Raw genomic sequence first — 50,008 nt, forward strand, 5'->3', positions numbered from 1 at the left:
CGGTGGTGACGCCTTCGCGCTGGCCGGTATCGCGCTCATGCTGGCGCACCCAGTTCAACAGCGTCTGCGGCGTGGCGCCGATCTTGCCCGCGATGGACACGACGGCCGCCCATTGCGACTCGTGCTCGCCGCGTTGCTCGAATACCAGCCTCACGGCGCGCTCACGCACCTCCGGCGAAAACTTCACTGACTTCCTCATGGCTCCATCCTCTCAAAGGTTGGGGCCTCCTCGGAAACCGGGGCGGTTCAGCTTCTCTGTTAGAACAAAGAGCGGCTGGGCAGGTGATAGATACCGGTGAATGTGCGCTAATGTGGCGCTTTGGTTTGCGCTTTCGTGAACGTAGAGAAATCTCTTGCATCCGCCTAGTTCGTCGCTCAGCTGATAAAGTTCAAATATGACTTTTTCAGGCCAATCCTTGTGGATTATTGGATAGCCAACGTCAATTGATAGTCCCGAATTCTTCGAGACGTAAGCCTGGACAGTATCCCGTATGCTCCGGGTTGGGGAATCATCTTTTGAGCTGATGGCTTGGGCGGCAGTCAAATTCAATGCGCCACGCCTGGAATCGACAGTCGAATCAGCCTTGAAGAGTTTAAATCGAGCAACTGTTTCCACGCAGAATCGGGCAGCATTCATGGCGGCCGTTGCTTGGTCTTTTTCTTTTTGCGCAGGGTCTACATTTTTCTTGAACCCCCAGTCGCATATACCCTTCACGATCAACCAGTCCACTCGATTTTGAAGGCGGCGTAGCGCCATCAATAAGCCACTCCCTTCCATCTCTCCCCCGATGGCCTGCTCATCATCGGACGCGAGGAACTTGTCGCGTGCCTGTTTGTCGTCGAAAAGTGTTTCGATAGAGAGAAGCAGTCCGTCATGCACGCGCACACTTGCGCCCTCGGACGCGGCTAGGAATATCTTTGCTAGGCTGCCTCTAGAGGCCTCGACGGGCCCCCGAAGAATTACTTTTTCCGGCTTAACCTTGTGATGTTGTGCATCACGGACACGAGTCGAAAGAAGAATGTCTCCAATCTGCTGTCCGGAATCTTCTCGCCCACCCCATGCGATACCAACGGCAATGATCACCCTGGGATTCAGATCTCCGATTACATTGGTAATAGTATCGAAAGATGCACCGTCTCCCGTTGAACCGATCAGTGATTTTGCAGAATAAACTCGCTGACCATTAATTTCACCAGCGTCATAATATATTTCAGTGCTTTCGCCCTGAACTTGCTTCAATGCACGCAAAGTCTTATTCAAGATCGCCGCGTGCAGCTGAGTTTGCTCGTGTGCGTTTACAGTAAAAAAGACTATATCTGCTCGTGGATTTTTACTCATTGCCCCCCCTTTTTCGACGAGTCACTGACTTCTGCTGGTGCGGTGGATACAGATTAACGCATCCGCAGTAAGTTATTTATCTATCAACGACATGTGCCGCTGGAGTTAGTCGCTGACTGACCTTCGCAGCACGGCAAGTCGGTGACCGACCGGCAGCTTAGCGGCGTTATCGCCGAATCGTCGAGCCCAGCGAAGGACCGCAAGGCCTGAAGCCAACAGCGACTCTGCATCGATTGCCATCGTCCGCGACAAGAAGCCGAGTTCACGTCTGTTGCCGTGGGTCGTCGTGGCGAACTCGATGCCGGAACGCGGGCGGTTGCGTCGGTCGCGCTACGCGCTGCTTCTGGCTACCTCTAGGGTGCTCGACCACAGCTACTAAGATCGAAGCAGCCATTTCTAACTCTCCGGCGACAAGGGGAGAAGGTGCGTCAAGGCAGCTCCACAGGGGCGCGAGGGAGGAAGACATTGACGAAGCAGCTCACGCTTCTCCTGGACACCAACATACTGATCCCGCTTCAGGATATTCAAGCAGTCCTGAGTGAGAGCCTGGTCAGGTTTCACCGTCTTGCCATGAAGGGCGGGCACCAGCTCGTCTACCACCCTGCGAGCGTTGTCGACCTTGAGCGTGACACGGACGAGGAGCGGCGGGAGAAGGCCCTACGGCACATCCTTCGGTATCCGGCCCTTGAGCAGCCGGCCAAGTGCCCATGGAATACGCCGGACACGAGCCCTAACGACGCCTGCGACAACGAAATCCTCTACGCGCTGGAGTGCGACGCCGCGCACGCGCTCGTCACAGAGGACAAGCGCCTGCTCAACAAGGCCCGTCAACGAGGGCTGGGCGGCCGCACGTACAACATCCAGACCGCAGAGGACTGGATGCGGCGCCTGCACCAACCTCACGATGTCTGGCTTCCAAACATCGATGACGTGCCACTGCACAGCCTCACGCCGCAACTAGCCGGTGAGTTCTTCGACAGCCTGCGCGACGGATACACGCCCTTCGACGAGTGGTTCCGCAGGAAAGCGCTTCAGGGCACCAAGGCGTGGACGTACCGCGACGACGCTCAGAAGTTGAGCGCCGTCTGCGTCTACGACATCCAGCACGATCAGAAGATCACTGACGACGGACAAGTCCTGGTGGGCAAGTCCCTCAAGCTTTGCACGTTCAAGGTCGGCGAGAGCGTTCGAGGTCGAAAGATCGGCGAGCTGTTCTTGAAGGCGGCCTTCCGGTTTGGGACGGAGAACGCGTGCGAGAACATCTTCATCCATGCGAACGAGAAAACGCAGACGTACCTGCTTGACCTGTTGCTGGACTTTGGCTTCTCGGACACAGGCTCATACAACGGCGATCGTGTATTCGTGAAGCAGCATCCCGTGCTGCCACCCGCCGACGCCGGTGCGGCGCCGCTTGAGTACGTTCGGAAGTACTACCCCCACTACCAGGACGGTCCGCAGATTCGGAAGTTCTTGGTGCCTATTCAGGAGGGCTACCACCGGATCTTGTTCCCCGACTACGAGGGGATTCAGTCGGCGCTGTTCACCACGACGGGGAGTGTGGGGAACGCCATCAAGCTGGCCTACCTATGCCACGCCGCGTCTAACAAACTGCGGCCCGGAGACGTCCTGCTCTTCTATCGAACCGGTGACGAACAGATGGTGACTTCGCTCGGCGTAGTCGACCAGTTCGCCGTCCTGAAAGACGCCGCTAGGATCGCGGCCCTGGTAAGCCGGCGCACGGTGTACAGCATCCAAGAGATTGAACGGATGGCAGCCAAGCCGACGAAGGTCATTCTCTTCAGGCTGGTCAAGCACTTCCCGACGCCGATCCACTACCAGCGACTTCTCTCCGACGGGGTCGTTGAAGGCAATATTCAATCCATCACCAAGATTTCCGATGTCGCGTTTTCAAGAGTGCTTAAGGCCTCAGGGACCTAGAGCAGTCCTGCTGTCCGTCAAGCCGCGCTTCGCCGAGCAGATCGTGGCGGGCACCAAAAAGGTCGAGTTCCGCCGCTCTTGGGCCGCAGAGCCGGTCGGCCTCGCCGTCATCTACTCGAGCGCTCCCGTGCAGCGCCTAGTCGGTATCGTGGACGTCGATGGAACTGTCCTTGCCTCTCCAAGCTCAGTCTGGACCAAGTGCCGCGGGCGAGGGCCTGGCCTTGAGCGCCGAGAACTCATGGATTATTTCGCCGGGAAGGGCCAAGCTTATGGCGTGCTACTTGGTAGGGTCACCCTGCCCGAGAAGCCCGTCCCGCCGAAGTCTCTGTTTCGAGGCTTTCGACCGCCGCAGTCCTACCGCTATCTCAGCCCGGCCGAGCTTCGCCGCGTGGGCAAGCAATTCGGCTTCGATGAGGTGCCCGCTTGACCATCTTTGTCGCAGGCGTTCATGGCGCCGGTAAGACCTTTGCAACCAAGCCCGCCTGCCAAAAACTGGGTCTGGTACACGCCACCGCAAGCCAACTCATCAAACAAGAACGCGGGTTGGCCAGTTGGGATGCTTCGAAGGTGGTTTCCGATGTGGATCAAAACCAGGTGGCGCTGGTCTCGGCGGCACGGCGGTTCCGCGAAGCTGGCGCGACGCTCGTGCTAGACGGTCACCTCGTTCTTCGCCGCGCGTCCGGGGAACACGAGCGAATATCCGTCGACGTTTTCCGTTCGCTGGGCTGCTCGGCGATTCTGCTGATTCGCAGCCCTGTGGCAGTTCTGCAGGAGCGCCTTCGTGCGCGGCAGGACACAAGTTGGAGCGATGACGAGCTCGCCGCATTCAGCAACGCCGAGGATGAGCATGGTCAGGATGTAGCCCAGGCGCTCGACATTCCATTGACCATCCTCGACGCACCCAGCGTTGATCTGGTGGCGTCTTGGTTGGACCGGCTTTCCAACAAGTAGGGTAGGCCGCCAGCGCTCCCTGCCGGCCGTCCAAGGCGACGCATCGACCCCCGATTCCCATTTAGTCAGCCTTACGCGCTGCGCACCGGCAGCGGGATCACGTTGGCGTTATTCAAGATCAGATCCAGCCGCTCCCCCAGCTTGGTCCACGCCTCGCGCTTCTCGTCCGCATAGTCGTGGTGCAGGTAGTGGCGACGCACGCGGCTGCCGGCAAGCACATGGTTCTGGCAGCGGTCGATGATGTCGGGCAACACTCCCAGGGCCTGCATCATGGTGGCCGCCGTGCGGCGCAGATCATGAGGAGTCCACTCGCCGTTGGCGCCATCGGCCAGCGTCAAGCTGTTGTCGTGGCGGCGGTTCTTCAGCGGTCCTGCACGACGCTTGAACTGCATCTGGCGGTCGCCAATCTGCTTTGAAACGCTTTTGACGCAAACGTGCTGCGCGGGCTCTTCCCCCTTGGCGGCGCGAGCAGGGAAGCAGAAAGGCTTGTCCCCGGTCAGCGCGTGCAGCGTCTTGAACTGGCGGCGGGCGAAGTCGGATAGATATACACGCCAATCGACCCCGGTCTTGGTGTTGTCGGCCGGCACGAACCATTCGCCGGTTTCGAAGTTCACATGCTCCCAGCGTGCCATCAGCAGTTCGCCGATGCGGCATGCCGTGCCCAGGCAGAGCCACATCGCAAGTTGGCTTTCCTTCTTCAGCGGGCGCGCGGTTTCGTACTTCTGGCCTGCAGGCGCGGCGGCGTAGGTTGAAGTCATATCCTCAAAGATGCCGCGCAGCTCGCGCAGCTCTTCGGCGGACAAGACGCGCTCTCGAGGCTTCTCCGCCGCAGAGCCGGGCGGCAAGATCTTCTCGATTTCCAGCAGCTCGGCCGGGTTGCCATCGATCATCAGGCCGCGCCAGGGCTTGCGCTTCTCGGCCCAGGCGAACATCTGCACGAGGTCGTTATAGGTACGCACGGTCATGCGATGAACTCCGCGCTTCACCATCGCGCGTAGCAGTGCGCGCAGCTCGTGCTCAGTAACTTCGCGGACGGGCTTTGCGCCGACGGCCGGCAGCACGTCCTTCTCAAAGCTGCGGCGCAACTCGGCATTGCCATCAGCGCGGGCCACCCCATCGCGCAGCCAAGCCTGGAACATGTCATGCAAGGAAAGATTCTCGGCCTCCTGGCGTGAGGCTTCTGCTATGACGGCTTCTACTTTTGCTTGCGCTTCGATCCGCTCAGCCTTGCGCTGATCACCTGGGTCAACACCGTCGCCAACCTGCGTGCGCGCCTTGTCTCGCTCAGCACGAATCTCGGCCAACGATGAAGACGGCCAGTTGCCGCAGTAGTGCCAGGCCTTCTTGCCGGCCCGCTTGAAGGCGTACCGAAAGTTGATCGAGACCGCGCCGACGTTGGACACGCGTACCTCCCCGACCAACCCGCCCACCTCGCGCAGCGTGTCTCCCTTGGCATCGGCGCCGATGGATTCCAGTCCCTTCTGCGTCCACTTTTTTGACTTGTCTTTCGGGTCTGCGTAACGGCTCATGCATTCTCCAGGGGTCCACCCAGGGGTCCACCAGCTGGCGGCTGTTGGCGAACTTCAAAAAACTTCAACGTACAGTGATTCGAATATAACACGTTGATTTATAACGATTTATTTTGTCCGTCGGTGTTCGCCAGCGTTCGCCATAGTTCGCCAAATAATTCCATGGGGTGCAAGGGGTAGCGAGTTCGAATCCCGCCGTCCCGACCAAAAATAAGAAGAGAAATCAAGGACTTAGAAGCGAAAGCCTCTAGGTCCTTTTTCCTTTGTGGCCTCGGAAGGGGTCCACCGGAAAAAAGCTGCGAGGCCGGGTCCACGGCCAACAGGACGATTCGGCGGGCCGACCCGCATGACAGGCTTTGAGGAGCACCAGCCTGCCGTTTTGCGCTGCCTACCGGGGAAAGAACGGATTTCGCCGCGGCCGTTGGTCAGTGCGGCTTGAAAAACAATGCTTCGGGAATAGCCCGGAAGGGCGCCGTCCAGAGGGGGTTGTCGAGTTCAAAGACTGACGCAGGTAGCCGTCTGCGGCCGTCGAGCAGGGGGCCGATGCGAGCATCCCGAGCCAGGATTTCTCTCGCGCGGCCCGTGACGAAAAGTCTGCTCAGGCCTTCGTTCAAAGCATCAGCCAGCGCCGGTTCGTCTCGACGCACAGCGAAGACGCGCGCGAACCGGTAGTGAACACACCAATCCTCGAACAGCACTACCGATGGCGCCAGGTGGCCGAACATGTCCAGCAACATGCCAGCCTCATCGGCTCCCAGCGGGAAGGCATCGAATCGACCCGCCTCCAACATACGGAACAGGTGCAAGAACTCTGCCTCCTGCACCTTGAGCCCAGCGGCTCGCAGAATGCTGGAGTCCACCCAATCAGGCCCCTGACCGAAAACCAATTGCCGAAGGTCATCGTGTTCACGCACGGCCCTCAGGCGGTCGAGTCGATCGCGACGTACCAGCATGAGGCGGTAGCCGCTCAGTCCTAGATCCAGTGGAAAGGGGAGGATCAGAGTACGCTCAGCCACCTTTGGCGATGCACCCGTGTCCATGACATTGACACCGCCACCTTTGAGTTCCAAAAAAGCCCTCATCGACGGCAGCGGCGCCTCGCTCACTCGAAGAGTGTGGGGACGTCCAGAAGCCTCCAACGCGGCTGTCAGCAATTTGAACGGCGTACCGTCGGTGGGCCGTTCGTGCGTACGTGGATACACGACTTCTAGAAGCTGGCCTGCGATGGACGGGGCAGCGAGGGTGGCACCCAAGCCCAGCATCGCGGCACGACGGCTGATCAACCGACGATGAACAATTGAAGGCCCCAGGTCCATCTGAATCATTTTGAGCGCGCCACAGCGGAGTCGCAATCCTGGTCATCGCCCGGCACCAGGCGCTAGAGAAGGTCTGCAAACCTCTCGTCAATCCGACTGGCGCGCGAGGTGAGGTTTCTTTGGACGATGTTCACGTCAGGGCCAAATCGCTTCCAGCAGTCGAGCACCCCCGCAGGGTCAGGCAGCGCTCTGCCCTGGCAGAGGCAGGACGAACGTTTGCTAGGCATTCGCCGCAGCTGGGCACATTGATTGCCGCCGCTGTCCATGCAGGCAAAGAGCTCCTCCGTGCTGAAACATCCATCGCCGTCCACCGACTTCATCCGCATCGTCGGTGCCCGAGAGAACAATCTGCGCAACGTCAGCATCGACATCCCGAAGAAGCACATCACCGTGTTCACAGGAGTCTCGGGCTCGGGCAAGTCTTCACTCGTTTTCGACACCATTGCAGCCGAGTCGCAGCGGCAGCTGAACGACACTTTTTCCACCTTCGTGAGGCACCGCCTGCCGCATCACGCCCAGCCCGATGCCGACGTGCTGGAGAACCTCTGTGCGGCCATCGTCATCGATCAACGCCGCCTGGGTGGCAATGCGCGCTCCACGGTCGGCACGGCCACCGACATCCTCGCGCTGATCCGCCTGCTGTTCTCGCGGGTGGGGCAGCCCTTCGTCGGCTACTCCAACATCTTCTCGTTCAACCACCCTGACGGCATGTGCCCGCGATGCGAGGGCCTGGGGAAGGTCGACACCATCGACATCGACCGGCTGTTCGACAGGCAGCGCTCGCTCAACCAGGGAGCAATCCGCTTCAGCGCGTTCGCCGTCGGCGGCTACCGCTGGAAGCGCTATGTCCACAGCGGCCTGTTCGACAACGACAAGCCGCTGAAGGACTACACCGACGAGGAGTGGGAGACGCTGCTCCATGCGCAGGACGTACCCATCCTGAACCCCGGGCCAGGCTGGCCACCGACCAGCCGCTACGAGGGGGTGCTGCCGCGCATCCGCCGCAACTTCCTGACCCGCAACATCAGCGAGGTCAAAGGGCTGGACCGCGCCGAATGGGATCAGTTGGTGACGGCCGGCCCTTGCCCGCGGTGCCACGGGGCGCGCCTCAACGAGAAGGTGTTGAGTTGCCGCATTGACGGCAGGAACATCGCCGACTGGTGCGAGATGGAGGTGGGTGAGTTGCTGGCCGTCATCGGCCAGGTCGATGCGCCGCTTGCCGCCAGCATGGTGCCGGCGCTGGCCTACCGGGTACAGCATCTGGTTGACATCGGTTTGGGCTACCTGAGCCTCGGTCGCGAAACGACGAGCCTGTCGGGCGGGGAATCCCAACGCGTGAAGATGGTTCGCCACCTGGGCAGCGGCCTCAGCGACATGAGCTACATCTTCGACGAACCCAGCGTGGGCTTGCACCCGCGCGACGTTGCGCGCCTGAACAAGCTGTTGCGCCACCTGTGCGACAAGGGCAACACGGTGCTGGTGGTGGAACACGACCCCGACGTCATCGTGGCGGCGGACCACGTCATCGACATTGGCCCGGGCGCTGGGGACGCAGGCGGCACCGTGGTCTTCGAGGGCGATGTGCAGGCCCTGCGGCAGGCCGACACGCCCACGGGGCGCAGCCTGGCTCGCCCGGCGCGCATCAACACCACACCGCGCACTCCATCGGGTTGGCTGCCGATCACACACGCCACTCAGCACAACCTGAAGGACGTGAGCGTTTCGATCCCGATGGGCGTCCTGACGGTCGTGACAGGCGTGGCCGGTTCGGGCAAGAGCAGCCTGATCAACGCCGCCTTCGCCCGCACCTACCCCGAGGTCGTGTGCATCGACCAGGGTGCCATCACAGGTTCGCGTCGCTCGAACACGGCGACCTACACGGGCATCCTCGATCCCATCCGGAGCCTTTTTGCCCAGGCGAACGCGGCCAGCGCGTCGCTGTTCAGCGCCAACTCGGGCGGCGCCTGTCCCGCGTGCAAAGGCCTTGGCACTACGGAGACAGACCTCGCATTCATGGAACCCATCGTCAGCATCTGTGAGCGCTGCCGAGGGCGCCGGTTCACTGACGAGGCTCTTCAGTACCGCCTGCGCGGCAAGAACATCGCCGAAGTGCTGGCGATGCGCGTGGCTGAAGCAAGCGCCTTCTTTGCCGAACCGGAGATCGCGCCTGCGCTGGCCCGCCTCGATGAAGTCGGGCTCGCCTACCTGTCGCTCGGCCAACCTTTGTCCAGCCTGTCGGGCGGGGAACGGCAACGCCTGAAGCTGGCCACGGAGCTGGGCCAGTCGGGCCGAATCTATGTGTTCGACGAACCCACCTCAGGCCTGCATCTTTCGGACATCGATCGATTGTTTCGATTGCTCGACCAACTCATCGAACGCGGCGCCACCGTTGTCGTGATCGAACATCAGCTGGACATGATCGCCCAGGCAGACTGGCTGATCGACATGGGGCCGGAAGCTGGCCGATTCGGCGGTCGCGTGGTGTTCGAGGGCCCCGTGGCGGAGATGGCCGCGACGGGCTCAGGTGAGACGGCCACGCATCTGAGAAGGTATGCAAATTCGCAGGGTTCTGGCAGCGCTCAATGATTTCGGGTAACCATCGAGCGCGACGCCATGTCGGCCCGCCAGCCACTCGGTGACTGCCCCGTCAGCCGCTGGAAGAAGCGCGTGAAGTAGGCCGGGTCTGCAAAGCCCAGGCCATCGGCGATCTGGCGTACCTGCAACGTCGTATAGCTCAGTTCACGCTTGGCCTCCAGCAACAGGCGCTGGTGCAGCATGTCCAGCGGCGAGCAGTTCAGATGCTGGCGGCACAGGCGGGTGAGCTGCGTCGTCGTGATGCCCAGCGGCGCCGCCAGCGTGTCCAGGGTCGGGTGGCTGCGGTAGTGGCGCTCGACCTGCTCGCGGTAGCGGGCCAGATGCTGCATGGCCCGACCTTCGGGCTCGGCAGTTTCCGCCGCTTCCGCAGCAAGCGCAGGCAGCCGGGCTATGAGGGCGGCTGCCATCAGCACAGCGCCGTCAAGCACCTGGGCGCGCCAGGGTGACGTGCCAGCGTAATCGGCACGCAGCACGCGGGCAATCGCAAGTAGCGTCTGCGCGTGGGGTGAGCCGGCTTCCAATGCCACGCCGCGCGAGGCTCCCAAGCCTTCCCAGAGGCCGCGCGAGCCGCCGATCAGACTCCTGATCCGCGCCTGGTCCAGCGTGATGACGTGCCCCTCAGTTTCCGGCGAGAACGCGAAGCCATGCACCACCAGCATCGGTACCCAGACGACGGCGGGCGCACGTAGCTCCAGCAGCTGCCCGTCGATCTGCACGCGCGCCGTGCCGGACTGGATCAGCAGCAGCTGCACCAGCGCCGCATGCCGGTGCGGCTGGATTTCCCAATTGTGCAATCGGCTGCGATCGGCGATGGACTCCATGTGGAGACCATCCAGCGCTTCATCCCGCCCCAGCTCGCCATAAAGCTCATACAGAGGTGGTGAGGAACGGGCTTGAGACCTTGACATAGGTTCGAATTGTGCAAGTGCACGTTCCTGTCGTCCATTGTTCCTACACCCCCACCGGCCTACGCTCACAGGTATCTGACAAGAACGGAGCGAGACATGAAGACATTGCGCACCCAGGTGCTCATCGTCGGCGCGGGGCCGTCGGGTTTGCTGCTCGGCCAATTGCTGCACAAGGCCGGCGTGGCCAACCTGATCGTCGAACGCCAGACGGGCGACTATGTGCTCGGCCGCATCCGCGCCGGCGTGCTGGAACAGACGACCGTCGATCTGCTGGATGAAGCTGGCGTCGGCGCGCGCATGCATGCTGAAGGTCTGGTGCACCACGGCTTCGAGCTGATGTTCGACGGCCAGCGCCATCACATCGACCTGAGCCGGCTGACCGGCGGCAAGTCGGTCATGGTCTATGGCCAGACCGAGGTGACGCGCGACCTGATGGAAGCCCGCGCGGCGGTGGGCGAACAGACGCTGTATTCAGCCTCCGACGTGGAGCTGTTCGGCTTCGACGGCGATGCACCCGGTGCGCGCTGCACGGTGAATGGTGAGCGCATCGAGATCCTGTGCGACTACATCGCCGGCTGCGACGGCTATCACGGCGTCAGCCGCGCCAGCGTGCCGGCGGACGCCATCCAGACGCACGAGAAGGTCTACCCCTTTGGCTGGCTGGGCATGCTGAGCGACACACCGCCGGTCTCGCACGAGCTGATCTACGGCCGCCACGAGCGCGGCTTCACGCTGTGCAGCATGCGCTCAAGCACACGCAGCCGCTACTACCTGCAGGTGCCGCTGACCGAGCAGGTGGGCGACTGGAGCGACGAACGCTTCTGGAACGAGCTGCGCGCGCGCATGGACCCTGCGGCGGCGGCGGCCCTCGTCACCGGCCCTTCACTGGAAAAGAGCATCGCGCCGCTGCGCAGCTTCGTTGCCGAGCCGATGCGTTTTGGCCGCCTCTTCCTGGCCGGCGACGCCGCCCACATCGTGCCGCCCACCGGTGCCAAGGGGCTGAACCTGGCGGCATCCGACGTGCGCTATCTGTCCCAGGCGCTGATCGAGCACTACCGCGAGAAGAGCGAAGCCGGTATCGAGCACTACTCCTCCCGCTGCCTGTCGCGCATCTGGAAGGCCGAGCGCTTCTCCTGGTGGTTCACCAGCCTGATGCACAACCTGCCGAACGAGCCCGAGATCGATGCCAAGCTGCATCGCGCCGAACTGGAATACGTCGTCAGCTCCGAGGCCGCGATGGCGTCGATGGCGGAGAACTACGTCGGCCTGCCCTGGTAGGGCTCACGCACCAGCTTCATCAGCAAAGCAGCGGTGCGCTGCGTCAGCGGCGTTGATCGCTTCAGTGCTGGCGTGACGAGGCAGAGCGTCGTCTTCACATCGCTGGCCTTGAAGCGGGTGACGGCCAGGCGCTCCGGGTGCTCGAAGGCGCGCAGCACGTCCTCGCCCAGCGCCGCATGCCCGAGACCGGCAGCGACCAGGTCGAGGATGGCCGGCACGCTGGACACCTCCCAGTCCACGCGCAACTGCACGCCGGCCATCGCTGCGGCCTCCTCCATGCGCTTGCGGAACACATGGCCCCGCTGCGGCATGATCAACGGCAGGCGCGACAGCTCCTCCAGCGTCAGTGGCCCGCTCGGTGCCGCCTCGGGCGGGCTCAGCAGTAGCAGCGACTCCTCGCGCAGCGGCAGGATCTCCAGCGACGGCAGCGGCTCGGGGTTGTAGACCAGCGCCAGATCCGCCCGCCCCGACACCAGCCACTCGGTGAGGTGGGTCGAAAAGCCTTCCATGATGACCAGCCGCGCCCGCGGGCAGCTGGCGGTAAAACCCCTGATCAACGGCAGCGTGTGCATGCGCGCCTGTGTCGGCGGCATGGCCACGACGATCTGGCCGACCGGCTCGTTGCGGTGCTCGCTGAGGTCCTCGCGTGCCTGCGTTACCAGGTGCAGGATGCCCTGACCATGCTCCAGCAGCCGGCGCCCGGCTTCGGTCAGCGTCACGCCGCGACCATTGCGCAGGAAGAGGGTTTCGTGCAGCTCCGTCTCCAGCGCCCGCACCTGCCGGCTCAGCGCCGGCTGCGCCACGTTCAACACCAGCGCGGCCTTGCTGAAGCTGCCGTGCTCGGCCACCTGGATGAAGTACTCGATCTGGTTCAACGTCATGTGCGCATCTTGGCAGAGCCCATGCCGGATCGCTATAGCTGATAGCAGCAGCCAGACCTAGCGTGACAGAGCTTCACTGCGAAGAATCGCGCCCCATGAGCACCGCCCTCACCCTGATCTCGTCCATGGCCACGCGCCATCTGCTGACGGCACTCGCGCAAGCGCATGCTCAAACCGGCGCACCGGCCGTCCACCTCGAATCGGTCGGTGGCGTGGACGCCGCGCGTCGCGTGCACGACGGCGAGGCCTTCGACGTGGTTGTGCTGGCCAGCGATGCCATCGCCAAGCTGGACGCCGCCGGTCGATTGCTGCCCGGCAGCGTGCGCGCCATCGCCGACTCCAGCGTCACCATTGCCGTGCGTGCCGGTTCGGCCCAACCGGATATCAGCACGGAAACCGCCTTGCGCGCCGCCGTGCTGCAAGCCCGCACCATCGGCTACTCGACCGGCCCCAGCGGCACGGCCTTGATGCAGCTCTTCGAGCGCTGGGGCCTGGCCGACAGCTTGAAGGCCCGCCTCGTGCAGGCCCGCCCCGGCGTGCCGGTCGGCAGCCTGGTGGCCAGCGGCGAGGTCGAGTTGGGCTTCCAGCAGTACAGCGAGCTGATGGATGTTTCCGGCATCACGCTGCTCGGCGGCATGCCGCCGGGGGTCGACATCGTCAGCCGCTTCAGCGGCGCCATCACGGCCCGTGCGACCCAGCCCGAAGCGGCACTGGCCCTGCTGGACTTCATGGCCAGCCCCGCCACCGAGGCGATCAAACGGCAACACGGCATGCGCGCGACTTCGGACGCGCGCTGACCCCAACGACAACAGGAGACAAGCTTGCAGACCTCACCGATCCCCGCTCCCGGCACGCGTGCCGTGGACGTGCAGCGCCTCATCGACGACCACCCGCTGTCCCGCTGGCAATGGGTGGTCTTCGCGCTGTGCTTCTTCGTCGTGCTGCTGGACGGCTTCGACACCGCGGCCATCGGCTACATCGCGCCGTCGCTGATCAAGGACTGGGGCGTCACCAAGCCCATRCTGGCGCCGGTGCTGAGCGCCGCCCTCTTCGGCCTGGCCGCCGGCGCGCTGTTGTCCGGCCCCATCGCCGACCGGCTGGGCCGCAAGCGTGTGCTGACGGTGACGGTGCTGCTCTTCGGCGTCGCCACGCTGGCCTCGGCCTTCGCCACCAACCTGACGGAACTCAGCGTGCTGCGCTTCATCACCGGCCTGGGCCTGGGCTCGGCCATGCCCAGCGCCGTCACGCTGATGAGCGAGTACTGCCCCACCGCGCGCCGCTCCACGCTGACCAACCTCATGTTCTGCGGCTTCCCGCTGGGTGCGGCCTTCGGCGGCTTCCTGGCCGCGTGGATGATCCCGCAATGGGGCTGGCAGAGCGTGCTGGTGCTGGGTGGCATCGCGCCGCTGCTGCTGACGGTCGGCCTGCTGACGCTGCTGCCCGAGTCGGTGCGCTTCATGGTCACGCGCCGCCAACCGGTCGAACGCATCCGCGCCGCGCTGGCCCGCATCGCCGGCCCGCAGGTGCACCAGATCGAGCGCTTCACGCTGAGCGAGACCCGCGTCGTCACCAACGAACGTGGCGGCCTGGCGCAGGTGCTGGCGCGGTCCTACCGCCTGGGAACGTTGATGCTGTGGGTCGCCTATTTCATGGGCCTGGTGATCTTCTATGCGCTGATCAACTGGATGCCGCTGCTGTTCAAGGAGGCCGGCATCGAGCCGCGCACCGCCACGCTGATCTCGGCCCTCTTCCCGCTGGGCGGCGTCGGCGCCGTGTTCTTCGGCTGGCTGATGGACCGCGTCGAGCCCAACCGCATCGTTGCCCTGGGCTTTGCGCTGACCTCGGTGGCCATCTGGTCCATCGGCCAGATGACAGGCAACGTGGCCGCGCTGGTCGTCTGCGTCTTCTTGGCCGGCGTGCTGATGAACACGGCCCAGTCCTCGCTGCCGGCGCTGGCCGCGGCTTTCTATCCCACCAATGCGCGTGCCACGGGTGTGTCGTGGATGCTGGGCATCGGCCGCTTCGGCGGCATCCTGGGCTCGCTGCTGGTGGCGCAGATGGCCGCCATGCATGCCAGCATTGGCACCGTCTTCCTGGTGCTGGCCGTGCCCGGCGCCCTCGCCGCAGCAGCGCTGTGGATCAAGCGCGATGCCGATGGTTTTGCGGATGACCCTGACGGCCGCGACGCCCGCACGGCACTCGCGCACTGACAACAAGGAGAAGCTCTGATGATCATCGACGTCCACGGCCACTACACGACGGCCCCCGCCGCACTGGGCGCTTGGCGCGACCTGCAGATCGCCGGCCTGAAGGATCCCACCCGCGCGCCCAAGGCCAGCGAGCTGAGGATCAGCGACGACGAGCTGCGCGAGTCCGTCGAGACCAACCAGCTCAAGCTGATGAAGCAGCGCGGCTCGGACCTGACCATCTTCAGCCCGCGCGCCAGCTTCATGGCCCACCACATCGGAGACTTCAACACCTCCGCCACCTGGGCCGCCATCTGCAACGAGCTCTGCTACCGCGTGGCCCAGCTCTTCCCAGATCACTTTGTGCCCGCGGCCATGCTGCCGCAGTCCCCCGGCGTGGACCCGGCGACCTGCATCCCCGAACTGGTCAAGTGCGTGGAGGAGTACGGCAATGTCGGCATCAACCTGAACCCCGACCCCTCCGGCGGCCACTGGACGTCGCCGCCGCTGTCGGACCGGCACTGGTACCCCATCTACGAACAGATGGTCGAGTACGACATCCCGGCCATGGTGCATGTGTCAACCAGCTGCAATGCCTGCTTCCACACCACCGGCGCACACTACCTGAACGCCGACACGACGGCCTTCATGCAGTGCCTGACCAGCGACCTGTTCAAGGACTTCCCGACGCTGAAGTTCCTGATCCCGCACGGCGGCGGCGCGGTGCCCTACCACTGGGGGCGCCTCCGCGGCCTGGCCCAGGAATTGAAGAAACCGCTGCTGAGCGAGCACCTGCTGAACAACATCTTCTTCGACACCTGCGTCTATCACCAGCCAGGCATAGACCTGCTGACCAAGGTGATCCCGGTCAAGAACATCCTGTTCGCGTCCGAGATGATCGGCGCCGTGCGCGGCATCGATCCCGAGACCGGCCATTACTACGACGACACCAAGCGCTACGTCGAGGCCACAGCCAATCTCAGCGACGAGGATCGCCACGCCGTCTACGAGGGCAATGCCCGCCGCGTCTTCCCGCGCCTGGATGCGCAACTGAAAGCCAAGGGGCTCTGACCATGTACGAACTGGGCGTCGTCTACCGCAACATCCAGCGCGCCGACCGCACGGCCGCCGACGGCCTGGCCGCGCTGGGCTCGGCCACCGTGCACGAGGCCATGGGCCGTGTGGGCCTGCTCAAGCCTTATATGCGGCCCATCTACGCCGGCGTGCAGGTGTCGGGCACGGCCGTGACCGTGCTGCTGCAACCCGGCGACAACTGGATGATGCATGTCGCCGCCGAGCAGATCCAGCCCGGCGACATCGTCGTCGCGGCGGTCACCGCCGACTGCACCGACGGCTACTTCGGCGACCTGCTCGCCACCTCCTTCCAGGCGCGCGGCGCGCGTGCCCTCGTCATCGATGCCGGCGTGCGCGACGTGAAGACGCTGCAGCAGATGGGCTTCCCGGTCTGGAGCAAGTGCATCAGCAGCAAGGGCACCATCAAGGCGACGCTGGGTTCGGTCAACGTGCCGGTGGTGTGCGCCGGCATGTGGGTCACGCCGGGCGACGTCATCGTGGCGGACGACGACGGCGTCGTCTGCGTGCCGTCCGCGCGTGCGGTCGACACGCTGGAAGCCGCCCTCAAGCGCGAGAGCTTCGAAGGCGAGAAGCGCGCCAAGCTGGCTTCCGGCGTGCTTGGCCTCGACATGTACAAGATGCGTGAGCCGCTGGAAAAAGCCGGCCTGCGCTACATCGACTGAAACCATGGACTTCACCAAGACCCCCGGCTGGCTGGACTGGTACGCCGCTCCTTCCAAACCGCGTTTCCAAGTGCCGGCTAGCGCCGTCGACGCGCACTGCCATGTGTTCGGCCCCGGTGCGCAGTTCCCCTTCGCGCCAGAGCGCAAGTACACGCCCTGCGACGCGAGCAAGGAACAGCTCTTCGCGCTGCGCGACCAACTCGGGTTTGCGCGCAATGTCATCGTGCAGGCCACCTGCCACGGCGCCGACAACAGCGCGCTGGTCGACGCGCTGCAGAGTTCAGGCGGCAAAGCCCGCGGCGTGGTCACCATCAAGCGCGGCATCAGCGACGCCGAGCTGCAACGCATGCACGAGGCCGGCGTGCGCGGCGTTCGCTTCAACTTCGTCAAGCGGCTGGTGGACTTCACGCCCAAGGACGAGCTGCAGGAGATCGCCGCGCGCATCGCCAAGCTGGGCTGGCATGTCGTCATCTACTTCGAGGCGGCCGACCTGCCCGAGCTGTGGGACTTCTTCACCGCCCTGCCCACCACCGTCGTCGTCGACCACATGGGCCGGCCTGACGTCAGCAAACCCGTCGACGGCCCGGAGTTCGAACTCTTCCTGAAGTTCATGCGCGAGAACGACAACGTGTGGAGCAAGCTCAGCTGCCCCGAGCGCCTGTCCGTCACCGGCCCGCGCGCGTTGGACGGCGAGCAGAACGCCTATCGCGACGTCCTGCCCTTTGCCCGCCGCGTCATGGACGAGTTCCCTGACCGCGTGCTGTGGGGCACGGACTGGCCCCACCCCAACCTCAATGACCACATGCCCGACGACGGCCTGCTGGTCGACTTCATCCCCCACATCGCCCCGACGCCTGAGCTACAACGCCGGCTGCTGGTGGACAACCCCATGCGCCTGTACTGGCCGGAGGAAAGCTGATGCCGCTCGACAAGTCCTACACCGACATCCCCGGCACCACCATCTTCGACGCCGAACAATCCCGCAAGGGCTACTGGCTGAACCAGTTCTGCATGTCGCTGATGAAGGCCGACAACCGCGCCCGCTTCAAGGCCGACGAGCGCGCCTATCTCGACGAGTGGCCGATGACCGATGCGCAGAAGGCGGCCGTGCTGGCGCGCGACCTGAACGAGTGCATCCGCCTGGGCGGCAACATCTACTTCCTGGCCAAGATCGGCGCGACCGACGGCAAGAGCTTCCAGCAGATGGCAGGCAGCATGACGGGCATGACCGAAGAGGAGTACCGCAACATGATGATCTCCGGCGGTCGCTCCGTAGAAGGCAACCGCCGCGTTGGCGAGGACGGCGACGCGCAGGCGCACCGCCAGCCGCAAGGCAAAGCAGGGAAGAAGTAACCGTGGCCCGCATCACCGCTTCCGTCTACACCTCGCATGTGCCCGCCATCGGCGCGGCACTGGACCTGGGCAAAACCACCGAGCCTTACTGGCAGCCCGTCTTTGCGGGCTATGAACCTTCCAAGCGCTGGTTCGACAACAACCGCCCGGATGTCGTCTTCCTGGTCTACAACGACCACGCGACGGCCTTCAGCCTCGACCTGATTCCCACCTTCGCCATCGGCACCGCGGCCCGCTTCGAGCCGGCCGACGAGGGCTGGGGCCCGCGCCCGGTGCCGACCGTCATCGGCCACCCGGAGCTGGCCGCGCACATCGCGCACAGCGTCATCCAGGACGATTTCGACCTGACCATCGTCAACAAGATGGACGTGGACCACGGCCTGACCGTGCCGCTGTCGTTGATGTGCGGCCAGCCCGACCCGGTGAAAGGCGCCTGGCCCTGCACCGTCATCCCGTTCGCGGTCAATGTCGTGCACTACCCGGTGCCGTCGGGGCGGCGCTGCTTCATGCTGGGCCAGGCCATCCGCCGCGCGGTCGAGTCGTTCGGGCCGGACCTGAATGTGCAGATCTGGGGCACCGGCGGCATGAGCCACCAGTTGCAAGGCCCGCGTGCCGGTCTCATCAACCGCGAGTGGGACACCCGCTTCCTGGACCGCCTGATCGCCGAGCCCGACGCCCTGTCGCGAGTGCCGCATGACGAGTACGTGCGCGAAGCCGGCTCCGAAGGCATCGAGCTCGTCATGTGGCTGATCGCCCGCGGCGCGATGGCCGACGTCAACGGTGGCGCGGCCCCGCACGTCGCGCATCGCTTCTATCACGTGCCTGCCTCGAACACGGCGGTCGGCCATCTGATTCTGGAGAACACATGACTCAACCAATTCGTGTTGCGCTGGCCGGCGCCGGCGCCTTCGGCATCAAGCACCTGGACGGCATCAAGAACATAGCCGGCGTCGAAGTCGTCTCGCTGATCAGCCGTGACCTGGACAAGACCCGCGAGGTCGCCGCCAAGTACGGCATTGGCCACGTCGCCACCGACCTGGCCGATGCGCTGGCTCTGCCCGAAGTCGACGCCGTCATCCTCTGCACGCCCACGCAGATGCACGCCAGCCAGACCCTGGCCTGCCTGAAGGCGGGCAAGCATGTGCAGGTGGAGATCCCGCTGTGCGACGTGCTGGCCGATGGCGAGGAGGTCATCAGCATCGCGCAGAAGTCCGGCCTGGTCGCGATGTGCGGTCACACGCGGCGCTTCAACCCCAGCCACCAGTGGGTGCACAAGAAGATCACGGCCGGCGAGTTCAACGTCCAGCAGATGGACGTGCAGACCTACTTCTTCCGCCGCACCAACATGAATGCGCTCGGCCAGGCACGCAGCTGGACCGACCACCTGCTATGGCACCACGCCGCGCACACGGTGGACCTGTTCGCATATCAGGTGCAGAGCCCGGTCGTGCAGGCCCATGCGCTGCAAGGCCCTATCCACCCAACGCTGGGCATTGCGATGGATATGAGCATCCAGCTCAAGGCCGCCAACGGCGCCATCTGCACGCTGAGCCTGTCCTTCAACAACGACGGCCCGCTGGGGACGTTCTTCCGCTACATCGGCGACACCGGCACCTACCTGGCGCGCTACGACGACCTGTTCGATGGCAAGGAGAACAAAATCGACGTGTCGGCGGTGGACGTGTCCATGAACGGCATCGAGCTGCAGGATCGCGAGTTCTTCGCCGCCATCCGCGAGGGCCGTGAGCCCAACAGCAGCGTGGCCCAGGTGTTGCCCTGCTACCGGGTGCTGCACCAGTTGGAGCAACAGCTGAAGGCCGCCGCATGAAGACACGCCGCATCGGTCCCTTCGAGGTCTCGGCCATCGGCCTGGGCTGCATGAACCTCAGCCACGCCTATGGCACACCGCCATCGCGCGACGTCGCGGCAGCCGTGCTGGACGGCGCGCTCAATGGCGGCGTCACGCTGTTCGATACCGCGGCGCTGTACGGCTTCGGCRCCAACGAGGAACTGCTCGGCGGTCTGCTGGCGCCGCATCGCGAGCGGATCGTGCTGACGAGCAAATGCGGCATGCAAGGCGTGGACGGTGTGCGCGTCATCGACGGTCGGCCGGAGACGATCCGAGCGAGCGTCGAGGCCAGCCTGAAGCGGCTGCGCACCGACGTCATCGACGTGCTCTATCTGCACCGGCTCGACGCCAAGGTGCCGGTGGAGGACAGCGTCGGCGCGATGGCCGAGCTGGTGCAGGCGGGCAAGGTTCGCGCGCTGGGCCTGTCCGAGGTCTCTGCCGCCACCTTGAAGCGCGCCCATGCGGTGCACCCGATTGCCGCGCTGCAGACCGAGTACTCGCTGTGGACTCGCAACGCCGAGATCGCCGTGTTGAAAGCCTGCCGTGAGCTGGGCACCGCCTTCGTCGCCTTCAGCCCGCTGGCGCGCGGCTTTCTCGGCGGCGAGCTGCGCGACATCAGCAAGCTGGAGCCCAGGGACATCCGCCACGCCATGCCGCGCTTCTCGCCCGAGAACTACAGCGCCAACTTGCGCCTGCTGGACGCTTTCGAAGCAGAAGCGGCCCGGCTGCGCTGCGCGCCGGCCACGCTGGCGCTGGCCTGGTTGCTGCACCAGGGTGACGACATCGTCCCCATCCCCGGCACCTCGCGCCCCGATCACCTGGGCGACCTGCTCGCGGCGCCGCAGCTGGCGCTCGACGCCGCCACACTCGCCCGGCTCGACGCCCTGATCAACCGCCACACGGTCAGCGGCGCGCTACAGCGCCGCCACACAGGCCGAGATCGACACCGAGGAGTTTTGACCGCCGGCCGCACGGCGCGCTCGCGCGCAGCTGGTAAACCACTTCACTGATTTGCTCCCGGCCCCAATATCCCAGCGGTTCTGCAGGCCTCGTGCGAGCTTTCACTAGGGCCAGTGCGCGAACGCCGCTACTAAACTGCCAAGGCAGCATGGGCTGAGAGACAAGATGCATCACACACACTGGTCAACGAACCGGGTTCTCGCTTGTGATCGGGCGCAGGCCTGGGGCAATATCACCACGCGCTACTTCGGCCGCCTGCGCGTTTCCAGCCTGCACGACGGCCCGTTGGACGCATCCCTCGATGCCTTCGACGTCGGCGCCCTGCGCATGTACCGCATCGACGCGCCGGCTCATCACGTTGAGCGTGACGCGGCCTGCGGCGAATTGCCGAGCGACGACTTCTACAAATTGGTGCTGCAGGTCAGTGGCCGGGGCATCGTCGAACAACAGCAGCGCCGCGTGGTTCTGCAGCCCGGCCAGTGGATCCTCTACGACCCGCGCGCGCCATATTCGATCACCAACCCCGAGCGCTGCACGCTGCTCGTGACCCAGGTGCCGCGCGCACTGCTCCCCGGGCTGCGCCTGCCAGGGCCGCACGCCGGCGAATTGGGCAGCGACAACGTTGCCGGCTTGCACGGCGTCTTCGGCAGCTACCTCCGCGCACTGAGCGAACAACTGCCCGGCCTGCCCGACGGTGCGGGCCAAGCTCTGAGCGAGTCCGTCATTGGGTTGCTTGGCTCGACGCTGGCAGAAGCGCTGCGACGCATCAGAGAGCCGGTGCCGCTGCCCTCGTTGCTCAAGATGCGCGCGCGCCAGTATGTGCAAACGCATCTTTCCGATCCGGAGCTGAGCATTCAACGCATCGCCGACGCACTTCGCTGTTCCAAGCGCTATTTGCACCGCGTGTTCGAGGACGACGATGTCAGCCTGGAGCGCCAGATCTGGAATAGCCGTCTGGAACGCTGCCACGCCGCGCTCACACACGAAGCCAACGCGAACCGCTCAGCGGCGGAGATCGGTTTCGCGTGGGGTTTCAGAAGCGGCGCGCACCTGAATCGACTGTTCAAGCAGCGTTATGGCCTCACGCCGGGCGCCTGCCAACGGCAGGCCGGCGAGACGCGAGGCGAGGCGAGGCACTGACGCGGTAGTGCTGCGTCAGCCCAGGTAGCTGCCGTGCAGGATCTCGGGTTGCTCGCGCAGCGTCTGCGCCGCTCCCGACCACACCGTCCGCCCGCGCTGCAGCACAAAGGCACGGCTCGCGAGCGTCAACGCCAGCGTGGTGAACTGCTCGATCAACAGCACACCAACCCCATCGGCAGCCGCCTGCCGCAACACCTCGGCGAGGCGCCGCACGACCAGCGGCGCGAGGCCGAGCGACAACTCGTCCACGACAAGCACCTTGGGCCGGGCGAGCAGGGCCTGCGCCATGCAGACCATCTGCTTCTGCCCGCCGGAAAGTGATCGGCCGGGCTGGGCGAGTTTGGCTTCGAGTTCCGGAAAGATCTTCAGCACGCGCGCGATGGCGGGCTCGACCTCCGCGCTCGTGTGGACCATCGCAGCGGCCCGCAGGTTGTCGTGCACCGACAGGCTGCCGAGCAGGTGGTGGCCCTCGGGCACGATGGCCAGGCCGGCCCGGCGCACCGCGTCGGGCGAGAGACCTTCCAGCCCTGTGCCGTTGATGCGCACATGGCCTTGGCTGCGCGCGATGGCGCCAGCCAGCGCGAGCACGATGCTCGACTTGCCGGCACCATTCGGGCCGAGTAGCGTGACGATCTCTCCGGCCGCGACATCCAGGTCGAAGCCGTGCACAACGGCTTTGCCGCCGCGCGAAACGTGGAGTTGGCGAACTTCAAGCATTGCAATCCGTGAGGGTCAGGCGCCGAGGTAGGCCTGGCGAACGAGCGGGTCGTCCAGCACCGAGCGCGTGGCGCCCAGCGCCAGCCGGCGACCGAAGTCCAGTACCAGGGTCTGCGTGCAGATGGCTGCGATCAGATCGACGTCGTGATCAATCAACAGCACTTGGGCGCCGAAGTTCTCTGGGATGGCCGAGATTGCGTCGCGCAGCACGCGCGACTCGCGCTCGTCCAGTCCGGCGCCCGGCTCATCGAACAGGATCAGGCGTGGTGCGCCGACCAGGGCCTTGGCCACTTCCACCATGCGGCGCCGGAACAGATCGAGTTCGGCACCCGGCACCTCGGCGCAATCCAGCAGCCCGGCGTGCGCAAGCGCCCGGTGCACCTGCGCGTCGGCCTGGTCGCGGCGATGCGGCACATGGTCGAGCATGGACTGCACGTTGTCCCAGACGCTCAGGTCCTCCACCACCTGTTCGGTCTGGAACGAGCGGCGCAGGCCGAAGCGCACGCGGCGCGCGGTGTTCATGCCAAGCAAACTCGTGTCGTCAACGCGCACCTCGCCCGACCGGGCCGGTGCGAAGCCGCTGAGCAGGTTGACGAGCGTGGTCTTGCCCGCGCCGTTCGGGCCGATCAGGCCGCACACCGGGGCGTCGAGCACGGCGTCGAGTGCGTCGATCACCGTGACGGCACCAAAGGCCACGGTCAGGCCGCGAATCTCGATCATGGCTGAGCCTTGACTGTGCGGCGCTGGAAGGCCGCCAGCCACTGGCCGGCCAGCCCGCGCGGTGCGGTGATGAGCGCATGCAGCAGCGCGGCACCGAAGAACACCATCGCCAGGTAGCCGTTGACACCCAGGTCGACCAGCAGCGACGGCACGGCACGCAGCAGCAGGCCAGCCACCAACGCCCCGACCCAGTGGTAGGCGCCGCCGATCAGCGTCAGCGCGAACAGCATCACCGACTCGCTGGCCGCGAACGCGCGGCCGTCGAGCTGGCCCACGGCACCGGCCAGCAGCGCGCCCGCGACGCCTGCGCACGCGCCGGCCAGACCGAAGGCCCAAGTCTGGTACAGCAGCACGTTGACGCCCGCGCCCTCGGCCACCGCTTCGCCGCGGCGGATCAGCGCCCAGGAGCGGCCGGCCCGCGTGCGCCGGTGCACCTCCAGCAGCGCCAACATGGCAGCCAGCCAGGCGGCCACGTAGGCGAAGTAGGCGCCCTCGCCCTGCGCGATGGCGGGGCGGGGCAATATCAGCCGTTCGCTACCGCTGATGCGCCCGAGAAAGCCGGCGCCGCCGTCCGGAAAACCCGTCGCGCTGATCACCACCTGGAAGCCCCCGGCCAGCATCAGCGTCACCAGCGCAAGGTAGAGGCCCTTCAGGCGCAGGGCCGGCAGCCCGGCCAGCATGCCCACCACGCCCGCAGACAGCCCACCGGCCAGCACGCAGGCCTCGAACGGCCAGTGCAGCCCATGGCCCACACGCAGCGCGACCCAGCCGCCCACGCCCAGCAAGGCGTACTGGCACAGGCTCACCAGGCCGAGTTGGCCATACAGCAGCGCCACACCGGCCGCCGCGATGGCCAGCGCCAGCGACGAGGTCAACGTCTTGATCCAGTAGGCGTTGGCCAGCCAGGGCACCAGCGCCCCGATGGCCAGCACCACGAGCGCCATGCGCAGCAGGGCCAGGCGGGCGGCACGCCGCTCGCGTTTGATGGAATCGGAAGTCATGCTTTGCGGGAGGCGTCGCGCCACAGCACGATGGCCAGCAGCGCAATGAGAAAGGGAGTCGCGGTGCGAAAGGGCGAGAAGCCGGGCACCAGCACAGCGACGGCTTCGAGCATGCCGATGGCCAGCCCGGCCACCACGGTGACGGGAAGCGAGGACAGGCGGCAGATGATGGCGGCTGCGAACGCGGGGATGACGAGGAAGGTCAGCACCGTGGCCTGCATCCGCACGATGTTGGCCAGCAAAAGCCCGCACACGCCAGCAAAGGCGCCGGAGATGACCCAGGCCGCCGTATCCACCTGGAGCACGCGGATGCCCAGGATGGCGCTCAAGCCCCGCTGGTCGGCCAGCGCCCGCATCGCCAGGCCGATGCGCGTGCGGGCCAGCAACAAGCCCACTGCCGCCATCATCGCCACCGCGGCGGCGAGACCGAGCACCCGTGTATAGGTGAGCCGCACATCGGCAAACTCGATGGCGCCCGCATCGGTGGGCAGCACGAGCCGGCGCGGCTGCTCGCCCCAGAACCATTCGGTGAAGCCCAGCACCACGAGCGCCAGGCCCAGGGTGCCGATCGAGCGCACCGTGGGTTCGCGCTCAGCCAGTCGCGGCGCGAGAAGCCGACCGTAGGCCAGCGAGATGGCGACCGAAGTCGCCACCGCAGCCAGTGCGGCCAGCCCGAGCGGCCACTCGCGGTCCAGGGCCGACCAGGCGACGTAGGCGGCCACCGCGCCGAGGGCGCCGAACGCGAAGTTCAGCACCCCCGACGAGCGGTACAGCACGACCAGCCCGACGCCCGACAGCGCGTAGACCGCGCCCACGCCGAGGCCGGAGATCAGGAATGGCAACAGATCGGGCATTGCAACCTCAGATTCAGATCAGAGGCCGAGCTTCTTTTCCTGCTCGCGCAGGTCGCTCAGTTCGGGGTCAGCGGCCATCAGGCAGCCATTGCTGACCTGCTTGAAGCCGTTGCCGCTGACCTGTGCGATCGGGCCGCTGCTGTTGGCGTTGTGGCGCGCACCGTCGCCCACATAGAACGGCCGGCACAGGATGTCGCTCTTGAAGCCCTTGACGTTGCGCAGCGCGGTGCTGACGCTGGCGCGGTCGATCTTCTTCGGGTCCATCTTCAGCAGCGCCTCGGTCACGATGCGCGCGGCGAGGTAGCCGCCCTGCGCGAACGAATCGCGCGGATCGGTCTTGCCGCCGAAGGCCTCCATCGTCGCCTTCCAGTTCAGGTTGTCGGCGCCGGCTGACTCCACCGGCATGAACTCGAGATGGAGGTCGAAGTTGCCGTTCCAGGCCGCGCCGATGGTCTTGGGCACGTCGACGTTGTAGGCCGGCGTGCTGGAGACAAAGCGGATCTTCTTCGCCAGACCCTGCTGCTCGGCCGCCGCCAGCATCGGCACCATGATGCCCTTGGGCAGGTTCAGGACGATGGCGTCCGGCTTCTTCGCGGCCGCCTGCAGCATCGTCGACGTCGCGTCGGGCGAGCCCGGATCGACCGCGATCACCTCCACGTCCACGCCGTTGGCCTTGCCCCAGTCCTTCGCACCGTCGCAGGCCCAGTTGCCCAGGCTCGGGATGTTGGGAATCACGCAGACCATCTTCTTGGCCTTGTAGGCCTGCGCGGCATACATCGCGGCCACGGTGCCCGAGACACGCGGCCCCGCATTCACCGGCACATAGTTCTTCGCGAAGAAGCACTCGCGCGGCACGCCGACGCCGGCAATCACCATCACGTCTTCCTGGGCGTACATCTTCGCGTTGACGCCGCACTCGACGAAGCTGGAGCTGCCCACCATCGCGAGCACCTTGCGGTCCTTCACCAGCTTGGCGGCCACCTGGGCGGCGACCTCCGGGTTCCACTGGTCGTCGACGATGGTCAGCTCCACCGGCCGGCCGTTGATGCCGCCATTGGCGTTGACGCACTTGAAGTAAGCCTGAGACGCCAGCGCCGAGGCACTGAAATCGTCGGGCCCGGTCTTGCCGACCACGGCGCCGAGCGAGATCGGTTCACCGCTCGCGGCCTTGCCGTTGTTGAGCCCGCAGACGGGCTTGGCCTGCGCCATTGCGGCGCCGGTGACGAGCAAGGCCGCAGCGGCGGCGATGCATTGCAATGTGATCTTCATGGGGTCTCCAGGTTCAGAACGGCAGGATGGTCTTGATCCAAAGGGCGCTGCCTTCGGGCCGGTTGCGCACCGACATCTCGCGCGTCCACTTGGCGGTAATGAACCAGCCCTTGCCGTTGTCGTACTTCAGCGAAGGGCCGAAGGCGAAGGCCGCGCCTTTGCTGTCGGCCAGGGACGCACCGGCGCTGGTGTCGTTGCCGAGCTGACGCATCGCATAGCCGCCCGCGCCGAGCACCCAGCCGTTGCCCAGGCCCCAGCCAGCGGAGTAGTCGAGGTAGACCTCGTTGCCCGAGCGGTAGTCGGTGTCCTTGTTGCGTTGGTTGAAGCTGAAGGTGAGCTTGAAGTCGCCGTTGAAGCCGGCCGCATCGATGTAGCTCACGGTGTACAGCGGCTGGATCGACCAGTAGTTGCGGCCGATGTTGGCCACGTCACCCTTGGCGTAGCGACCGACGGGGGCGACAAAGTCCAGCCCCAGCACGCTGTGCAGTGTGGGTGAATGGTGAAAGGAGATAGCCGGGCCGAATGTGATGTCGCCCAGGCCGGTCTTGCGCTGCGCCAGGCCGGGCACTTCGACCTTCAGGTCCACCAGCGGCACGATGGCGTGGTACACCACATTGCCGCCGGCCACCATGGTCGTCGTGGACCACACGAAACGCGTGGCGGCGACGTTCGCGGCCACGTCGAAGACCGGCAGCGGGACGGTGTTCCCATTGCCGTCCTTGAGCTTGTCGGCGCGGTAGACGTTGCCGTACTCCAGCACATAGAAGCCGGGCGGTGGGGCCGCACCGGTCAGAAAGTTCTCCACGCCGCCGGGGTAGCTCGACCCGCCGCCTTCACCTGCCAGGGCGGCAGGCGCGACACAGACCATTGCCATCGCTGCAGCCGCAGCGGGCATTCCTAGTTTCTTCATGTTGTCTCCGTTTGTTTTTGAATCGTCGGTGCGTCAGACCGACATGCAGACGCTCTTCACTTCGGTGTAGGACTCGACGGCCGCGCGGCCCAGATCACGACCCATGCCGCTCTGCTTGTAGCCACCGAATGGCAGGTTGGCGTCGAGCATGTTGTGGGTGTTGACCCACACGGTGCCGGCCTTCAGCCGCGGCACGATGCGGTGCACGGCCGACAGGTTGTTGGACCAGACGCTCGCCGTGAGGCCGAATGGCGAGGCGTTCGTTTCCCGGATCACGTCCTCGACGTCATCGAAAGGCATTGCCGCGAGCACCGGACCGAAGACCTCCTCGCGCACCACCTGCATCGTCGGGTTCACGTCGACCAGCACGGTGGGCTGGATGAAGCATCCGGCGTCGCGTGCGCGCTTGCCGCCGGTCAGCGCGGTGGCGCCGGCGAGGCGCGCGCCGTCGAGGTAGCCCATCACCCGGTCGAACTGCCGGCGTGAGACCACCGGGCCAAGTTCAGACGCGGGATCGAAGCCGGAGCCGATGCGCATGCGCTCGGCGTGGCGCGCCACCTCGTTCACGACCTTGTCGAACAAGCTGCGGTGAACGTACAGCAGCGAACTGGCGGCGCAGACCTGCCCCTGGTTGAAGAAGATGCCCATCGCTGCACCCATGGCTGCGGCGGCCGGGTCGGCATCGGGCAACACGATCATGGGCGACTTGCCGCCCAGCTCCAGCGTGAACCGGGTCATGTGGTCCACCGCAGCGTGGCCGATGGCGCGCCCCGTGGGCGTGGAGCCGGTGAAGCTGATCTTGTCGATGCCCGGATGCGCACACAGCGCAGCACCCGTCGCACCGCCGCCGCACACGACGTTCAGCACGCCCGCCGGCAGGCCGGCTTCCATCGCCAGCACTGCAAGGCGCAGTGCGGTCAACGGCGTCTCGGGCGATGGCTTGACGACGACGGTGCAGCCTGCGGCCAGTGCCGGCGCGATCTTCCACAGCGCGATGGCGAGCGGGAAGTTCCACGGCACGACCGCCGCCACGACGCCGACGGGCTCGCGCTGCGTGTAGGTGTGGTAGCGGGCGCCGGGCGGGAACGGAATCGAGTTCTGCAGCGTGCTGCCCTCGATCTTGGTGGCCCAGCCGGCCATGTAGCGCACGAACTCGGCGGAGAAGCCCACGTCGATCATGCGCGCCACGCCCTGCAGCTTGCCGCTCTGCAGCGTCTCCATGGCGCTGAGCTCGTCGCCGTGCTCCTCGATCAATTGCGACAGGCGAAAGAGGATGCGCTCGCGGTCGGCCGGCCGCATGCGAGACCAGGCGGAATCCTCCAGCGCCCGGCGCGCGGCGGCGACAGCCGCATTGACATCGTGTTCATCGCTGTCGGGCGTCTCGGCCACGACCATCTCGGAGGCGGGGTCGACCACCTCGATGCGCTGGCTGGCGTGGGCCTCGCAAAACTCGCCGTTGATGAAATTGCCATGGCTGCGCCGCGAGAGAAAGCCGATGCGTGCCAGTTCCTGCTGGGTAAGGTCTTGAGTGTTCATGGGGCGTGGTCAGGTGGTGGGTCGTTGAAGGAGACCGCCGCCGTCAGCGCGCGAGCATCAGCTCGGCACCACGCTCGGCGATCATGATCGTGGGGGCGTTGGTGTTGCCGCTGCAGATCGTGGGCATCACGGAGGCGTCGCACACACGCAGGCGGCCGACGCCGTGCACGCGCAGCTGTGGGTCGACGACGGCCATCGTGTCGGTACCCATGCGGCAGGTGCCCACCGGGTGGTAGACGGTCTTGGCGTACTGCCGCACGAACTGTTCGAGTTCGGCGTCGGGCATGTGCTCGTTAGTGCCGGGATAAAGCTCTTCGGCAATCACCTTGCTCAGCGACGGCATGCGCAGGATGCGACGCGCCAGCTTCAAGCCGCGCACGAGCGTGTCCACGTCTTCCTGCGCACTGAGGAAGCCGCCATCGAACTCCGCCTGCTCCATCGCGTCGGCACTCTTGGCCCGCACGCGTCCGCGTGATTTCGGCCGCAGGAAGCAGGGGTCGATCGAGATGCCATGCACCTCGGGCATCGGCCGGTCGACATCGCCGACCAACACTGGCAGCACGTGGAACTGGATGTCGGGTCGGCCACTGCCCGAGGTATCGACAAAGCCGCCGCTCTCGACGACGTTGGAAGTCAGCAGCCCGGTCTTGAACAGCTCCCACTGCAGGCCATGCTTCAGCGCGGTGAGGCCCTTGTCCTGGCCGAGCAGGCTGATCGGCCCACGGCAACGGCCGTGGGCAATGATCTCCAGGTGGTCCTGGAAGTTCTCGCCGACACCCGCAAGCTCGCGCTGCACCGGCACGCCGATGCGTTGCAGCAGCTCCCCCGGGCCAATGCCCGAGACCTGCAGCAGCTTGGGGCTGGCCAGCGCGCCGGCGCTGAGCACGACCTCGCGGTTCGCCGCCGCCCGCTTCGTCGTGCCGTCGCTCAAGCGGTACTCGACACCCGTCGCCTGGCCGCCTTCGATCACCACCCGCAGCACATGCGCGCCGTTGACCAGCGTGAGCTTCGGGTCGCCCAGCACTGCGGCCAGATAGGTCGCCGCCGTGCTGCCGCGCGTGCCGTCGATGGTCGTGGTCTGGTAGAAGCCCACGCCGTCCTGGTGGCCGCCGTTGAAGTCATCGTTGTACGGCAAACCCGCTTCCTGGGCCGCCTTCAGAAAGGCCAGACTCAGCGGGTGGCGGAACTTGGTATCACTGACGCGCAGCGGACCCTCAGTGCCGTGCATCTCGCCCGAGAAGCGCATGTTGCTCTCGGCGCGCTTGAATATCGGCAACACGTCCTTCCAGGACCAGCCCGTGCAGCCTGCTTCGGCCCATGCGTCGTAGTCGGCCGCCGCACCGCGGATGTAGACCATTGCATTGAGTGAGCTGCCTCCGCCGTTCATGCGGCCTTGAGGCACGTACATCTTGCGGCCGTTGGCGTGCTGCTGCGGGGTGGTCTCGTAGATCCATGAACGCTCCGTGCCGATCACGCGCACGAAGGTCGCCGGCATCTTGACGAACTTGCTGCCGTCAGTCGGGCCTGCTTCGAGCAACAGAACCGTGTGGCCCGCCTTGATCAGGCGATGTGCGATCACGCAACCGGCCGAACCGGCTCCGACCACGATGTAGTCGACGATTTGCTTGTCCAACGTATGTCTCCATTTGTGCTGCGACCCTTCACGGCAAGCGCCGCTTGAGTCGTCGGGAGTCATCGTGGCGAACAGGCAGTTCCGACCAAAGCAATTTCGCGCGGAGTGCGCTTTGGATCAATCCGCAGTGCGCGTTTGTCTATTTCCCGGCGCGTCCGGCAACGCGAACTCAATCAGAGGTTGCTCAAAGGAAGGCGTCGGCTCGCCCGCCGCAACTGAGGTCAAAACCAAACAAAGCCACAGAGGCACAGAGACACAGAGAGGGCGTCATCCCGCCGCCTCTGTGCCTCTGTGCCTCTGTGGCTGTGTTCTGTCGGTTGCCGCACGCCGCCTCGGTTCTCGTGCGTCGCGGGTGCCGCGCGTGCGGAGTGGACAACTGCAATGCCACAGGGTTGGGCATTGGCGCAGCGGCTGCGACTCGACCGCCCCAGGCAACGGGGTCTCGGTGCCCGGTTCAGCGTCGTTTCGAGCCCGCTTGCCCACCGGCCGGGCTGCCCTGCCAGCCCAGCCCTCGCGAGATCTGGGCTGCGGCGGCGCGCACCGCGTCTGCCACCGACGAGTGCCAGTCGATCGGGAAATGATCCTGGTGACCCAGTGCGGTGATGACGATGGCAGGCTGGCCTTCATGATCGAACGCAGGCGCGCTGAACGCATTGACGCCCGGGATCGGGCGCCCCTCTGCGCGGACCAGCCCGTGCACGCGGAGGTCCTGCCGGGCCTGGCGCAGCGCCTTGAGCTCGGCCGCCGAGAACACGATGGCCTGGCCCGGTTCGTCGCCCACCGGCGCGGCCCTGACCACGCGCTCCTCAGGCAGAGCACCAGCAAATGCCCGCCCGGTGGCAGTGCCGAGGATGGACATCACCGTGCCGGAGCGCATGGCCACCAGCAGTGGCTGGCGCGCTTCGATCATGCGGATGACCGTCGGCCCGAGGTTGCCCCACAGCGCCAGCGCCACCGCGAAACCGGTGGAGGACGCCAGGTCTTCGGCCACCGGCCCGGCCACGCGCACCGGGTCGAGCTGGCTCAGGCTGGCCAGCCCCACCTGCAGCGCAGCGGGCCCGAGCGCATAGCGGCCGGTGGCCTTGTCCTGCTCGATCAGCCCGAGCTTGCCGAAGCTGACCAGGTAGGGATGAGCGCGCGCAGGCGTCAGGCCGCCCTGGGCGGCGAGGTCCTTCAGGTTCATCGGGCCGTGGTGGGCCGCCAGCGCAAGCAGCAGGCGGCCACCGACTTCGACCGACTGCACGGCGCGTTGTCCGGCGTCTTTCTCTGGCTCGTCGTGCATGGGAAGTGAGGGCATCCGTGGAGTGGCGATATTTTGCCTTACGCAAACTTGTTTGCCAAACGCAAACGCGAGACATACACTGCAAACTCATTTGTCTATTACGAATACGAGGCGATCATGACGACCCCGAAGAAGTTCGCATCCCAGGCCGATCTTGAAGAGAAGCAGGTCAGCTTCACCCAGCTTTCGGAGCACGCCTGGGCGTACACCGCCGAGGGCGACCCGAACACCGGCATCGTGATCGGCGACGACGCGGTGCTGGTGGCCGACACCCAGGCCACGCCGGCCATGGCCGCCGACGTGATCCGCCGCATCCGCGAGGTGACCGACAAGCCGATCAAGTACGTGGTGCTGACGCATTACCACGCGGTGCGTGTGCTGGGCGCCTCGGCGTACCAGCCGCAGCAGGTCCTCGCCAGCCAGGACACCTACGACCTGATCGTCGAGCGCGGCGAGGCCGACAAGGCCAGCGAGATCGGCCGCTTCCCGCGCCTGTTCCGCAACGTCGAGACGGTGCCTGCGGGCATGACCTGGCCGACGATCACCTTCACCGGCAAGATGACCCTGTGGCTCGGCAAGCTCGAGGTGCAGTTGCTGCAGCTCGGCCGCGGCCACACCAAGGGCGACACGGTGGTGTGGCTGCCGCAGGAGCGCACGCTGCTGTCCGGTGACCTGGTCGAGTTCGACGCCACGCCCTACGCTGGTGATGCCTACTTCAGCGACTGGCCGCAGACGCTGGCCAACATCGCCGCGCTGAAGCCGCTCGCGCTCGTGCCCGGGCGCGGCCCCGCGCTCAAGGGCGAGGCCAAGGTGCAGCAGGGCCTTGAAGCCACGCGGGCCTTCGTCAGCGACCTGTACGCCAAGGTCAAGGAGGGCACCGCCGCCGGCAAGGACTTGAAGACCGTCTACAAGGAAACCTATGCCGCCCTGCAGCCGAAGTACGGCTCCTGGGTCATCTTCGACCACTGCATGCCCTTCGACGTGACGCGCGCCTTCGACGAGGCCACCGAGTTCCGCGACCCGCGCATCTGGACGGCCGAACGTGACCGCCAGATGTGGGAAACGCTGGAAGGTTGACCATGGCCTGCGCCTCCCTCGGCTACGGATCGGACGGCAAGACGATCCAGAGCTTCGAGTTCGACTACCGGCATTCGCCCGACCAGGATGCTGCCGCCCCGGTGCGGCACCCGGTGGTGGTGGTCGGCGGCGGCCCGGTCGGCCTGAGCCTCGCCATCGACCTGGCCCAGCGCGGCCAGCGCGTGCTGCTGCTGGACAACGACAGCAGGCTGTCAACCGGCTCGCGCGCGATCTGCTTTGCCAAGCGCACGCTCGAGGTCTGGGACCGCCTGGGCGTCGGCGACGCAATGTGCGCCAAGGGTGTGGGCTGGAACGTCGGCAGGGTCTTCTTCGGCGATGAACAGCTCTATCGCTTCGACCTCCTGCCCGAGCCCGGCCACGAGCGGCCGGCGTTCATCAACCTGCAGCAGTACTACGCCGAGGCCTTTCTCGCGGTGCGCGCCGCCGAGTTGGCCAACCTGGAGATCCGCTGGAAGAACGAAGTCGTCACCCTGGAGCAAAACGCCGACGGCGTACGCCTGGGCATCGCCACGCCCGACGGCCGCTACACGATCGCCGCCGACCATGTCGTCGCCTGCGACGGGTCCCGGTCGCCGCTGCGCGCGCTGCTGGGCCAGGAGAGCAAGGGCCGGACCTTCCGCGACCGCTTCCTGATCGCCGACATCCGCATGCAGCCCGGCGAGGCCGCCTTCCCCGCCGAGCGCTGGTTCTGGTTCGACCCGCCCTTCCACCCCAATCAAAGCGTGCTGCTGCACCGCCAGCCCGATGGCGTCTGGCGCATCGACTTCCAGCTCGGCTGGGACGTCGATCCGGAGGAGGAGAAGAAGCCGGAAAGGATCAAGCCGCGCGTCGACGCGATGCTGCGCCAGGCGCTGGGGCGGGAGGTTCAGTTCGAGCTGGAATGGGCCAGCGTCTACACCTTCGCCTGCCTGCGCATGGAGCGCTTTCGCCTCGGCCGCGTGCTGTTTGCCGGCGACTCGGCCCATGGTGTTTCGCCGTTCGGCGCGCGCGGTGCGAACTCCGGTGTGCAGGACGCCGAGAACCTGGCGTGGAAGCTCGACGCCGTGCTGCGCGGCGCGGCCGGCGATTCACTGCTGGACAGCTATGCCGAGGAACGCGAATACGCCGCCGACGAGAACATCCTCAACTCCACGCGGGCGACCGACTTCATCACCCCCAAGAGCGACATCAGCCGGCTGTTCCGCGATGCGGTGCTGCAGCTGTCCAAGCGCCACCCCTTTGCGCGTACGCTGGTCAACAGCGGCCGCCTGTCCGTGCCGGCGACGCTGCACGGCTCGTCGCTCAACACGCCGGACGTCGACCCCTTTGCCGGCCTGATGGTGCCCGGTGCGGCCGCGGTCGATGCACCGGTGGGCCTGCAGGGCCAGCAGCGTGGCTGGCTGCTGCGCCAGTTGGGGTCGGGCTTCACCCTCTTGCTCGCTGCCGGCGAAGGCAGCGCTGCGCTGGCCGCCCAGCTGTCGGACACGCGCTTGCCGGTGCCGCTGGGCGTGCTGACGATCAACCTGTCCGCCGCCGCTGACAGCACGGCTGCGCTGGCCGACGTGGACGGGCTCGTCGCGCGGCGCTACGACCTGCAGCCCGGCAATGCGGTGCTGCTGCGCCCCGACCACCATGTCTGCGCGCGCTGGCGCCACCCCGACGCCACCGCCGTCGAGCGAGCCGTCGCCCGTGCGCTCGCGGCCCACTGAAGGAGACAGCGATGCCCCTCGTCACCACCCCGAACCTGAGCGCGCCCGACGACTTCTACGAGGCCTTGATCGACGCCCACAAGGACTTGCCGAGCGAAGAAAGCCATGCGCTCAACGCGCGGCTGATCCTGCTGCTGGCCAATCACATCGGCGCAATCGACGTGCTGCGCGAAGCGCTGCAAGCCGCGCGCCACGGCCCCAACGACCTTTGATGCTCCCCTGCAAGGACTGCAATGAACCCCTCTCGTACTGCACGCCGCCGGCTGGCTCTTGGCATGGTGGCCGCGCCCTTCGTCCTGACTCCCTCCCTCACGCTGGCTCAGAGTGACAAGCCCATTGAGTGGGTTGTCGGCTATGCCGCTGGGGGTGGCTCGGACGCTGTCGCCCGCACGGTGGCCGAAGCGATGGGCAAGTCGCTCGGCCGCGCCATCGTCGTCAACAACAAACCCGGCGCTGCAACCAACATCGCGGCCGACTATGTGGCCAAGTCCAGAGGCTTCGGCAACGTCATGCTGACGGCCGATTTCGCGACGCTCGCTGCCAACCCGACGCTTTTCAGCAAGCTGCCCTACGACTCGGTGAAAGACTTCACCCCGATTGGCCTGCTGGCACGATTTCCATTGATCCTGGTCGTTAGCCCTCAAGTCCCGGCCAGGGACTTCAAGGAGTTCGTGGCCTGGGCCAAGAGCCAGCCGGAGGGCGTCAGCTACGCGTCGGCCGGTGCCGGCAGCCCGCACCACCTGGCCACCGAGCTGCTGCGCGAGCGCACCGGCCTGAAGCTGCAGCACGTCCCCTACCGCGGCGCGGCGTTGGCGGTGCAAGACCTGATGGGTGGGCAAATCCCGTTCGGCCTGATGGACAGCGCCAGCGTGCAGCAGCACATCGCCTCGGGCAAGTTGCGCGCGCTCGGCGTCGCGAGCCTGGCCCGATTGAAGACGCTCGGCGAGATCCCGACGCTCGCCGAGCAAGGCCTCGCGGGCTTTGAGGCCTTTGCCTGGCAGGGTCTTGTCGTGCCCGCCGGGACGAGCCCGGAGGTCGTTGCCAAGCTGAGCAAGGCCCTGCAAGCGGCGCTCAACTCGACGCCTGTGAAGGCCCGTTTCCAGACCCTGTCTCTCGAGGCGCTGCCCGGCACGCCGCAGCAGATGGCGTCTTACGCCGCGGCCGAGCGCGAGCGCTGGGGCAAGTTGATCAGGGCCAACAACATCCGGCTCGACTGAAGAGAACCCATCCATGAACGACAACGCACGCCGCCACCAAGCCGGCTTTGGCAACCAGTTCGCCAGCGAGGCGGTGCCCGGCGCACTGCCGGTGGGCCGCAACAGCCCACAGAAGGTGGCCCACGGCCTGTACGCCGAACTGCTCTCGGGCACTGCGTTCACTGCGCCGCGCCATGCCAACCTGCGCAGTTGGCTGTACCGCCGTCAGCCATCGGTGGTGGTTGGCGGCTTCGAGCCGCTCGCGCAAGCCTTCCTGAAAACCGGCGCCCGCGATGGCGTGGCGGCGCCGCCTAACCCCATGCGCTGGCAAGCGATAGCGATCCCCGACACGCCGACCGATTTCATCGAGGGCCTGCGCACGGTGGTCGTCAACGGCGATGCCGACGCCCAGACCGGCATGGCCGCACACCTCTACCTTGTGAACCGCTCGATGACCGATCGCGCGTTCGTCAATGCCGACGGTGAACTGCTGTTGGTGCCGCAGCAAGGCAAGCTCACCCTCACCACCGAGTTCGGTGTACTGGACGTCGCACCCGGCGAGGTGGCCTTGCTGCCACGCGGGGTGGCATTCAAGGTGGCAGTGGACGGCCCATCGCGTGGCTACGTCTGCGAAAACTACGGGGCGCCATTCCGGCTGCCCGAACTCGGCCCGATCGGCAGCAACGGCCTGGCCAACCCGCGCGACTTTCTGGCACCGGTGGCCGCCTTCGAAGACACGGCCTGCAGCTACGAGATCGTGCGCAAGTACGGCGGCGCGCTGTGGCAAGGGCGGTCGCCGACGACGCCATTCAACGTCGTCGCATGGCATGGCAACCTGGCGCCAGTGAAGTACGACACCGCGCACTTCATGGCCATCGGCTCCATCAGCTTCGACCACCCGGACCCGTCGATCTTCACCGTCCTCACCAGCCCGAGCGACACCCCCGGCACGGCCAACGTCGACTTCGTGATCTTCCCGCCGCGCTGGATGGTCGCCGAGGACACCTTCCGCCCGCCCTGGTACCACCGCAATGTCATGAGCGAGTTCATGGGCCTGGTGCACGGGCAGTACGACGCCAAGCCCGAGGGCTTCAAGCCCGGCGGCATGAGCCTGCACAACTGCATGGTCCCGCACGGGCCCGACACCGAGGCCTTCGACAAGGCGACCAGCGCCGAGCTGGCGCCGCACAAGCTGGACGACACGCTCGCGTTCATGTTCGAGAGCCGCTGGCGTTTTCTCCCGACCGAGTTCGCGCTGCGCCACAGTGCCTTCGATGAAGACTACGCCGGCTGCTGGGGCGGACTGAAGGACCGTTTCGCACCATGACCATCGACGCCACCCACGACCCGGCGCTGCAAAGCTGGGTCGAATCGGCCAACGCGGCCGACACCGACTTCCCGATCCAGAACCTGCCCTTCGGCCGATTTCGGGCTGCCGGAGATGATGAATGGCGCATCGGCGTGGCCATTGGCGACCAGGTGCTCGACCTGCGCGCCACGGGGCTGACAGACCACGCCGACATGAACCGGTTGATGGCGCTGGCGCCGGACGAGCGGCGTGCCTTGCGGCGCGCCTTGTCGAGCGGGCTGCAGCGGGGCAGTGCGCAAGAAGAAGCGTGGCAAGCGGCCCTGTTCGCAGCCAGCACCGTCGAGCTGGGCCTGCCCTGCCGGATCGGCGACTACACCGACTTCTACATCGGCATCCACCACGCCACCACGGTCGGCACCTTGTTTCGCCCGGACAACCCGCTGCTGCCCAACTACAAATGGGTGCCGATTGGCTACCACGGCCGCGCATCCACCATCCTTCCAAGCGGTCAGCCGTTCAGGCGTCCCCAGGGCCAGCTCAAGGCGGCTGACGGACCGCCGCGCCTCGCGCCCACGCAACGGCTGGACTTCGAGCTTGAGCTGGGCCTGTTCGTCGGCCGCGGCAACCGCCTCGGTGAGCCGATCCCGATCACCAACGCCGAGGAGCACCTGTTCGGCATCGCCCTCTTCAACGACTGGAGCGCGCGCGACATGCAGGCCTGGGAGTACCAGCCGCTCGGTCCTTTCCTGTCGAAGAACTTCGCATCCACGGTCTCGCCATGGATCGTGACGATGGAGGCACTCGCCCCCTACCGGCGGCCCTTCGTCCGGCCTGAGGGCGATCCGCAGCCCCTCCCGTATCTGGACAGCGAGGCCAACCGCCATGCAGGTGCCATCGACATCGAACTGGAGGTCAGGCTGCAGAGCCGCGCGATGCGCGAGTCGGGTATCCCGGCGCATTGCATCAGCCGGTCGAACTTTGCTGACGCGGCCTACTGGACCGCGGCGCAACTGGTTGCGCACCACACGGTCAACGGCTGTGCGCTCACCAGCGGCGACCTGTTCGGTTCGGGCACGCTGTCGGGACCACGCCCCGATCAGGCCGGCTCACTCCTTGAGCTGACGCACAGCGGCAGGCGACCCATCACCTTGCCCGGCGGCGAGGTGCGCTGCTTCCTGGAAGACGGCGACAACATCGCCCTCGTCGGCAGCTGCGGGCGGGCCGGTTTCCGCCGCATCGGCTTTGGCCGTTGCGAAGCAACCGTCGAACCCTCGCCTGCGATGGGCTGAGCACGCGCGGGCCGGCGGGCCACGGTTATCCTGCGCCCGCATGAGTTCGTCCCGCGAGAAGTCCCCTCCCCTCGATCAGTCCCGCCTGGCCCACACGCTGGGCTACGCCATCGCGCGCGCGGCCGTCACGACCAACCAGCTGTTCAGCCAAGGCGTGGGCGAGCCGCTTGGCCTGCGGCCGGTGGAGTTCACGCTGCTGCAGCTGATCCTCTCGAATCGCAACACCACGCAGAAGCGCCTGTGCGACCTGCTGCGCGTGCCGGCACCGCAGATGACGCTCATCCTCGACCGCCTGCAGGAGCGCGGCTGGGTCGAGCGCGAACGCGACGCCAATGATCGCCGCGCGCTGCACCTGCGGCTCACGCCCGAAGGCGAGCGCCTGGCCGGGGAAAGCCTCGCGGCGCTGCAGGTCGCCGAGCAGGCGCTGGACCGTGTGCTGTCCAGCGGCGAGCGCCTTCTGCTGCAGGAGCTGCTCGCCAAGGTCGCCCGCTGAGCTGTCAGCTGAGCCGGTAGAGCCCGGCGCCATGCGACGGCAGCTGCTGGGCGAAGCGGCCCGATGCCACATCGAGAGGCTTGCGCGCCCACAGATCGCGCACCTGGCGCACGCCGTCCAGACCCAGGTCCCGCAGCGCGATGCCGACCTCGCGGGCCTTGTCCGTCGGGTTGAACAGCGCGACGTAGCGGCCCTTGCCGTCGGCGGGCCGGGCTGACCAGATGCGCACGAAGTCCTCGACGAAATGCGGCCGGTTGTCGGCGCTCGCCTGGTCCACGGCCAGCACCTCGGTGTTGGTGAGCAGCGCGAGCGTCGGCTCGTCCAGGTGGCGCAGGTCGCCGCCCATGATCAACGGCGAGCGGGTGATGGCCCACAGCGTCATCAGCGTGCGCTGCTCATCGGCAGTGAACTTGGTGTCGCGCTCACCCAGGGCCAGGCGGCCCAGCGGCAGCATGTCCGGGTCAGGCCAGGCGCCCGGCCGGCGCCAGGGGTTCCAGTTCTCCAGGCGCGTGAACTGGGCGTCCAGCGCATGCCAGTCGTCCCAGAAGTCGTCGGAGATGCGCCACATCTGCGCATGCTGGCGTACGTGCTCGGCGCGGCTCACGGGCGTCTCGCCGGGCGACAGGCTGAGCGCCATCGGCCGCTTCGTGCGCTGGATGGCACGGTGAGCGGCCTCGATCTCCGGCGCATGGGCGTCGTAGGGGCGGCTCATGTCGTCCATCTTGATGAAGTCCACGCCCCAGGAGGCGTAGAGCGCGAAGACGCTGTCGTAGTAGGCCTGCGCGCCGGGCTTCTTCATGTCCACGCCGTACATGTCGGGGTTCCAGGTGCAGACGCTGCTGGTGTCGGCGATGTCAGCGGCGCGGTAGGGCGTGCCCAGGATGGGCAGGTTTCGCTTCACGGCCAGGCGCGGGATGCCGCGCATCAGGTGGATGCCGAACTTCAGCCCCATGGCATGGACATCCGCCGCCAGCGGCGCGAAGCCGCGGCCTTCGGCACTGGACGGGAACCGGTTCACGGCGGGAATCAGCCGGCCGTGGCCGTCCATCGCCGGCTCGGGGTTGGCGCTGTAGCTGTAGCTCGACGCCGTGGGCTCGTACCACTGGATGTCGATGGTGAAGATGTTGTAGCCGGCCGGCAGCAGCTTGTCCGCCATGATGCGGGCCGTCTCGCGGGCCTGGGCTTCGTTGATGGTGGTGGCGAAGCTGTTCCAGCTGTTCCAGCCCATCGGCGGCGTGGGGGCCAGCAGGCCTTTGGCCGGCGTTGCAGCGGTGGTGGCGGCCTGGGCGGGCAACGTGGACGCGGCGATGCCGGTGAGGCCGGCGCTGATCAGGCCCCTGCGATTCAATGCCATGGGATGTCTCTTGTCTCGTTTGTCGTGGTTGCCGGGTGTACGGCATTCCACGACAACAATCCAATGGCGATTTCCTCTCAAGCCATGCCAGTTTCGATATGGCTTGGATCACCCCAGCAAGGCCTGCCGCAGCGCACTCGCCATCTGCCCCAGCGCCAGCCGCGCCGCCGGGACGGCGCCGGCCATGCTGATGAAGCCGTGCGCCAGGCCGTGGTACTCGATGACGGTGACGGCATTGCCAGCCGCGCCGAGCGCCTCGCCGTAGGCCATGCCCTCGTCACGCAGCGCGTCATGGGCCGCCAGCAGCAACAGCGTCGGCGGCAGGCCGGCGAGGCTGGGCGCGAGCAGCGGCGCGCCGCGCCAGTCGGGCGCTTTGCCGGCGGCGCCGTAGTAGTGGCGGTTGAAGTAGTCCATGGTGCGCTTCGTCAGCGTGGGGCCACCGGCATGCCGCTCGCGGGACGGGTAGTCGCCATCGTGAGCACCGGCTGCCGGCGGGTAGACGAGGACCTGCAAGGCGATTGCCGGCCCGCCCGCGTCGCGCGCCAGCAAGGCGGCGGTAGTGGCCAGCGCAGCGCCGGCGCTGTCGCCCACGACGGCCAGGCGGCTCGGGTCGCCGCCAAAGCTGCGGATGGCCTCGGCCACCCAGCCGAGCGCGGCGTAGCTGTCCTCGATGGCCGCCGGATAGGGATGCTCGGGTGCCAACCGGTAGGCGGCGCTGACGATCATCACGCCGCTGTCGGCGCAGAGCTGGCGGCAGACGGCGTCATAGGACTCCAGGTCGCCGAGCACGAAGCCGCCGCCGTGGAAGTACAGCGCCACGGGCAAGGCGCCCGCCGCATCGCGAGGTTTGTAGATGCGCACGCGCACGGCCTGGCCGGCGAAGTGGGTCTCGTGCGGCGTCACGTCGACGTCGGCGGGCGGCACGGTGGCTGCCGTGCAGATCTGCCGGTATAGGCCGCGACAGGCCTCGGGCGGCAGGTCGCAGAGGTCGGGGGCGCCGGCCGCCTGGGCGAGGACGTGTTGCAGATGCAGATCAAGCATGGAAGGTCTCCTTTGAGGGGGTGGATAAGTTCATCGACGCAGGCGCCCGTCGCGGCCACGCAGGCCGATCTCGACGTGCTCGGAGCCGCGGTGCTGGCGGGGACTGAAGCGCACGCTGAAGCCGCCAAGGTCGAGCACGCCCAGGCTCTCCAGCGCGGCCGCCAGCGCAGGCCCGTCGACGCGGTTGCCGGCGCGGCGCAGCGCCTCGACGCAGACGCGCAGATGCAGGTAGGCCGCCAGGCCCTCCAGGCTGATGGCCTCGGGGCCAACGTGGCTTTCCGCATCGCGCTCGAACTCGCGCACCAGCGGCAACTGCGAGATCTCGGGGTTGGGCACGACGCTGGTGAAGCCGATCAGCCGGTCGCGCAGCAGACGCGTCAGCTGCGTGAGCCCGGGCGACGACAGCGCCGCCACCGTCAGCGGCACAGCGGCGCGCCAGGCGGCCTCGTGGCGGGTCAGCAGGTCCAGCGACTCGGGACCGAGGTTGAGCACCAGGGCCTGCGGCGCGGCGGCGGTCAACTCGCGCAGCGTGGCGGCGGGGTCGGCCTGCATCGCCAACGAATGGGTGCGGATGCCAGCGGCTTGCAGGGCCGCCGACAAGGCTCGCTCGCGGGCCGGTTCATCACCGTCGCCGAGCAGCGCGACCTGCTCGACGCCGATGGCCCGCAATTGCCCGATCAGGGCTTCGGCCTCGCGCCGGTCATCGGGCCGCAGGCTGAACACCATCGGCTGGGCCGGCTGGTGCAGTGCCGCGGCACCCGAGAAGGGGCCGACGAGCGGCACGTTCAACTCACGCGCCAGCGCGGCGGTCTGCAGGCAGGCGCGCTCGCCCAGGCAGTTGACGAAGGCGACGGCGTGGTGCTCGCGGGCGAGCTTGCGCAGGTTGGCCGCGCGGCGCTGGCTGTCGTCGCCGTCGTCCAGGCTCACCAGCTCCAGCCGCCGCCCGGCGATGCCGCCGTTGGCATTGACGCGGTCCACCAGCGCCTTGGCGCCGGCCTGCACGCGGTTGCTGATCGGGAAGGCGGGGCCGGACAGCGGCAGGGACTGGCCCAGCACCAGCGGCGCCTGCTCGGCCGCCGCGGCAAGCGGCAACAGGCCCAGCAGCAGCACCCAAGCGCGCCAGTTCATGAGCCCTCCTCCTCTTGGAGCCTGAACACCGCCACCAACGACTTCAGTCGCCGCGCCTGGTCACCCAGCGCGACGGCCGAGGCGGCGCCCTGCTCCACCAGCGCGGCGTTCTGCTGGGTCACCTGCTCCAGCGCCTGCACGGCGTTGTCGACGGCGGCCACCTGGCTCGCCTGGCTGGGCATGGCGGCAGCAATGCCGCTGAGGAAGTCGGTCAGCCGCTGCACGGCCGCCACCGTCTCTTGCATGGCGCCGCCGGCCTGCATCACCAGCGCCTGGCCGGCCTTGACCTCGCCGGCCGAGGACTCGACCAGCCGGCGGATGTCGCGCGCCGCGTCGGCCACGCCCTTGGACAGCAAACGCACCTCGCCCGCCACGACGGCAAAGCCCCGGCCGTGCTCGCCCGCGCCGGCGGCCTCCACGGCGGCGTTGAGCGCCAGGATGTTGGTCCGAAACGCGATGTTGTCGATGACGCCCACGATGCTGGCGATGCGCTCTGAGCTGCGGCCAATGGCGCCCATCAATTGCTGGGCCTGGCCCATCGCGGTGTCGCCGGCCAKGGCCGCCTGCGTGGCGCCGTGCGTGACGGCGCCAGCGCTGCCGGCAGAGTCGGCCAGTGCCTGCACGCCAGCGGAGAGCTGGGTGGTGGCGGCGGCGGTGCGCTGCAGTTCGGCGGCGGCGAGTTCGGTGCGGTGGGAGAGGTCCGAGATGCCCGACGCGACCTCGCCAGCCGAGACGTCGATCTGCTCGGCGGCGTCCCGCGCCGACGCCACCAGGCGATGCAAGCCACCCTGCATGTCGCCGAGCGAGCGCAGCAGCTGACCGATCTCGTCCTGGCCGCCCGGCGGAACGGCCTGCCCCAGGTCGCCCTCGGCCACGCGCGAGGCGACGGCCACGGCCTCGCGCACCGGCCCGGTCAGGCTGCGCGCCACGCCGAATGCTGCGATCAGGCCGATGGCCAGGCCCGCCGCCACGATGCCCGCCTGCGCCCAGCGTCCCAAGCGGGCAGCGGCCGAGGCCTCCGCGCTGGCCGCCTCGCTGGCCTCGGCGGCCGTGGTGTCCAGCGCGTCGATGGCGCGCAGCCATTGGTCGAACAAGGGCTTGAGGCTGCTGACCACCAGCTCCTGGATGGCCGAGTCGTGCTGGTAGCCGGCGCCCGCATCCTCGGCCGCTCGTTGCAAGCGCTTGACGGAACTGGCCAGCAAGGGCGCCAGCTCGGTCTCGGCGCGCTTCAGCTCGTCGGCGCGCTGCGCCAGCGCTTCGGCGGACGGCTGATCAAAGACCTCCTTGAACTGCTCGTCGTAAGCCGCCATCGCCTTGGCCAGGCTGTTCAGTTCGAACTTCAGGTCCTCGGGGTCGTCGACCATCGTGGCCAGCAGCGTGGCCAGGTAGGCGTCGGTCACGCGGTCGTGCATGCGACGCCCGGATGCCGTCAGACGCTGTGCCTCGGCCTGGGCAGACAGCAACCGCGTCTCGACGGACTGTGACTGGACCAGGCCGATGCCGGCGATCACCAGCATCAGCGCGAGCAGCCCGCCCATGCCGAGCCAGACGCGGCCCACCAGGCTGGCGAACCAGCGATGCCACGGCCTCATCTCAGTTGTCCGAGGCGACGTGCGCCAAGAGAACACAGCCACTGAGGCACAGAGACACAGAGGAACCTTCATCCCGCTGCCTCTGTGCCTCTGTGCCTCTGTGGCTTTGTTTGGTCTTCACTTCAAGCGCTCCGGGCTGGCTTCAGCAGCCAATGCGCGAGCGCCGGCACCAGCACCAGCGCCCCCACCATGTTCCACACGAACATGAAGGCCAAAAGGATGCCCATGTCGGCCTGGAACTTGATCGGCGACAGCGCCCAGGTGCCCACGGCGAGCGCCAGCGTGACGCCGGTCAGCATGACGACGCGGCCCGTGAACTGCAGCGCATGCAGATAGGCCGCCGATAGGCTCTCGCCCGCGCGGAGCTTGGCCAGCATGACGCTGAGCACGTACAGCGCGTAGTCCACGCCGATGCCCACGCCCAGCGCGATGACTGGCAGCGTGGCGACCTTGACGCCCATCCCCAGGCCCACCATCAGCGCCTCGCACAAGATGGACGTCAGCACCAACGGCAACACGGCGACGACGACGGCGCGCCAGGAGCGGAAGGTCACCCAGCACAGCACGACGACGGCGCCGTAGACCCACCACAGCATCTGGTTCATGGCCTGCTTGACGACGATGTTGGTGGCGGCAGCGATGCCTGCCGAGCCGGCCGCGAGCATGAAGCGCTCATCCTTCGTCGAGTTCACCTTGATGAAGGCTTCGACCGTGCTCACCACCGTGTTCAGCGTCTCGGCCTTGTGGTCCTTCAGGTAGACGTAGAGGGACAGGAAGGAGCAGCCCTGGTTGAACAGCTCGCGCGGCGCGCGGGTCTGCACGCCACCCAGGGCGCTGTCGTTCGGGATCAGCTCGTACCACTTCAGCTGGCCCTCGTTGTAGCCCACCATCGCCAGCTTGGAGAGCGCGGCCATGGAGTTGGTGGACTCGACGCCGGGCAACTGCTCCAGCCGCCAGGCGAGCTGGTCGACCTTGGCCAAGGTGCCGTAGCGGGTGCACTGGTCCTCGGGCGTGGAGACCATGACGACGAGGATGTCGCTGGACGCGGCGTAGTGCTGGGTGACGTAGTCGTTGTCGCGGTTGTAGCGCGAGTCGGCGCGCAGTTCGGGGGCGCCGGGGTCGAGGTCGCCGACGTGCAGCCGCGTGCTGACGGCATAGCCCGCGGCGGCCAGCACCGCCGACACGCCGAGGGCCGCCAGCGCCGGGCCGCGCTGCGTGAAGCGGTCGAGCTGGCGCCACAGGCCCGAGCTACCCGCTGCAGGGTTGAACTCAGGATCGTCACGCAGGCTGCGCCTGGCCGCCGCTGGGCCCACGCCCACATAGGACAGCAGGATGGGCAGCAGCACGAGGTTGGTGAAGATCAGCACCGCCACGCCGATGCTGGCGACCAGGGCCAGGTCCTGGATGGCCTGGATCTTGATCAAGGCCAGCACCGCGAAGCCGACGGCGTCGCACAGCAGCGCCGTCAGCCCGGCAACGAACAGGCGGCGGAAGGTGTAGCGCGCGGCCACCACGCGGTGGGTGCCGCGGCCCACGTCCTGCATGATGCCGTTCATCTTCTGCGCGCCGTGGCTCATGCCGATGGCGAAGACGAGGAAGGGCACCAGCACCGAGTACGGCTCCAGCGCGTAGCCGAGCAGGGCCAGCAGGCCGAACTGCCAGACCACGGCGATGAGCGAGCAGGCGACCACGAGCGCGGTGCTGCGCACGCAGCGGGTGTAGCCCCACAGCACACCGGCGCAGATGACCAGGGCTACGGCGAAGAAGACCAGCACCTGCCGTAGGCCTTCGATGAGGTCGCCCATGACCTTGGCGAAGCCGGTGACGTGCAGGGCTATGGCGTCGCTGTCGTACTTGGCGCGCAGGGCTTCGACCTGGCGGCCTAGTTCGCCGTAGTCCAGCGCCTGGCCGGTCTTGGGATTCACGTCGAGCAGCGGCACGAAGACGATGCTGGACCTGGCATCACCCGCAACGATCTGGCCGATCTCACCGGAGCGCTCGACGTTGGCGCGCACCTCGGCCAGCGCTGTGGGCGAGCCGTCGTAGCTGTCGCCCATCACGGTGTTGCCGTCCAAGCCTTCCTCGGTCACGGCGACCCAGCGCGTGTTGGCCGTCCACAGCGACTTCATGAAGGGCCGGTCCACACCCGGCATCAGGTAGATCTCGTCGCTGATCTTCTGCAGCGTGTCGAGGTAGTGCTTGTCGTAGATCGTGCCCTTCCTGGCCTCGACGACGATGCGCAGCGCATTGCCCTGGCCGCCCAGGTCGGCCTTGTGCGCCAGGTAGTTGGCGATGTAGGGGTGCTGGGTGGGGATGGTCTTCTCGAAGCTGGCGTTGAGCGTCAGCTTGAAGGCCTGATGGCCCAGCCACAGCGTGGCCAGCAGGCACAGCAGCATCACCCAGGGGCGGTGGTTGAAGAGCAGCCGCTCGGGCCAGGAGCCGGAGCGGGTGTCGAAGTCGTCGAGCTGGGTGATCACCGGTTGGGCGCCCAGCGTGTCGGTGGCGTGCATCGTCTTCTTTGAAATGTTCAGGGCTGGGCGCGGCGGGTGCCGCGCAGGCTGGCGATGACCCAGGCGCCGTCCGGCGCGGTGGCCAGGCCGGCAGCGGGCAAGGGTCCGGCGGGCGGCGGTCGGCGCGTGAAGCTGAGGCCGTCGTCGGCGCTGACGAAGAGCTCGCCGGTCTGGGCCAGCAGCGTCAGCTCGCCGCGCCGCTCAATACCGGCTTGCAGGCTGAGCGGCGTGCCAAGTTCGACCTTGGCCCAGCTGTTGCCGGCGTCGGCCGAGCGGAAGACGCTGCCGCGCAGGCCATAGGCCAGCAGCGCGCCGCTGGGCGAGGCGAGCAGGCCGAAGAAACTGCCCTTGTAGGGCGAGGCCAGGGCCGTGAACGTGGCGCCGCCGTCGCCGGAGCGCAGTAGCAGGCCCTGCTCGCCCGCAATGAACCATTGGCCGTCGACGACGCGCACGCCGTAGAGATGCAGGCCGCGCGGGTTGGCGGCGCGGGTGGGTAGTGGCTGCCAGTTGGCGCCGCCGTCACGCGTGACCATGGCCAGGCCGTAGGCACCGACGGCGATGGCCTGGCGTGCGTCGATGGCGTCGAGGTCGAACCAGGGCTTGTCGGCGCCCTCCTCCACCATGCGTTGCGCGGCGCGGCGGCCGGCGTCGTCGGTGGCTGCGGCCAGCAGGCTGGCAGCGGCCTGCTGGCCATCGAGCTGCTTGGTCCAGGTCTTGCCGCCGTCGCTGGTCTTCAGGATGACGCCGAGATGGCCGGCGACCCAGCCGTTTTTCGCGTCGACGAAGCGCAAGGCCGTGAGGCCCGCGCGCACCGGCACCGCAGCCTGCTGCCAGGCTTTGCCGCCGTCGTCGGACCACAGCACCGTGCCACGCTCGCCCGCCGCCACCATGCGGTCCCCGGCGCGAACCACGGCCAGCGTGGCCGCGGCCAGCGCCTTGGGGCTGGCGAGCGCAGGTTCAGCCAGCGCGGCCGGCGCCGGCGCGGCAGCCTGGGCGGACACCGCACAGGCCAGCGCGAGGAACGCCAGCCCGCGCATCAGCGCGCTCCCTCGTTGGCGAGCTCTTCGGGGCTGAAGAAGCTGCGCGGCAGCGGTGCGACGATCTTGTACTGGCTGGCCAGCTCGTTGCTGGCCATGTTGAGGTAGTAGGCGCCGGTCTGCAGGTCATAGCCGCCCCAGAACATGCTGCCGATGACGGCCGGGATGTCCGGCGCCAGCAGGGTCAGCGTGTAGTTGGTGCGCCAGAGCTCGCCCTTGGCATCCCAGCCGTCGAACAGCATGATCTGCCAGCTGTCCTCGTCGATGTAGTACTTGCGCTTGGGCACGACGTGGCGCTTACCCTCGGCCAGCGTGGCCTCGACCTCCCAGACACGGTGCAGCTCCCAGCGCACGACGCTGGGGTTCAGCGTGTTGGGCGTGACAAGGTCGGCCACCTTGGCAGACGCTGCCCGGTTGTTGTTGTAGGGGATGTAGAGCTCGCGCTTGCCGACCAGCTTGAGGTTGTGCTTGTCGATGGGGCCGAAGAGCATGAAGGCTTCGTCGAAGAGGCCGATGCCCGAGGTCACCGAGTCGGGCGTGTCATAGGCCACCGACGGTGCCTTGCGCACGCGGCGCTGGCCCACCAGGTATTGCCACAGGCCGCGCGGGTTGCTGGCGTTGAGGTTGTCGTGCGCCAGGATGGCCTCGCCCGCTTTGGAGCCCGGCTCGCTGACAACGAACTTGCCCAGGCCGGCATAGCCGTCGAACTTCTCCAGGCTGCCCTCGGGGTCGTAGAACTGCCTGCGAAAGCTCTGCGTGCCGCCGGAGGCCATCGCGCGCTTGCCGTCGGCCGTCACGACCCAGACCCGCACCGGCGCCTGCGCGTAGGTGCCGACCCACGCAAGGCGGTGGTTCTGGAACACCTCATAGCCGTCCTTGGGGATGGGGAACGGCGTGCCGCCATAGGCGCCTTCGGTGCCCTGGCCGCTGTCGACGAGCTTGGCGCGCGTGGCGTTCTTGAAGGTGTTGTCGTAGACCCATTGCGGCGCGGCCGCCGTGCGGTGGCTGGGGTAGACGTCGATGCGGAAGTCGGGGTACTTCTTCATCAACGCCTTGACGCCGTCGCTCAGTTTGGCGTCGTACTGCGCCATGTTCTTGGCGTTGATGCTGTACAGCGGCTTCTCGGCGGCGAAGGGGTCGGGGCGAGCGTCGCCGGGCTTGAAGCCGGCGGCCGCCTTGGTCAGGCCGCCGTCCCACGCGGGGATCGTGCCGTCCTTGTTGGCGGCGCGCTCGGCGCCGAGCGGGGTCAGCGTGGTCTTGAGCTTGGCGGCTTCTTCAGCCGACACGGCGGCCAGCGTCGGGCCAGCCAGCAGCAGGGCAGTGACCAGCAGCGTGGCCTTGAGATGAGTGCTGTTCATGTGAAGTGCTCCGTGGGGCTTCAGAAGGTGCGCGAGACGGTGAAGCTCAGGTTGGCGCGGTCGCGCAGCGACTGGCCGAAGGTGAGCTGGCGCGGCGAGCCGCTGCCGGCGACGAGGGTCTCGGTGAAGGTCTTGGCGGTGCCGAAGAAGTCGCTGTAGGTCAGCGCGAAGTTCCAGTCGTTCTGGTACTTGCCCTTCAGGCCGACGCTGTAGTCGCCCGCGCTTGCCGCTCCGCCCGCGAAGTTGGCGATGGACGAGGACCGGCCGCCAAAGTTGTAGCCCAAGCCGATGGGCACAGACAGGTCCAGCCCCGCCAGCACCTGGAAGTACTGGGGCTCGAACAGCATGCGGAAGGCGAAGGCGCCCTTGGTGGTGTTCGGGTCCAGGCCGCCTAGCCCCGAGCTGGCGCCGGTCGGGGTCGCGAAGATGTCCTTGGTGATGCTGAGCCGGTGGTTGTAGGCCAGCTCGGCCACCACCGCCCCGCCCTGCCACAGCGCGCCGGGTTGCAGCACGTAAATGCCCGAAGCCTGCAGGTGGGCCGTGCGGCCGACGGCGAAGCAGGGGTTGTCGCTGCCGCCGCAGGCCAGCACGGGGCCCAGGCCCAGCACGGCGGGATCGCTGTTCAGCGGCGCGTTCCAGCGCACCGAGCCCTCGACGGCCCAGTTCAGCTGGCCCACCGACGACGTGACGCTGGCGCCGACCGTCTTGATGTCGTCACCATAGGCCAGATGCACATTGCCGTTGACGAAGTCGAACACCGGCACGGCCGGCGTCTTGTCGTGGTACTGCGCCGCGTAGAGGCCAAACTCGTAGTCGCCGCCCGTCGGGCTGAGGCGCAGCTGCACGCCACCCTGCCCCGAGTTGCGCGGCCGCAGGTCCTTGCTCTTGTCGTAGCTCAGCAGGATGGGCGCGCCCTGCGGAGTCAGGCCGAAGTTGACGGTACCCGTGCCGACGTAGTCCTGGTTGGAGAAGAAGCTGCCGACGCCCGGGATCTTGCTGGGCCGCCACTTGAG

The 50,008-nt window shown here is 66.8% G+C and carries 44 protein-coding genes and 1 pseudogene; 22 read left to right on the forward strand and 23 right to left on the reverse strand.

Annotated features, from left to right (window positions below):
• On the reverse strand, window positions 1-199 hold a 199-nt coding region (locus tag ACXJKJ_RS22270; protein WP_457392532.1), incomplete at its 3' end, for a transposase.
• 12 nt (window positions 200-211) lie between these two features.
• Complete coding sequence (locus ACXJKJ_RS22275; protein ID WP_457392535.1) at window positions 212-1,339, reverse strand: 5'-methylthioadenosine/S-adenosylhomocysteine nucleosidase family protein; 1,128 nt, start codon at window positions 1,337-1,339, stop codon at window positions 212-214.
• A 465-nt stretch (window positions 1,340-1,804) separates the two neighbouring features.
• On the opposite strand from ACXJKJ_RS22275, the gene ACXJKJ_RS22280 reads away from it, so the two are divergent.
• The 3 genes from ACXJKJ_RS22280 to ACXJKJ_RS22290 all read left to right on the forward strand — a co-directional run bounded on the left by ACXJKJ_RS22280 (window position 1,805) and on the right by ACXJKJ_RS22290 (window position 4,228).
• Window positions 1,805-3,277 (forward strand): GNAT family N-acetyltransferase, encoded by a 1,473-nt coding sequence (locus ACXJKJ_RS22280; protein ID WP_457392538.1) that lies wholly within the window; start codon window positions 1,805-1,807, stop codon window positions 3,275-3,277.
• Window positions 3,278-3,515: 238 nt separating this feature from the next.
• Window positions 3,516-3,704 (forward strand): hypothetical protein, encoded by a 189-nt coding sequence (locus tag ACXJKJ_RS22285; protein ID WP_457392540.1) that lies wholly within the window; start codon window positions 3,516-3,518, stop codon window positions 3,702-3,704.
• Window positions 3,701-4,228 (forward strand): ATP-binding protein, encoded by a 528-nt coding sequence (locus tag ACXJKJ_RS22290; RefSeq protein WP_457392543.1) that lies wholly within the window; start codon window positions 3,701-3,703, stop codon window positions 4,226-4,228. Before ACXJKJ_RS22285 ends, ACXJKJ_RS22290 begins: the two co-directional genes overlap by 4 nt.
• Before the next feature lie 71 nt (window positions 4,229-4,299).
• Here the strand turns inward: ACXJKJ_RS22290 and ACXJKJ_RS22295 are convergent, their stop codons facing one another.
• Window positions 4,300-5,757, reverse strand: a complete 1,458-nt coding sequence (locus ACXJKJ_RS22295; RefSeq protein WP_457392545.1) for a tyrosine-type recombinase/integrase — start codon at window positions 5,755-5,757, stop codon at window positions 4,300-4,302.
• 425 nt (window positions 5,758-6,182) lie between these two features.
• Window positions 6,183-7,082, reverse strand: coding sequence for a hypothetical protein (locus ACXJKJ_RS22300; protein WP_457354700.1), 900 nt, complete (start codon window positions 7,080-7,082; stop codon window positions 6,183-6,185).
• 276 nt (window positions 7,083-7,358) lie between these two features.
• Here ACXJKJ_RS22300 and ACXJKJ_RS22305 point away from each other — a divergent pair, with 276 nt between their 5' ends.
• Window positions 7,359-9,659 carry an ATP-binding cassette domain-containing protein gene (locus ACXJKJ_RS22305; RefSeq protein WP_457392548.1) on the forward strand — a complete coding sequence of 767 codons (2,301 nt, stop codon included), beginning with the start codon at window positions 7,359-7,361 and terminating at the stop codon, window positions 9,657-9,659.
• Here ACXJKJ_RS22305 and ACXJKJ_RS22310 read toward each other — a convergent pair.
• The gene (locus ACXJKJ_RS22310) at window positions 9,653-10,489 is read right to left on the reverse strand and encodes a helix-turn-helix domain-containing protein (RefSeq protein ID WP_457392551.1); all 837 of its coding nucleotides are present in this window, start codon (window positions 10,487-10,489) and stop codon (window positions 9,653-9,655) included. The two genes, ACXJKJ_RS22305 and ACXJKJ_RS22310, sit on opposite strands and share 7 nt — an antisense overlap.
• Before the next feature lie 192 nt (window positions 10,490-10,681).
• On the opposite strand from ACXJKJ_RS22310, the gene pobA reads away from it, so the two are divergent.
• Entirely contained in the window at window positions 10,682-11,854 is a 1,173-nt protein-coding gene (gene pobA, locus ACXJKJ_RS22315) for a 4-hydroxybenzoate 3-monooxygenase (RefSeq protein WP_457392642.1), read from the forward strand.
• On the opposite strand, the gene ACXJKJ_RS22320 is transcribed toward pobA, so the two are convergent.
• Entirely contained in the window at window positions 11,833-12,735 is a 903-nt protein-coding gene (locus tag ACXJKJ_RS22320) for a LysR family transcriptional regulator (protein WP_056197427.1), read from the reverse strand. The genes pobA and ACXJKJ_RS22320 overlap by 22 nt on opposite strands.
• Before the next feature lie 95 nt (window positions 12,736-12,830).
• Here ACXJKJ_RS22320 and ACXJKJ_RS22325 point away from each other — a divergent pair, with 95 nt between their 5' ends.
• The 10 genes and pseudogenes from ACXJKJ_RS22325 (at window position 12,831) to ACXJKJ_RS22370 (ending at window position 21,980) form a co-directional block, all read left to right on the forward strand.
• Window positions 12,831-13,532 (forward strand): substrate-binding domain-containing protein, encoded by a 702-nt coding sequence (locus ACXJKJ_RS22325; protein ID WP_457392553.1) that lies wholly within the window; start codon window positions 12,831-12,833, stop codon window positions 13,530-13,532.
• 24 nt (window positions 13,533-13,556) lie between these two features.
• Window positions 13,557-14,945: an MFS transporter gene (locus tag ACXJKJ_RS22330; RefSeq protein ID WP_457392556.1), complete on the forward strand. Its 1,389-nt coding sequence runs from the start codon at window positions 13,557-13,559 to the stop codon at window positions 14,943-14,945.
• Window positions 14,946-14,963: 18 nt separating this feature from the next.
• Window positions 14,964-15,992 carry an amidohydrolase family protein gene (locus ACXJKJ_RS22335; protein ID WP_457392559.1) on the forward strand — a complete coding sequence of 343 codons (1,029 nt, stop codon included), beginning with the start codon at window positions 14,964-14,966 and terminating at the stop codon, window positions 15,990-15,992.
• 2 nt (window positions 15,993-15,994) lie between these two features.
• Window positions 15,995-16,678, forward strand: coding sequence for a 4-carboxy-4-hydroxy-2-oxoadipate aldolase/oxaloacetate decarboxylase (gene ligK, locus ACXJKJ_RS22340; RefSeq protein WP_457392562.1), 684 nt, complete (start codon window positions 15,995-15,997; stop codon window positions 16,676-16,678).
• 4 nt (window positions 16,679-16,682) lie between these two features.
• Window positions 16,683-17,597: an amidohydrolase family protein gene (locus ACXJKJ_RS22345; RefSeq protein WP_457392565.1), complete on the forward strand. Its 915-nt coding sequence runs from the start codon at window positions 16,683-16,685 to the stop codon at window positions 17,595-17,597.
• Complete coding sequence (ligA, locus tag ACXJKJ_RS22350; protein WP_457323626.1) at window positions 17,597-18,031, forward strand: protocatechuate 4,5-dioxygenase subunit alpha; 435 nt, start codon at window positions 17,597-17,599, stop codon at window positions 18,029-18,031. Before ACXJKJ_RS22345 ends, ligA begins: the two co-directional genes overlap by 1 nt.
• Window positions 18,032-18,033: 2 nt before the next feature.
• The gene (locus tag ACXJKJ_RS22355; protein WP_457392567.1) at window positions 18,034-18,900 is read left to right on the forward strand and encodes a class III extradiol dioxygenase subunit beta; all 867 of its coding nucleotides are present in this window, start codon (window positions 18,034-18,036) and stop codon (window positions 18,898-18,900) included.
• Window positions 18,897-19,859, forward strand: a complete 963-nt coding sequence (locus tag ACXJKJ_RS22360) for a Gfo/Idh/MocA family oxidoreductase (RefSeq protein WP_457392570.1) — start codon at window positions 18,897-18,899, stop codon at window positions 19,857-19,859. Before ACXJKJ_RS22355 ends, ACXJKJ_RS22360 begins: the two co-directional genes overlap by 4 nt.
• Window positions 19,856-20,840 (forward strand): annotated as a pseudogene (locus tag ACXJKJ_RS22365) (aldo/keto reductase). Before ACXJKJ_RS22360 ends, ACXJKJ_RS22365 begins: the two are co-directional and overlap by 4 nt.
• 165 nt (window positions 20,841-21,005) lie before the next feature.
• Window positions 21,006-21,980, forward strand: coding sequence for an AraC-like ligand-binding domain-containing protein (locus ACXJKJ_RS22370; protein ID WP_457392572.1), 975 nt, complete (start codon window positions 21,006-21,008; stop codon window positions 21,978-21,980).
• A gap of 15 nt (window positions 21,981-21,995) precedes the next feature.
• On the opposite strand, the gene ACXJKJ_RS22375 is transcribed toward ACXJKJ_RS22370, so the two are convergent.
• The 9 genes from ACXJKJ_RS22375 to ACXJKJ_RS22415 all read right to left on the reverse strand — a co-directional run bounded on the left by ACXJKJ_RS22375 (window position 21,996) and on the right by ACXJKJ_RS22415 (window position 31,902).
• Complete coding sequence (locus ACXJKJ_RS22375) at window positions 21,996-22,697, reverse strand: ABC transporter ATP-binding protein (protein WP_457392574.1); 702 nt, start codon at window positions 22,695-22,697, stop codon at window positions 21,996-21,998.
• Window positions 22,698-22,712: 15 nt separating this feature from the next.
• Window positions 22,713-23,417: an ABC transporter ATP-binding protein gene (locus ACXJKJ_RS22380; protein ID WP_457392577.1), complete on the reverse strand. Its 705-nt coding sequence runs from the start codon at window positions 23,415-23,417 to the stop codon at window positions 22,713-22,715.
• Window positions 23,414-24,418 (reverse strand): branched-chain amino acid ABC transporter permease, encoded by a 1,005-nt coding sequence (locus ACXJKJ_RS22385; protein WP_457392580.1) that lies wholly within the window; start codon window positions 24,416-24,418, stop codon window positions 23,414-23,416. Before ACXJKJ_RS22385 ends, ACXJKJ_RS22380 begins: the two co-directional genes overlap by 4 nt.
• Window positions 24,415-25,272 (reverse strand): branched-chain amino acid ABC transporter permease, encoded by an 858-nt coding sequence (locus ACXJKJ_RS22390; protein WP_457392583.1) that lies wholly within the window; start codon window positions 25,270-25,272, stop codon window positions 24,415-24,417. The genes ACXJKJ_RS22385 and ACXJKJ_RS22390 overlap by 4 nt, the downstream gene beginning before the upstream one ends.
• Before the next feature lie 18 nt (window positions 25,273-25,290).
• On the reverse strand, window positions 25,291-26,541 hold the full coding sequence (locus ACXJKJ_RS22395; protein ID WP_457392585.1) for an ABC transporter substrate-binding protein: 1,251 nt from the start codon (window positions 26,539-26,541) through the stop codon (window positions 25,291-25,293).
• 13 nt (window positions 26,542-26,554) lie between these two features.
• Window positions 26,555-27,451 carry a SphA family protein gene (locus tag ACXJKJ_RS22400; protein WP_457392587.1) on the reverse strand — a complete coding sequence of 299 codons (897 nt, stop codon included), beginning with the start codon at window positions 27,449-27,451 and terminating at the stop codon, window positions 26,555-26,557.
• 33 nt (window positions 27,452-27,484) lie between these two features.
• Complete coding sequence (locus tag ACXJKJ_RS22405; RefSeq protein WP_457392590.1) at window positions 27,485-28,987, reverse strand: aldehyde dehydrogenase family protein; 1,503 nt, start codon at window positions 28,985-28,987, stop codon at window positions 27,485-27,487.
• A gap of 43 nt (window positions 28,988-29,030) precedes the next feature.
• Window positions 29,031-30,620 (reverse strand): GMC family oxidoreductase, encoded by a 1,590-nt coding sequence (locus tag ACXJKJ_RS22410; protein WP_457392593.1) that lies wholly within the window; start codon window positions 30,618-30,620, stop codon window positions 29,031-29,033.
• Between the two features lie 454 nt (window positions 30,621-31,074).
• On the reverse strand, window positions 31,075-31,902 hold the full coding sequence (locus ACXJKJ_RS22415; RefSeq protein ID WP_457392596.1) for an IclR family transcriptional regulator: 828 nt from the start codon (window positions 31,900-31,902) through the stop codon (window positions 31,075-31,077).
• Window positions 31,903-32,019: 117 nt separating this feature from the next.
• Between ACXJKJ_RS22415 and ACXJKJ_RS22420 the strand changes: the two genes are divergently transcribed.
• Genes ACXJKJ_RS22420 through ACXJKJ_RS22450 form a run of 7 tightly spaced genes read left to right on the forward strand, consistent with a single transcriptional unit; the run spans window position 32,020 to window position 38,975 of the window.
• Entirely contained in the window at window positions 32,020-32,979 is a 960-nt protein-coding gene (locus ACXJKJ_RS22420) for an MBL fold metallo-hydrolase (RefSeq protein ID WP_457392599.1), read from the forward strand.
• Window positions 32,980-32,981: 2 nt separating this feature from the next.
• Entirely contained in the window at window positions 32,982-34,688 is a 1,707-nt protein-coding gene (locus ACXJKJ_RS22425; protein WP_457392602.1) for an FAD-dependent oxidoreductase, read from the forward strand.
• Window positions 34,689-34,699: 11 nt separating this feature from the next.
• Complete coding sequence (locus ACXJKJ_RS22430; RefSeq protein ID WP_457392605.1) at window positions 34,700-34,900, forward strand: DUF2783 domain-containing protein; 201 nt, start codon at window positions 34,700-34,702, stop codon at window positions 34,898-34,900.
• Window positions 34,901-34,921: 21 nt separating this feature from the next.
• Window positions 34,922-35,905, forward strand: coding sequence for a Bug family tripartite tricarboxylate transporter substrate binding protein (locus ACXJKJ_RS22435; RefSeq protein ID WP_457392608.1), 984 nt, complete (start codon window positions 34,922-34,924; stop codon window positions 35,903-35,905).
• A 13-nt stretch (window positions 35,906-35,918) separates the two neighbouring features.
• Window positions 35,919-37,211: a homogentisate 1,2-dioxygenase gene (gene hmgA / locus ACXJKJ_RS22440; RefSeq protein WP_457392611.1), complete on the forward strand. Its 1,293-nt coding sequence runs from the start codon at window positions 35,919-35,921 to the stop codon at window positions 37,209-37,211.
• Window positions 37,208-38,482 carry a fumarylacetoacetase gene (gene fahA / locus ACXJKJ_RS22445; protein WP_457392614.1) on the forward strand — a complete coding sequence of 425 codons (1,275 nt, stop codon included), beginning with the start codon at window positions 37,208-37,210 and terminating at the stop codon, window positions 38,480-38,482. Before hmgA ends, fahA begins: the two co-directional genes overlap by 4 nt.
• A 40-nt stretch (window positions 38,483-38,522) precedes the next feature.
• The gene (locus tag ACXJKJ_RS22450) at window positions 38,523-38,975 is read left to right on the forward strand and encodes a MarR family winged helix-turn-helix transcriptional regulator (protein WP_457392617.1); all 453 of its coding nucleotides are present in this window, start codon (window positions 38,523-38,525) and stop codon (window positions 38,973-38,975) included.
• A 4-nt stretch (window positions 38,976-38,979) separates the two neighbouring features.
• On the opposite strand, the gene ACXJKJ_RS22455 is transcribed toward ACXJKJ_RS22450, so the two are convergent.
• From ACXJKJ_RS22455 to ACXJKJ_RS22490, 8 genes are all read right to left on the reverse strand, one after another.
• Window positions 38,980-40,329 (reverse strand): glycoside hydrolase family 27 protein, encoded by a 1,350-nt coding sequence (locus tag ACXJKJ_RS22455; RefSeq protein WP_457392620.1) that lies wholly within the window; start codon window positions 40,327-40,329, stop codon window positions 38,980-38,982.
• 108 nt (window positions 40,330-40,437) lie between these two features.
• Entirely contained in the window at window positions 40,438-41,370 is a 933-nt protein-coding gene (locus ACXJKJ_RS22460) for an alpha/beta hydrolase (protein ID WP_457392622.1), read from the reverse strand.
• A gap of 30 nt (window positions 41,371-41,400) precedes the next feature.
• Window positions 41,401-42,498 carry an ABC transporter substrate-binding protein gene (locus ACXJKJ_RS22465; protein ID WP_457392625.1) on the reverse strand — a complete coding sequence of 366 codons (1,098 nt, stop codon included), beginning with the start codon at window positions 42,496-42,498 and terminating at the stop codon, window positions 41,401-41,403.
• Complete coding sequence (locus tag ACXJKJ_RS22470) at window positions 42,495-44,090, reverse strand: methyl-accepting chemotaxis protein (RefSeq protein WP_457392628.1); 1,596 nt, start codon at window positions 44,088-44,090, stop codon at window positions 42,495-42,497. Before ACXJKJ_RS22470 ends, ACXJKJ_RS22465 begins: the two co-directional genes overlap by 4 nt.
• 122 nt (window positions 44,091-44,212) lie before the next feature.
• Entirely contained in the window at window positions 44,213-46,600 is a 2,388-nt protein-coding gene (locus ACXJKJ_RS22475) for an efflux RND transporter permease subunit (protein WP_457392631.1), read from the reverse strand.
• A 17-nt stretch (window positions 46,601-46,617) separates the two neighbouring features.
• On the reverse strand, window positions 46,618-47,637 hold the full coding sequence (locus ACXJKJ_RS22480; RefSeq protein ID WP_457392633.1) for a WD40/YVTN/BNR-like repeat-containing protein: 1,020 nt from the start codon (window positions 47,635-47,637) through the stop codon (window positions 46,618-46,620).
• Window positions 47,637-48,995 carry a DUF1329 domain-containing protein gene (locus tag ACXJKJ_RS22485; protein ID WP_457392636.1) on the reverse strand — a complete coding sequence of 453 codons (1,359 nt, stop codon included), beginning with the start codon at window positions 48,993-48,995 and terminating at the stop codon, window positions 47,637-47,639. The genes ACXJKJ_RS22480 and ACXJKJ_RS22485 overlap by 1 nt, the downstream gene beginning before the upstream one ends.
• Before the next feature lie 20 nt (window positions 48,996-49,015).
• A partial coding sequence (locus tag ACXJKJ_RS22490; RefSeq protein WP_457392639.1) for a DUF1302 family protein occupies window positions 49,016-50,008 on the reverse strand: 993 nt, incomplete at its 5' end.

The sequence above is a fragment of the Roseateles sp. P5_E1 genome (assembly GCF_054049335.1).

Excerpts from the sequence above, each read along its gene's own strand:
- ACXJKJ_RS22385 (WP_457392580.1), bottom strand. The coding sequence starts at position 24,418 with ATGACTTCCGATTCCATCAAACGCGAGCGGCGTGCCGCCCGCCTGGCC.
- ACXJKJ_RS22300 (WP_457354700.1), bottom strand. The coding sequence starts at position 7,082 with ATGATTCAGATGGACCTGGGGCCTTCAATTGTTCATCGTCGGTTGATC.
- ACXJKJ_RS22475 (WP_457392631.1), bottom strand. The coding sequence starts at position 46,600 with ATGCACGCCACCGACACGCTGGGCGCCCAACCGGTGATCACCCAGCTC.
- ACXJKJ_RS22380 (WP_457392577.1), bottom strand. The coding sequence starts at position 23,417 with ATGATCGAGATTCGCGGCCTGACCGTGGCCTTTGGTGCCGTCACGGTG.
- ACXJKJ_RS22485 (WP_457392636.1), bottom strand. The coding sequence starts at position 48,995 with ATGAACAGCACTCATCTCAAGGCCACGCTGCTGGTCACTGCCCTGCTG.
- ACXJKJ_RS22395 (WP_457392585.1), bottom strand. The coding sequence starts at position 26,541 with ATGAAGATCACATTGCAATGCATCGCCGCCGCTGCGGCCTTGCTCGTC.
- ACXJKJ_RS22295 (WP_457392545.1), bottom strand. The coding sequence starts at position 5,757 with ATGAGCCGTTACGCAGACCCGAAAGACAAGTCAAAAAAGTGGACGCAG.
- ACXJKJ_RS22430 (WP_457392605.1), top strand. The coding sequence starts at position 34,700 with ATGCCCCTCGTCACCACCCCGAACCTGAGCGCGCCCGACGACTTCTAC.
- ACXJKJ_RS22325 (WP_457392553.1), top strand. The coding sequence starts at position 12,831 with ATGAGCACCGCCCTCACCCTGATCTCGTCCATGGCCACGCGCCATCTG.
- hmgA (WP_457392611.1), top strand. The coding sequence starts at position 35,919 with ATGAACGACAACGCACGCCGCCACCAAGCCGGCTTTGGCAACCAGTTC.
- ligK (WP_457392562.1), top strand. The coding sequence starts at position 15,995 with ATGTACGAACTGGGCGTCGTCTACCGCAACATCCAGCGCGCCGACCGC.
- ACXJKJ_RS22320 (WP_056197427.1), bottom strand. The coding sequence starts at position 12,735 with ATGACGTTGAACCAGATCGAGTACTTCATCCAGGTGGCCGAGCACGGC.
- ACXJKJ_RS22450 (WP_457392617.1), top strand. The coding sequence starts at position 38,523 with ATGAGTTCGTCCCGCGAGAAGTCCCCTCCCCTCGATCAGTCCCGCCTG.
- ACXJKJ_RS22360 (WP_457392570.1), top strand. The coding sequence starts at position 18,897 with ATGACTCAACCAATTCGTGTTGCGCTGGCCGGCGCCGGCGCCTTCGGC.
- ACXJKJ_RS22420 (WP_457392599.1), top strand. The coding sequence starts at position 32,020 with ATGACGACCCCGAAGAAGTTCGCATCCCAGGCCGATCTTGAAGAGAAG.
- ACXJKJ_RS22405 (WP_457392590.1), bottom strand. The coding sequence starts at position 28,987 with ATGAACACTCAAGACCTTACCCAGCAGGAACTGGCACGCATCGGCTTT.
- ligA (WP_457323626.1), top strand. The coding sequence starts at position 17,597 with ATGCCGCTCGACAAGTCCTACACCGACATCCCCGGCACCACCATCTTC.
- ACXJKJ_RS22460 (WP_457392622.1), bottom strand. The coding sequence starts at position 41,370 with ATGCTTGATCTGCATCTGCAACACGTCCTCGCCCAGGCGGCCGGCGCC.
- ACXJKJ_RS22425 (WP_457392602.1), top strand. The coding sequence starts at position 32,982 with ATGGCCTGCGCCTCCCTCGGCTACGGATCGGACGGCAAGACGATCCAG.
- ACXJKJ_RS22345 (WP_457392565.1), top strand. The coding sequence starts at position 16,683 with ATGGACTTCACCAAGACCCCCGGCTGGCTGGACTGGTACGCCGCTCCT.
- ACXJKJ_RS22335 (WP_457392559.1), top strand. The coding sequence starts at position 14,964 with ATGATCATCGACGTCCACGGCCACTACACGACGGCCCCCGCCGCACTG.
- ACXJKJ_RS22275 (WP_457392535.1), bottom strand. The coding sequence starts at position 1,339 with ATGAGTAAAAATCCACGAGCAGATATAGTCTTTTTTACTGTAAACGCA.
- ACXJKJ_RS22390 (WP_457392583.1), bottom strand. The coding sequence starts at position 25,272 with ATGCCCGATCTGTTGCCATTCCTGATCTCCGGCCTCGGCGTGGGCGCG.
- ACXJKJ_RS22465 (WP_457392625.1), bottom strand. The coding sequence starts at position 42,498 with ATGAACTGGCGCGCTTGGGTGCTGCTGCTGGGCCTGTTGCCGCTTGCC.
- ACXJKJ_RS22310 (WP_457392551.1), bottom strand. The coding sequence starts at position 10,489 with ATGGAGTCCATCGCCGATCGCAGCCGATTGCACAATTGGGAAATCCAG.
- ACXJKJ_RS22400 (WP_457392587.1), bottom strand. The coding sequence starts at position 27,451 with ATGAAGAAACTAGGAATGCCCGCTGCGGCTGCAGCGATGGCAATGGTC.
- ACXJKJ_RS22435 (WP_457392608.1), top strand. The coding sequence starts at position 34,922 with ATGAACCCCTCTCGTACTGCACGCCGCCGGCTGGCTCTTGGCATGGTG.
- ACXJKJ_RS22370 (WP_457392572.1), top strand. The coding sequence starts at position 21,006 with ATGCATCACACACACTGGTCAACGAACCGGGTTCTCGCTTGTGATCGG.
- ACXJKJ_RS22415 (WP_457392596.1), bottom strand. The coding sequence starts at position 31,902 with ATGCACGACGAGCCAGAGAAAGACGCCGGACAACGCGCCGTGCAGTCG.
- ACXJKJ_RS22480 (WP_457392633.1), bottom strand. The coding sequence starts at position 47,637 with ATGCGCGGGCTGGCGTTCCTCGCGCTGGCCTGTGCGGTGTCCGCCCAG.
- ACXJKJ_RS22375 (WP_457392574.1), bottom strand. The coding sequence starts at position 22,697 with ATGCTTGAAGTTCGCCAACTCCACGTTTCGCGCGGCGGCAAAGCCGTT.
- fahA (WP_457392614.1), top strand. The coding sequence starts at position 37,208 with ATGACCATCGACGCCACCCACGACCCGGCGCTGCAAAGCTGGGTCGAA.
- ACXJKJ_RS22285 (WP_457392540.1), top strand. The coding sequence starts at position 3,516 with ATGGATTATTTCGCCGGGAAGGGCCAAGCTTATGGCGTGCTACTTGGT.
- ACXJKJ_RS22455 (WP_457392620.1), bottom strand. The coding sequence starts at position 40,329 with ATGGCATTGAATCGCAGGGGCCTGATCAGCGCCGGCCTCACCGGCATC.